The 46,799-nt window shown below is 60.6% G+C and carries 46 protein-coding genes and 1 pseudogene; 30 read left to right on the plus strand and 17 right to left on the minus strand.

Features of this window, described 5'->3' with window-relative positions; translation table 11 throughout:
* Positions 1 to 717: pseudogene (locus tag APH41_RS17975) on the plus strand (hypothetical protein); the annotation flags it as partial.
* On the opposite strand, the gene APH41_RS17980 reads toward APH41_RS17975, so the two are convergent.
* A complete protein-coding gene (locus tag APH41_RS17980) occupies positions 701 to 1,339 on the minus strand; it encodes a LysE family translocator (RefSeq protein ID WP_054896333.1) in 639 nt (212 codons plus the stop codon). The pseudogene APH41_RS17975 and the gene APH41_RS17980 overlap by 17 nt on opposite strands.
* A 66-nt stretch (positions 1,340 to 1,405) precedes the next feature.
* Positions 1,406 to 2,752, minus strand: coding sequence for an NCS2 family permease (locus APH41_RS17985; RefSeq protein ID WP_034126137.1), 1,347 nt, complete (start codon positions 2,750 to 2,752; stop codon positions 1,406 to 1,408).
* 292 nt (positions 2,753 to 3,044) lie between these two features.
* Here APH41_RS17985 and APH41_RS17990 point away from each other — a divergent pair, with 292 nt between their 5' ends.
* On the plus strand, positions 3,045 to 3,647 hold the full coding sequence (locus tag APH41_RS17990; RefSeq protein ID WP_034126138.1) for a glutathione S-transferase family protein: 603 nt from the start codon (positions 3,045 to 3,047) through the stop codon (positions 3,645 to 3,647).
* A gap of 102 nt (positions 3,648 to 3,749) precedes the next feature.
* On the opposite strand, the gene APH41_RS17995 is transcribed toward APH41_RS17990, so the two are convergent.
* Positions 3,750 to 4,646, minus strand: a complete 897-nt coding sequence (locus tag APH41_RS17995; protein ID WP_034126139.1) for a LysR family transcriptional regulator — start codon at positions 4,644 to 4,646, stop codon at positions 3,750 to 3,752.
* 110 nt (positions 4,647 to 4,756) lie between these two features.
* Here APH41_RS17995 and APH41_RS18000 point away from each other — a divergent pair, with 110 nt between their 5' ends.
* Genes APH41_RS18000 through APH41_RS18010 form a run of 3 tightly spaced genes read left to right on the plus strand, consistent with a single transcriptional unit; the run spans position 4,757 to position 7,693 of the window.
* Positions 4,757 to 6,049, plus strand: a complete 1,293-nt coding sequence (locus tag APH41_RS18000; protein ID WP_054896330.1) for a CitMHS family transporter — start codon at positions 4,757 to 4,759, stop codon at positions 6,047 to 6,049.
* A 1-nt stretch (position 6,050) separates the two neighbouring features.
* On the plus strand, positions 6,051 to 7,376 hold the full coding sequence (locus APH41_RS18005) for an acyclic terpene utilization AtuA family protein (protein ID WP_054920450.1): 1,326 nt from the start codon (positions 6,051 to 6,053) through the stop codon (positions 7,374 to 7,376).
* Complete coding sequence (locus APH41_RS18010) at positions 7,373 to 7,693, plus strand: hypothetical protein (RefSeq protein WP_020302240.1); 321 nt, start codon at positions 7,373 to 7,375, stop codon at positions 7,691 to 7,693. The genes APH41_RS18005 and APH41_RS18010 overlap by 4 nt, the downstream gene beginning before the upstream one ends.
* A 120-nt stretch (positions 7,694 to 7,813) precedes the next feature.
* Here APH41_RS18010 and APH41_RS18015 read toward each other — a convergent pair whose 3' ends face one another.
* From APH41_RS18015 to APH41_RS18035, 5 genes are all read right to left on the minus strand, one after another.
* Entirely contained in the window at positions 7,814 to 8,185 is a 372-nt protein-coding gene (locus APH41_RS18015; RefSeq protein ID WP_020302241.1) for a glutathione S-transferase N-terminal domain-containing protein, read from the minus strand.
* Positions 8,186 to 8,286: 101 nt separating this feature from the next.
* Positions 8,287 to 8,832 carry a GTP cyclohydrolase I FolE gene (gene folE, locus APH41_RS18020; RefSeq protein ID WP_014719282.1) on the minus strand — a complete coding sequence of 182 codons (546 nt, stop codon included), beginning with the start codon at positions 8,830 to 8,832 and terminating at the stop codon, positions 8,287 to 8,289.
* Positions 8,833 to 8,910: 78 nt separating this feature from the next.
* On the minus strand, positions 8,911 to 9,468 hold the full coding sequence (locus APH41_RS18025; protein WP_003192796.1) for a Smr/MutS family protein: 558 nt from the start codon (positions 9,466 to 9,468) through the stop codon (positions 8,911 to 8,913).
* A 75-nt stretch (positions 9,469 to 9,543) separates the two neighbouring features.
* Positions 9,544 to 9,864: a hypothetical protein gene (locus tag APH41_RS18030; RefSeq protein WP_014719281.1), complete on the minus strand. Its 321-nt coding sequence runs from the start codon at positions 9,862 to 9,864 to the stop codon at positions 9,544 to 9,546.
* A gap of 136 nt (positions 9,865 to 10,000) precedes the next feature.
* Positions 10,001 to 10,591: a cysteine hydrolase family protein gene (locus tag APH41_RS18035; protein ID WP_014719280.1), complete on the minus strand. Its 591-nt coding sequence runs from the start codon at positions 10,589 to 10,591 to the stop codon at positions 10,001 to 10,003.
* A gap of 240 nt (positions 10,592 to 10,831) precedes the next feature.
* Here APH41_RS18035 and prmB point away from each other — a divergent pair, with 240 nt between their 5' ends.
* The gene (gene prmB, locus APH41_RS18040) at positions 10,832 to 11,740 is read left to right on the plus strand and encodes a 50S ribosomal protein L3 N(5)-glutamine methyltransferase (protein ID WP_034126143.1); all 909 of its coding nucleotides are present in this window, start codon (positions 10,832 to 10,834) and stop codon (positions 11,738 to 11,740) included.
* Positions 11,741 to 11,868: 128 nt separating this feature from the next.
* On the opposite strand, the gene APH41_RS18045 is transcribed toward prmB, so the two are convergent.
* Positions 11,869 to 12,672 carry a hypothetical protein gene (locus tag APH41_RS18045; protein WP_034126144.1) on the minus strand — a complete coding sequence of 268 codons (804 nt, stop codon included), beginning with the start codon at positions 12,670 to 12,672 and terminating at the stop codon, positions 11,869 to 11,871.
* A 99-nt stretch (positions 12,673 to 12,771) separates the two neighbouring features.
* Positions 12,772 to 13,734, minus strand: coding sequence for an alpha/beta hydrolase (locus APH41_RS18050; protein ID WP_054920452.1), 963 nt, complete (start codon positions 13,732 to 13,734; stop codon positions 12,772 to 12,774).
* A gap of 143 nt (positions 13,735 to 13,877) precedes the next feature.
* Between APH41_RS18050 and aroC the strand changes: the two genes are divergently transcribed.
* The 15 genes from aroC (at position 13,878) to APH41_RS18120 (ending at position 28,778) form a co-directional block, all read left to right on the plus strand.
* Positions 13,878 to 14,969, plus strand: coding sequence for a chorismate synthase (gene aroC / locus APH41_RS18055; RefSeq protein WP_003192786.1), 1,092 nt, complete (start codon positions 13,878 to 13,880; stop codon positions 14,967 to 14,969).
* A gap of 75 nt (positions 14,970 to 15,044) precedes the next feature.
* On the plus strand, positions 15,045 to 16,208 hold the full coding sequence (locus APH41_RS18060) for an MFS transporter (protein ID WP_054896363.1): 1,164 nt from the start codon (positions 15,045 to 15,047) through the stop codon (positions 16,206 to 16,208).
* Positions 16,205 to 16,735, plus strand: coding sequence for an acireductone dioxygenase (locus APH41_RS18065; RefSeq protein WP_054920454.1), 531 nt, complete (start codon positions 16,205 to 16,207; stop codon positions 16,733 to 16,735). The genes APH41_RS18060 and APH41_RS18065 overlap by 4 nt, the downstream gene beginning before the upstream one ends.
* Before the next feature lie 209 nt (positions 16,736 to 16,944).
* A complete protein-coding gene (locus tag APH41_RS18070) occupies positions 16,945 to 17,214 on the plus strand; it encodes a response regulator transcription factor (protein ID WP_054896323.1) in 270 nt (89 codons plus the stop codon).
* Positions 17,215 to 17,543: 329 nt separating this feature from the next.
* The gene (locus tag APH41_RS28860) at positions 17,544 to 17,705 is read left to right on the plus strand and encodes a hypothetical protein (RefSeq protein ID WP_156359065.1); all 162 of its coding nucleotides are present in this window, start codon (positions 17,544 to 17,546) and stop codon (positions 17,703 to 17,705) included.
* Positions 17,706 to 17,791: 86 nt separating this feature from the next.
* Positions 17,792 to 19,270: an MBL fold metallo-hydrolase gene (locus APH41_RS18075; RefSeq protein WP_054920457.1), complete on the plus strand. Its 1,479-nt coding sequence runs from the start codon at positions 17,792 to 17,794 to the stop codon at positions 19,268 to 19,270.
* Entirely contained in the window at positions 19,261 to 20,652 is a 1,392-nt protein-coding gene (locus APH41_RS18080) for an MBL fold metallo-hydrolase (protein ID WP_054920459.1), read from the plus strand. The genes APH41_RS18075 and APH41_RS18080 overlap by 10 nt, the downstream gene beginning before the upstream one ends.
* Complete coding sequence (locus APH41_RS18085; RefSeq protein ID WP_054920461.1) at positions 20,649 to 21,434, plus strand: hypothetical protein; 786 nt, start codon at positions 20,649 to 20,651, stop codon at positions 21,432 to 21,434. The genes APH41_RS18080 and APH41_RS18085 overlap by 4 nt, the downstream gene beginning before the upstream one ends.
* A complete protein-coding gene (locus APH41_RS18090) occupies positions 21,431 to 24,277 on the plus strand; it encodes an ABC transporter ATP-binding protein (protein WP_054920464.1) in 2,847 nt (948 codons plus the stop codon). Before APH41_RS18085 ends, APH41_RS18090 begins: the two co-directional genes overlap by 4 nt.
* Positions 24,270 to 25,064 (plus strand): hypothetical protein, encoded by a 795-nt coding sequence (locus APH41_RS18095; RefSeq protein ID WP_054920468.1) that lies wholly within the window; start codon positions 24,270 to 24,272, stop codon positions 25,062 to 25,064. The genes APH41_RS18090 and APH41_RS18095 overlap by 8 nt, the downstream gene beginning before the upstream one ends.
* Positions 25,061 to 25,621: a hypothetical protein gene (locus APH41_RS18100; RefSeq protein ID WP_054920470.1), complete on the plus strand. Its 561-nt coding sequence runs from the start codon at positions 25,061 to 25,063 to the stop codon at positions 25,619 to 25,621. The genes APH41_RS18095 and APH41_RS18100 overlap by 4 nt, the downstream gene beginning before the upstream one ends.
* Positions 25,622 to 25,683: 62 nt before the next feature.
* On the plus strand, positions 25,684 to 26,298 hold the full coding sequence (locus APH41_RS18105; RefSeq protein WP_054920472.1) for a class I SAM-dependent methyltransferase: 615 nt from the start codon (positions 25,684 to 25,686) through the stop codon (positions 26,296 to 26,298).
* A gap of 213 nt (positions 26,299 to 26,511) precedes the next feature.
* Positions 26,512 to 26,847 (plus strand): hypothetical protein, encoded by a 336-nt coding sequence (locus tag APH41_RS18110; RefSeq protein ID WP_054920475.1) that lies wholly within the window; start codon positions 26,512 to 26,514, stop codon positions 26,845 to 26,847.
* Between the two features lie 57 nt (positions 26,848 to 26,904).
* Positions 26,905 to 27,483: a cytochrome c gene (locus tag APH41_RS18115; RefSeq protein WP_054920477.1), complete on the plus strand. Its 579-nt coding sequence runs from the start codon at positions 26,905 to 26,907 to the stop codon at positions 27,481 to 27,483.
* Positions 27,480 to 28,778 (plus strand): FAD-dependent oxidoreductase, encoded by a 1,299-nt coding sequence (locus APH41_RS18120; RefSeq protein WP_054920480.1) that lies wholly within the window; start codon positions 27,480 to 27,482, stop codon positions 28,776 to 28,778. The genes APH41_RS18115 and APH41_RS18120 overlap by 4 nt, the downstream gene beginning before the upstream one ends.
* Positions 28,779 to 28,886: 108 nt before the next feature.
* Here APH41_RS18120 and APH41_RS18125 read toward each other — a convergent pair whose 3' ends face one another.
* Complete coding sequence (locus tag APH41_RS18125) at positions 28,887 to 29,165, minus strand: DUF3509 domain-containing protein (RefSeq protein WP_003172952.1); 279 nt, start codon at positions 29,163 to 29,165, stop codon at positions 28,887 to 28,889.
* 452 nt (positions 29,166 to 29,617) lie between these two features.
* On the opposite strand from APH41_RS18125, the gene APH41_RS18130 reads away from it, so the two are divergent.
* The 5 genes from APH41_RS18130 (at position 29,618) to APH41_RS18150 (ending at position 35,370) form a co-directional block, all read left to right on the plus strand.
* Positions 29,618 to 31,444: a long-chain-acyl-CoA synthetase gene (locus APH41_RS18130; protein WP_054896322.1), complete on the plus strand. Its 1,827-nt coding sequence runs from the start codon at positions 29,618 to 29,620 to the stop codon at positions 31,442 to 31,444.
* Between the two features lie 106 nt (positions 31,445 to 31,550).
* Positions 31,551 to 32,066, plus strand: a complete 516-nt coding sequence (locus tag APH41_RS18135) for an ankyrin repeat domain-containing protein (RefSeq protein WP_014719271.1) — start codon at positions 31,551 to 31,553, stop codon at positions 32,064 to 32,066.
* Between the two features lie 41 nt (positions 32,067 to 32,107).
* Positions 32,108 to 32,638 (plus strand): hypothetical protein, encoded by a 531-nt coding sequence (locus tag APH41_RS18140; RefSeq protein WP_054896321.1) that lies wholly within the window; start codon positions 32,108 to 32,110, stop codon positions 32,636 to 32,638.
* Positions 32,639 to 32,705: 67 nt separating this feature from the next.
* The gene (locus APH41_RS18145; protein ID WP_003192770.1) at positions 32,706 to 32,897 is read left to right on the plus strand and encodes a PLDc N-terminal domain-containing protein; all 192 of its coding nucleotides are present in this window, start codon (positions 32,706 to 32,708) and stop codon (positions 32,895 to 32,897) included.
* Positions 32,898 to 33,282: 385 nt separating this feature from the next.
* Entirely contained in the window at positions 33,283 to 35,370 is a 2,088-nt protein-coding gene (locus APH41_RS18150) for an LTA synthase family protein (protein WP_034126149.1), read from the plus strand.
* A gap of 103 nt (positions 35,371 to 35,473) precedes the next feature.
* Here the strand turns inward: APH41_RS18150 and APH41_RS28305 are convergent, their stop codons facing one another.
* Entirely contained in the window at positions 35,474 to 35,626 is a 153-nt protein-coding gene (locus APH41_RS28305) for a DUF3309 family protein (RefSeq protein ID WP_003192767.1), read from the minus strand.
* Between the two features lie 329 nt (positions 35,627 to 35,955).
* Between APH41_RS28305 and APH41_RS18155 the strand changes: the two genes are divergently transcribed.
* Together APH41_RS18155 and csrA are read left to right on the plus strand one after the other, a co-directional pair.
* Positions 35,956 to 36,771, plus strand: a complete 816-nt coding sequence (locus APH41_RS18155; protein ID WP_054896320.1) for an SDR family oxidoreductase — start codon at positions 35,956 to 35,958, stop codon at positions 36,769 to 36,771.
* A 127-nt stretch (positions 36,772 to 36,898) separates the two neighbouring features.
* Complete coding sequence (csrA, locus tag APH41_RS18160) at positions 36,899 to 37,102, plus strand: carbon storage regulator CsrA (RefSeq protein ID WP_054896319.1); 204 nt, start codon at positions 36,899 to 36,901, stop codon at positions 37,100 to 37,102.
* Between the two features lie 10 nt (positions 37,103 to 37,112).
* Here csrA and APH41_RS18165 read toward each other — a convergent pair whose 3' ends face one another.
* From APH41_RS18165 to mnmC, 5 genes are all read right to left on the minus strand, one after another.
* The gene (locus tag APH41_RS18165) at positions 37,113 to 37,340 is read right to left on the minus strand and encodes a YheU family protein (RefSeq protein ID WP_003192759.1); all 228 of its coding nucleotides are present in this window, start codon (positions 37,338 to 37,340) and stop codon (positions 37,113 to 37,115) included.
* Between the two features lie 72 nt (positions 37,341 to 37,412).
* Positions 37,413 to 38,597, minus strand: coding sequence for an osmoprotectant NAGGN system M42 family peptidase (locus APH41_RS18170; protein ID WP_034126152.1), 1,185 nt, complete (start codon positions 38,595 to 38,597; stop codon positions 37,413 to 37,415).
* Positions 38,598 to 38,754: 157 nt separating this feature from the next.
* Entirely contained in the window at positions 38,755 to 40,500 is a 1,746-nt protein-coding gene (gene ngg, locus APH41_RS18175; RefSeq protein ID WP_054896318.1) for an N-acetylglutaminylglutamine synthetase, read from the minus strand.
* A 3-nt stretch (positions 40,501 to 40,503) separates the two neighbouring features.
* Complete coding sequence (locus APH41_RS18180) at positions 40,504 to 42,276, minus strand: N-acetylglutaminylglutamine amidotransferase (RefSeq protein WP_034126154.1); 1,773 nt, start codon at positions 42,274 to 42,276, stop codon at positions 40,504 to 40,506.
* Between the two features lie 136 nt (positions 42,277 to 42,412).
* Positions 42,413 to 44,413: a bifunctional tRNA (5-methylaminomethyl-2-thiouridine)(34)-methyltransferase MnmD/FAD-dependent 5-carboxymethylaminomethyl-2-thiouridine(34) oxidoreductase MnmC gene (gene mnmC / locus APH41_RS18185; RefSeq protein WP_054920482.1), complete on the minus strand. Its 2,001-nt coding sequence runs from the start codon at positions 44,411 to 44,413 to the stop codon at positions 42,413 to 42,415.
* A 154-nt stretch (positions 44,414 to 44,567) separates the two neighbouring features.
* Between mnmC and pap the strand changes: the two genes are divergently transcribed.
* Complete coding sequence (gene pap / locus APH41_RS18190) at positions 44,568 to 46,082, plus strand: polyphosphate:AMP phosphotransferase (RefSeq protein ID WP_054920485.1); 1,515 nt, start codon at positions 44,568 to 44,570, stop codon at positions 46,080 to 46,082.
* A 199-nt stretch (positions 46,083 to 46,281) separates the two neighbouring features.
* On the plus strand, positions 46,282 to 46,799 hold a 518-nt coding region (locus APH41_RS18195; protein ID WP_305728902.1), incomplete at its 3' end, for a beta-ketoacyl synthase N-terminal-like domain-containing protein.

A 46,799-nucleotide genomic window follows, 5' to 3' on the forward strand; every position in this document is an offset into this window, starting at 1 on the left:
CCGTTGAGGCAGTATGTGACCATGGCCTTTCCCACCCTGACGAATGACGCTCGAACGTTTGCCGTCATAAGGTTGGTTGAGTTGTCAGGTCCTTCCCGGGCTGCCACGGCAAGCCATTTGCTCGACATCCGCGCGACGCTGGACGAATGGCTACCCGCGCCTCCTGCGAGGAGCGGTCAAACGGATGATTTACTGCGGATGTTGCGACCTAATGAACGGCGCAGCGAATATCTATACATCGGTTTTGAAGGCAAGGCGCCCGGCTTCACGCGTGTAGACTTCATACCGCCTCATCCGTTAGACCCGAGCCTGCAATATGCTGTCACACCGGTCAGGACGCAGAGGCTTGAAGCAGAGCGCGCCGCCGTCAGAACCGTGTTGGAGCAGCAGGGTTACCGCATTGTGGACTTGTCTGTGCGACGCCCAGGGTTACCTCTTGGAGAAAACAGTATTGAATCAGTCGTGACTCATCCCCGTTCGAGCACAATTTACTACGTGGCCTACCAATGGTTTGAGACAGGGCGAATTAGCGTGAGAACGAAGCTTTCGGACAAGTGGGTTCGGGTAGCCATCAACTCCCACCCTGACTCTGCTTTATTAAGGGCGGTTGACAACGCGATGCAAGAACAACGCTTGGTGCGGATTGTGGCCGGTATCCAGTGGCCCACAAAGGGACAGCTGGCCCCCACTGTTTATTTCGTCAAATTGAACCCTTAGCGTTGATGAGAGCCATTGCACCGGCGCCGCCAAACAGCGCAGCGCTGGTGCGGTTGAACCAGCTCTGGCCCGAACCGCTGCGCAAATACCGCGCGGCGCCATGGGCGCCCAAGCCGTAAGCCAACTTGCACAACAGGTCGAGCACCGTCCAGGTGGCGATCATGATCAACAATTGCGGTAAAAACGCCTGCTCGGCGCTGAGAAACTGCGGCAGGAAGGCCGCAAAAAACAGGATGTCCTTGGGGTTGCTGGCCCCCAGTACGAAGGCCCGGCCAAACAACGCACCAAAGCGCGGCACAGCCGGGGACGTTGGCACTTCGGCGCCTGCGCTCGGCAGCCGCGATTGCTGCCAGCTTTGCCAGGCGAGGTAGAACAGGTACAGCGCGCCGACGATCTTCAGTGCGCTGAACAATTGCTCGGATGCCAGCAACAGCGCGCCGAGGCCAAGTGCCGAGGCGCTCAGCAGACAGATCGAAGCAAATACGCCGCCCAGAAACGCCGGGTAAGAGCGGCGCAGACCGAAGTTGAGGCTGTTGCTGATCATCAGCAATGACAGCGGGCCGGGGATCAGGATCACCACCAGCGCAGCGCCGCTGAACAACAGCCAGGTATCCAGGTTCATCTACAGTTCTCCCTTACGTGCAAAAGCCCCACCCGAAGGTGAGGCGGTTTTTCAGCCCTTCCTGAACTACAGAAAGATGAACTTGGCGATAAAGATCGCGCACAGCACCCACAGGCTGATGGAAATCTCACGGTACTTGCCGGTGCCGGCCTTCAACGCCACATAGGTGATAAAGCCCAGGGCGATTCCGTCGGCGACCGAAAATGTCAACGGCATCATGATCGCGGTCACGATGGCCGGAATGCTGTCGGTGGCTTCATCCCAATTGATATGGGCCATGCTCGCCATCATCAGCATTGCCACGTAAATCAATGCGCCCGCCGTGGCATAGGCGGGAATCATGCCCGCCAGCGGCGCGAAAAACATCGCCGCCACAAACAGCACGCCTACGGTCACGGCAGTCAAGCCGGTGCGGCCGCCGGCAGCTACACCGGCAGCACTTTCCACATAGCTGGTCACAGGCGGCACGCCAACCATGGCGCCGAACACGCTGGAAGCACTGTCGGCCTTTAATGCACGAGACAGGTTGTCGATCTTGCCGTCTGCCTTGACTAGCCCGGCGCGTTGGGCAACGCCCATCAGTGTACCGGCAGTGTCGAACATGTGTACAAAAAGAAAGGCAAATACCACGCTTATCATGCTCACATTGAACACACCCATCACGTCCATGGCCATCCAGGTCGGTGCCAGGCTCGGTGGGGTAGAGAGAATGCCGTTGTAATGCACCAGGCCCAGGCCCCAGCCCGCCAGGGTCACGGCGATGATGCTGATCAGGATCGCGCCGAATACGCGGTGGTAACTGAGGATGGCGATCAGCAGGAAGCACACCGCCGCCAGCAGTGGGGCGGGTTCATGCAGGGAGCCGAGCTTGATCAGGGTGGCCGGGCTGTCGACAATGATGCCGGCGGTTTTCAGGCCGATCACCCCCAGGAACAGACCCACACCCGCGCCCATGGCATGACGCAGGCTGACCGGAATACTGTTGAGCAACCATTCGCGGATACGCGACAACGTCAGGATCATGAACAGCACACCCGAGACAAATACCGCACCGAGGGCGGTTTCCCAGTTGTAGCCCATGGTGCCGACCACGGTGTAGGTGAAAAACGCGTTCAAGCCCATGCCCGGCGCCAGGCCCACTGGCCAGTTGGCGTACAGGCCCATCAACAGGCAGCCCAGCGCGGCGGCGATGCAGGTGGCGACGAAAGCCGCGCCGTGATCGATCCCGGCGTCGGCCATGATGTTGGGGTTGACGAAGATGATGTAGGCCATGGTGATGAACGTAGTGAGGCCGGCGATCAACTCGGTCTTCACTGTGGTGCCATGCAAGCGCAGTTTGAACAGGCGCTCCAGCCAACCGCCTCGGGGCGCGGCCAGATCCAACGTAGGGGCTTCGGTTTTACGGCTATCCACAGCGAGTACTCCTCAATCGTTTTATTGTTATTTCCAGCGCCGGTCACATGAGTGGGCAACAGCGCCTTGAGGTACTGGCGGGCTTTGTTGACCAAAAGGTCAGGAACTCGCACGAAGCGAATTATGCTTTTGTATACAAATAAAGCAAATAATGTTTTCGATTATCTTGGCGAAAAGGGATGAAAGGCCCAGGCCAAGGGATTTATTCTGCACGACGCCTTGAAACAAGCCTTCGATACCCGCACCTTGTGGGCGCAAGCATTCGGTCAGCGCGGCGAAAAAGGGGAGCCCCATGTACAAGGTTTATGGCGATTACAAGTCGGGCAATTGCTACAAGGTCAAATTGATGCTCAATCTGTTGGGCATCCCGTATGAATGGATTGATATCGATATCCTCAAGGGTGATACCCAGACCCCGGCGTTCCTGGCCAAGAACCCCAATGGCAAGGTCCCGGTATTGGAGCTCGAAGATGGCACCTGCCTGTGGGAGTCCAACGCGATCCTCAACTTCCTCGCCGATGGCAGCGAATTCCTGCCGACCGAACCGCGCCTGCGCACGCAAGTCCTGCAGTGGCAATTCTTCGAGCAATACAGCCACGAGCCCTACATTGCGGTTGCGCGGTTCATTCAGTTTTACCTGAACATGCCCGAGGATCGGCTGGAAGAATACAAGACCACCCACAAAGGCGGTTACAAGGCCTTGAGGGTGATGGAGCGTCAGCTTCAAGCCACGCCTTATTTAGTGGGCGAGCAATTTTCCATTGCCGATATTGCGTTGTATGCCTACACCCATGTGGCCCATGAAGGCGGCTTTGACCTGGCGCCGTATCCGGCGGTGCAGGCGTGGTTGCAGCGCGTGGCCAGTCATCCCAAGTACGTGGCGATGCTCGACTGACTCCCTCGGTCCAATGTGGGAGCTGGCTTGCCTGCGATAGCGTCACCCTGGTGCCCCGGCTAAACCGAGGTGTCTGCATCGCAGGCAAGCCTGCTCCCACATTCAGCGCGGCGGCGTGTCAGGCAGTGCTTTGTTGAGCAGTTCAAAGCAGCGCTGCGCCGCCGGGCTCAAGCCCATCCCGCTACGGCTGATCAACCCGATCTCCCGATTCACCCCGGGATGATCGATGCTGATCCGCTTCAAACCTTCCAGGCTATCGGCCGCTGACTCCGGCAACACACTGATGCCCAGGCCCTGGCGCACCAAGGCCAATACGGTCGACATGTAGTTGGCCTCCATGCCGGCGTTCAGCGTCAACCGTGTCTCATCGAACAGCGTGTCCACTTGCTCGCGCACACTGCTGTCGCGCCCGGTCAGGATGATCGGCTGGTCCGCCAATTGTTCCAGCGTCAGTTGGCGATGGCGGGCGAGCGCATGGCCTGACGGCACAAATGCGCACAAACGATCATTAAGCACGGGCACGAAGTCCAGGCCGTGGCTCAGGCGGGCGCGCACGCCGATGCCGAAATCCACTTCGCCGTTGCGGACCTTTGCGTGAATGCGCTGGGCCACCAGGTCATGCAGGCGCACTTCGATGCCGGCGAAGCGTTCGCGAAACAGGCGCAAGGCCGGGGGCAGGGCGCCAGCGCAGACTGAGGGCAGCGCGGCGATGGTTACCACTCCACGGCGCAAGGCGGCGAGGTCGCGGGAGCCGGTGACGATGTTGTCCAGGTCCAGCACCAGTTTTTCCATGGGCCCGCGCGCCTCCTGGCCCGCAGCGGTAATGCTCACGTGGCGCGGGCTGCGGTCGAGCAGGGCGACGCCGAGCCAGTCTTCCAGTTGTTGCACCTGCACGGTGAGGGCCGACGGCGAAAGGTGTAACTCGTTGGCCGCTTTGGTGAAACTGCCAGTGCGGGCCACCGCGAGGAACGCCTGGATGTGCTGGATGGAGTTCTTCATTTTGTTTTTCCGAACGAGCTAGGCCGAATATTCCAATTTACAAAGACTAACCCGCTTCCAATACTCCAGGGAAAACAATAACTGGCCAACCAGGCCGCCTGGAGTAACCCATGCTCGCAACCCTGGGTGTCATCACCATCCTGTGCCTGCTCGCTGCCGTCATGAGCAAGCGCCTCTCGCCACTGGTGGCTTTGATCGCCTTGCCGATCATCGCTGCGCTGATCGGCGGCTTCGGCCTGCAAACCAGTGCCTTCATCATTACCGGTATCAAGAACGTCGCCCCTGTGGTCGGCATGTTTGTGTTCGCGATCCTGTTTTTCGGGATCATGACCGACGCGGGCATGCTCGATCCCATCATTGATCGCATCCTGCGCACGGTCGGCACGCGTCCTACACGGATTGTGGTGGGGACCGCGACCCTGGCGTTGCTGGTGCACCTGGACGGCTCTGGCGCGGTGACCTTTCTGGTGACGGTGCCGGCGATGCTGCCGCTGTATACGCGGCTGGGCATTGATAAACGCATCCTCGCCTGCGTGTGTGCGATGGCCGCCGGCGTCAACTTCCTGCCCTGGACCGGCCCGGTGCTGCGTTCGTCGGCGGCGCTGCATGTGCCAGTGGCCGACCTGTTCCAGCCACTGATCCCGGTGCAGATCGTCGGGTTGATCTTTGTTTTCGCCTGCGCCTGGTGGCTGGGCCATCGCGAAGAAAAACGCCTGGGCCTGGGCGCCGGTTCCAGCGTGGAGGCGGTGCCGCAACGAGTGCTCAGCGATGACGACATCAAGCTGCGCCGTCCACGGTTGTTCTGGGTCAACCTGGTGCTGACCGTGCTGGTGATGGTGGTGATGATCGCCGGCTGGGTCGACCCGGTGGTGATGTTCATGCTCGGCACCGTGGTTGCGTTGTGCATCAACTATCCCAACGTGGACGCCCAGCGTGCGCGCATTGACGCTCATGCGAAAACCGCCCTGACCATGGCCAGTATCCTGCTCGCCGCCGGGGTATTTACCGGCATCATGCAAGGCACCGGCATGCTCAAGGCCATCGCCGAAGTGGCGGTGGCGCAGATTCCGGCGGGCCACGGCAAGTTGATCCCGGCCGTCGTGGGCTTTTTGTCCATGCCCCTGAGCATGTTGTTTGACCCCGATTCCTACTATTTCGGCGTGATGCCGGTGATCGCCGAAGTCGGCAAAGCCCTGGGCGTCGACCCGCTTCAGGTGGCCCAGGCTTCGCTGCTGGGCGTGCACACCACCGGCTTCCCGGTCAGCCCGCTGACCCCTGCGACCTTCCTGCTGGTGGGCCTGTGCAAGATCGAACTGGCCGATCACCAGCGCTTCACCATTCCTTTCCTGTTTGCCGCCTCGGTGTTGATGACCCTGACGGCGTTGCTCCTGGGAGTGATTTGACATGAACACCTTGCGCATCGGCTCCGGCGCCGGCTACTCCGGCGACCGTATAGAACCCGCCGTGGAACTGGCCAAACACGGCGACCTGGATTACCTGGTCTTCGAATGCCTGGCCGAACGCACCATCGCCCTGGCGCAACAGGCGCGTATCAGCGACCCGCAAGGCGGTTATGACCCGCTGCTGGCTGAGCGCATGCGCCGTGTCTTGCCCTTTGTGGGGCAGGGGACGGGGCGTCGACGCCTGCGCGTGATCACCAACATGGGCGCGGCCAACCCGCTGGCGGCGGTCAGTGAAGTACGGCGCATTGCTGGCGAGCTGGGCCTGGGCCTCAAGGTTGTGGCGGTGGTCGGGGATGACGTGCTGCATACCTTGTCTGCCGAGCAGTTGCTGGATAACGGCCAGACCGTAGGCGCATTGGGTGAGCGGCTGATTTCTGCCAATGCCTACCTGGGCGTGGAGGGCATTGTTCAAGCGTTGCGCGCCGACGCCGATGTGGTGATCACCGGGCGCGTGGCCGACCCTTCGCTGTTCCTGGCGCCGCAGATGTTCGAGTTCGGCTGGGCCTTCGATGATTGGCCGCGACTGGGCCGGGGTACGCTGGTGGGGCATTTGCTTGAGTGCGCGGGGCAGGTCAGTGGCGGCTATTTCGCCGATCCAGGCTTCAAGGATGTGGAGGATCTGGCACGCCTGGGCTTTCCCCTGGCCGAGGTCGACGCCGACGGCAATGCAGTGATCACCAAGGTGGCAGGCTCGGGTGGGCGGGTCAGCCGCGCGACCTGCGCCGAACAACTGATTTATGAAGTTCACGACCCTGCGGCGTATTTGACCCCGGATGTGACGGCCGACTTTTCCCTGGTGGGGTTTGTCGAGGAGGGCGTGGACCGGGTGCGTGCCCAAGGAGCCGGCGGGCGTGCCCGGCCTGAACAGCTGAAGGTCAGCGTCGGTTATCTGGACGGTTGGATCGGTGAAGGGCAGATGTCCTACGGCGGCCCCGGTGCTGTCGCACGGGCCCAGTTGGCGCGGGACGTGGTACTCAAGCGTCTCGCGTTGATCGGCGTAAAGATGCAGGACCTGCGTGCCGAGTTGATCGGCATGGATTCATTGCACGGCCCTCGCAGCAGCGTCGAGCCTTGGGAAGTGCGCCTTCGGGTCGCTGCCCGGTGTGACGAGCGCGGCGACGCCATGCGGATCGGCAATGAAGTGGAGACCCTCTACACCAACGGCCCGGCCGGCGGCGGTGGGGCGAGCAAGAGCGTGCGTCAGGTGGTGGCGGTGGCGTCGTTGCTGTTGCCCCGTGAAGCGGTCAAACCGAGGATTGAAGAATGAAACTGCACAGGCTGGCCCATTCCCGCACCGGGGATAAGGGCGACACGTCGAACATCTCGATCATTGCCTATCGCGCCGAGGATTATCCGTTGCTGTGTGAACAGCTGACGGCTGAGCGCGTGGCCGAGTTCTTTGCCGATTTACGCGATCCCGATGCGGCACCGGTTCAGCGCCATGAGTTGCCGAACGTGCAGGCGCTGAACTTCGTCCTGCCGGGAATCCTGCGCGGCGGCGTAACCCGCTCGCTGGCCCTGGACGCCCACGGCAAGTGCCTGGGTTCGGCATTGCTGGATCTCGACCTGACAATACCCACCTGATTTCTGTAGGAGCGAGCTTGCTCGCGAAGAACTCACAGGCACCGCGTTTATTCAGGCAGCCCCCGTTATCGTTGACGTTTTTCGCGAGCAAGCTCGCTCCTACATTGATCGCCGCGTACTTCAGATCGCAGCGAAGCGCTTGTCCAGGTAGTCAATGATCACCTTGGAGTCATACATCCAGGTGGTCTGGCCGTTCTCTTCGATGCGCAGGCACGGCACTTTGATCTTGCCGCCTTGCTCCAGCAGGGTCTGGCGGTCCTGCTCGTTGTTCTTCGCGTCCTTGAGCGCCACCGGCACATTCAGGCGGTGCAGGGTGCGACGGGTCTTCACGCAGAACGGGCAGGCGTGGAACTGATACAGGGTCAGATCCTTGGCCGCAGCATTGACCTTGGCCTGTTGTTCGGCAGGGCGTTGCTTTTTGCGTGGGCGGGTAAGAAAGTCGCCCGCGATGATGACGTGGCCGAGGCCCACTCGAAGTGCTTTGACGAACATGGCTGAAACCTCTTGCCCATGACTGAGGGGGCGCAGCTTACCTGATTTCTGCAGGCGAAAAAAAACCGGCGATGAACGCCGGTTCCTTCCTGCCCAGCCGGTTACTTGATCAGGCTGAGAAATTCGCTGCGGGTGGCCGCGTTCTCGCGGAACTCACCCAGCATCACCGAGGTGATCATCGACGAATTCTGCTTCTCCACACCGCGCATCATCATGCACATGTGCTTGGCCTCGATCACCACGGCCACGCCCAGGGCGCCTGTCACTTCCAATACGGCGTCGGCGATCTGGCGGCTGAGGTTTTCCTGGATCTGCAGGCGGCGCGCATACATGTCGACAATGCGTGCGACCTTCGACAGGCCCAGCACTTTGCCGCTCGGGATATACGCCACATGGGCCTTGCCGATAAACGGCAGCAGGTGGTGCTCGCACAACGAGTACAGCTCGATGTCCTTGACCAGCACCATTTCGCTATTGTCAGAGCTGAACAAGGCACCGTTGGTGACTTCCTCGAGTGTCTGTTCATAACCGCGGCAGAGGTACTGCATTGCCTTGGCGGCACGCTTTGGCGTGTCGAGCAGGCCCTCGCGGGACACGTCCTCGCCGAGTTGGCCGAGGATCGCGGTGTAATTCTGTTCCAGGGACATGAAACTACCTGTGGGATTTTCGCAAAGCGCAAGGTTACGGTGGCGGACACATCGCTGCAAGCCTGACGATGGCACTTGTTACTCGTCGCGCCCTTCCATCATGGTGCGCTTGAGCATCACATACACCGCGCCGGCACCGCCGTGACGAGCCTGGCAGGAGGTAAAGCCGAGCACCTGGGCATGCTGGCGCAGCCAGGTATTGACGTGACTCTTGATCATCGGGCGCTTGCCGTCCAACCGCACAGCCTTGCCATGGGTGACGCGCACGCAGCGGATTTCGAATTTGGTCGCTTCGGCCAGGAAGGCCCAGAGGGTTTCCCGGGCTTTTTCCACGGTCATGCCGTGCAGGTCGAGGCTGCCTTCGAACGGGATCTGGCCGGCCTTGAGCTTGCGCATCTGGCTTTCCTGCACGCCGTCGCGGGCCCACATCAGTTCATCTTCGGGGCCGACGTCGATCACGAACTGGTCCGACAGGCCGTCCACGGTGGTGGCATCGGTGCGCACGGTCGCGGCCTGGCGCAGCTTGGCGATCTGCGCGCGGTCAGTCTTGGGTTTGCCGGTGTCGGCGCGGTCGTGCTTGATCGGCTTGACGCCGCGCAGCTCGTTTTTGAACAGGGAAAAATCGTCGTCTTGCATGTCAGCCTCCGCGAAGGGCGGGCAGTTTACCTAAATCGCGGCGGCCAGGGCGCAGGAAACGCTATCCAAGCGCCATCAGTCGTGCTTTTTCATCAGGTGAGAGGCGATATTCAACGACAGCGGCTGGCGCATTTTCCGGCGGCTGCGACGCCACAACCACACGCCCAACCACAGCACCAGCAAGCCGATCCCCAGCAGGAGTGCCGAGCCGCCCGGGCTGGCATTCAGTTCGCCCAGGGCGGGCGAATGCCCAAACAGGCCGGCGCCACCAGCGCCTGCCAACAACAAGCCTACTATCGCCAGCAACGCGGCCATGCACGCTACCAGGCGCAGACGCCAATTGCTCGGGCCCTTGGGGCGCAAGCGACGAGCATCAAAACCATCGGATATCTTCATTCCGACCTTTCCTCCAGGGTATCGGCCCTTCGACCGGAAGATACACAGGTTGTTCCGGGGGGAGAGGTAAATGCGCCAAATGAGAGGGCTTTGCGGATGAGCGGAGCAATAAACACGCCGCTCACCGCCAGCAGCATCAGATCAAGTCTTTGGCCAGCGCCAGGGTGGCGAAGTTGTCTGCCATGATGGCCATTTCGGTTTGCTGCACATGCTCGGCGCTCAGGATACCGCCCTTGTAGGGCAGGTCGCGGGTGGCGCAGGCGTCTTCCACCAGGGTGCAGCGAAAGCCCAGGTTCTTGGCCGCGCGCACGGTGGTGCTGACGCTGGAGTGGCTCATGAAACCGCAGACGATCAGGTCCAGGGAGCCGAGGTCTTGCAGGTGTTTTTCCAGGCCGGTGCCATGGAAGGCGCTGGGCAGCAGTTTGCCGATGATGGTTTCGTCACCCTCAGGCTCAAGGCCCGGAATGAATTCGCCGCGCTCGCCCTGGGGGTCAAACAGGCCGCCCACGGTGCCCAGGTGGCGCACATGCACAATCGGGCGCCCGGCACTGCGCGCTGCGGTCACAAGCTGCTTGATGTTCTCTACCGCCGCGTCCATGCCCGAGAGGGCGAGCGGGCCGCTGAGGTATTCTTTCTGGGCGTCGATGATCACCAGGGTCGCATGATTGAGGTTGGCTGCTGCGTAACCGCGACCGCTGAGTTGAAACATCGTCTTTGGAACGGACATTCTGGGGCTCCTGTGAGTGGGGCTTTTGCGACATTGTCCACTGGCTGAGCGCTTCTGTGAATCGCTACTATCGTAAGGTACGCCGTTGCTGGCGTGCAGCCATGTCAAGAGGCAGGCCTGTTTAACACAATGCGGGCAGATTCGATGAAATCCGACGTACGGCGCCAGGTTTTTCGTACATCGTCGGTACAGGTGAAGGCTGTTAGAATCGCCAGTCGTTTTTTCCAGGAGCTTGCCCCCGTGATCACTTCTCGCCTGCGCACCTTGCGCGACCACATCCGTTGGGCTGTCAGCCGTTTCCATGGGGAAGACCTGTTTTTTGGCCATGGCACCGACAATGCCTGGGACGAAGCCCGGCAATTGGTACTGGGCGCCTTGCACCTGCCGTGGGAAATCGCCGACAGCTATTTGGATTGCAACCTGGAAGAAGAGGAAATCTCCCACGTGCAGCGCTTGCTGCATCGCCGTATCCATGAGCGAGTGCCAACGGCCTACCTGTTGAAGGAGGCCTGGTTTTGCGGCATGTCGTTTATCGTCGATGAGCGCGTATTGATCCCGCGTTCACCCATAGGCGAGCTGATTGAAGACCGCTTCGAACCCTGGCTGGCCCAGCCGCCGGCACGCATCCTCGACCTGTGCACCGGCTCCGGTTGCATCGGCATCGCCTGTGCCTATGAATTCCCCGAGGCCGAAGTGGTGCTGGGAGACTTGTCCTTCGAAGCCCTGGAAGTGGCGAACCAGAACATTGAGCGCCATGGCGTCGACGAGCGGGTCTACACCGTGCAGGGCGATGGTTTTGACGGGCTACCCGGCCAGCGTTTCGACCTCATCGTGTCGAACCCGCCCTACGTGGATGCCGAAGATTTCGCCGACATGCCCGATGAATACCAGCACGAACCGGAACTGGGCCTGGCCTGCGGCGACGACGGCCTGAACCTGGTACGCCGGATGCTGGCTGAAGCTGCGGACCACCTCACCGAGAAGGGCCTGCTGATTGTCGAAGTGGGCAACAGCCAGGTGCATGTCGAGGCGCTGTACCCGGAAGTGGATTTCGCCTGGCTGGACTTCAAGCGCGGTGGGCATGGGGTGTTTATGTTGACGGCTGAGCAGTGCCGCCAACACCAGGCCGTTTTCGCTGCCCGGATATAACTGCAGAAACTCGGTCAATGTGGGAGCTGGCTTGCCTGCGATAGCGGTGGGTCAGCTTGCACTTGTGCTACTGATACATCGCTATCGCAGGCAAGCCAGCTCCCACATTTTGATTGCATTTCAATCTATCAGCGGTGTGTGGCAATCCAGATCAACAACCCCGCCTGAAACACCGTAAACGCCACCAGACAGGTGATGGTAAAGCGCAGCCCGCTGTCTTCACGCTTGAACTTGGTGACTTTTTCCTCTTCCTTGCGCAGCTTCACTTCCTGCTCCGCCAGGTTCTGCTCTGCCTGTTGCAGCATCTGCGCGGCTTCCAGGATCTCCACGAACTGCACTTTCTCGGTGTTCCAACTGTCCAGCACGTCGCTGACCTTGCCGGGTTGCACATTGCCCTTGAGGTGCTGCACATCGGCGTAGGCCACATCGAAACCCTGGATACGCAGGAAGTGATCGCGGCGCAGGCGCGTGGCTTCGTTGAGGGCGTCCTTGTTGGCCAGGTCCACGCCGTCGACGCGGTAGTGTGACCACTTCTTCTTCGCCCAGGCGGCGCCTTGGGCCACCAGGAAGCGCCCGATACCGCGGTTGGCCGGCTCGATTTCCAGGCTGTTGCCGGGCCCGAAATGCACGCGGTGTTTATCGTGATCGACCCAGATATCCAGGTGGTTCTGCTCGCGCCGTACTCGCTGGCCCGGTAACTGGATGACCATGCGCAACAGGCTGTGGTGTTTATCATGGCGCTCGGCATAGCCGAACTGCACAAAGCGCAACGGCCGTGCGCCGGTCGCGCGGTCGGTGGCCAGCGGGGCCAGGCGCAGCATCTTGAAATGTTCGGCGTGAACGTCGGCCCACGGCAGGGCCGCTGCGGCGCCAGCTTCGGTTGCGGCCGTAGTTTCGGCGGTAGATTCGGGTGTTGTTTCGGTGGTTGTCATGCGGCGCGATCCTGTCCAAGCCCTGCGAGCCGACAATCTTTTTACTGTCGACTCTGGACTTATCGGCCGTTTTTCCCAGGACTGGAGGCCAATTGCCGCTTAACGGGGTTGAAGTCCTTCGATAAAGCTGACGATACGTTGGCCCAGCTCCGCAGCCAGCGGCAGTTTCGGGTCATTGTAGGAGGCCAGTTGCTGCTTCACGTTATTGGGCACGATGCGCATCACGTGGTTCATGCCTTCGATCACCGTCAACTGCGCGTCGGGCTTGGCCTGCTTCAGTTGCCGGGCGTCGCCTACGCCAACCTGGATATCGTTGGTGCCCTGAATGATCAGCGCCGACATGTCCAGGCGCGCAAAGGCGGCCGACGGATCGGCGCGGAACAGGCTGATCAGATACGGCTGCACGCTGGGTCGGAAAATACCCTCCAATGGGCGCGGCACGTCGGCGTCCACCTGGCCGGCCTTGAGGTGATCGAGTATTTCATTGCTGCGCAGCAGCAGGGCAGGGGGCAAGTGATCGGCCAGTTGCTGACGGATCACCTGGTCCACCGGGCGGGCGCTGCCAGACAAGGAAATGACCCCGGCCGGTTCAAGTCGCGGCGCGGCGAGGGCGGCGACCAGCGCGCCCTCGCTGTGGCCCAGCACAATCAGCGGGCCCATGCGCTTGTCGGCCTTGAGTAACTTGCCCCAGGCCACGGCGTCGTCCACATACGCCTCCAGGGTCAGGTTGCGTTCATCCGGCGTGGCCGCCAGGCTTGCGGCCACGCCGCGCTTGTCGTAGCGCACGCTGGCGATGTTATGCCGGGCCAGTACCCAGGCCAGGCGCTTGAGGCTGTCATTGCGCGCGCCGTCGGCGCTGTTGCCGTTACGGTCGGTGGGGCCGGAGCCGGCGATGATCAGCACCACCGGCACCGGTTTATCCGATTGCGGCAACAGCAGGGAGCCAAAGAGTTGGCCGCTGCCGGTGTCCAGGCTGATCGGGCGTTGCAAGACAACAGGGGAGGCGGCCTGGGCCACGGCGGTGAACAGGGTGAGGGTGAACAGCAGAACTCGCAGCATCATAGCGCCATCATTGGAGAGGTGCCGGTTGGACCAACGTCTACCGGTAAGGTTTCGAGGATGAACTAGTCGGTTAGCCTGCGTATACTGGCCGCCTTAAGTTATTACGGTTGACTTGATTCAACTGATTTCACGGAGCGCCCTGCATGTCCGGCAATACCTTCGGCAAGCTGTTCACTGTCACCACCGCGGGCGAAAGCCATGGCCCGGCGTTGGTCGCCATTGTCGACGGCTGCCCGCCAGGCCTGGAGCTGAGCCTGGACGACCTGCAGCGCGACCTCGACCGCCGCAAGCCCGGCACCAGCCGCCACACCACCCAGCGCCAGGAACCGGACGAAGTCGAAATCCTCTCCGGAGTGTTCGAAGGTCGCACCACGGGCTGCGCCATTGGCCTGTTGATTCGTAACACCGACCAGAAGTCCAAGGACTACTCGGCGATCAAGGACCTGTTCCGCCCGGCCCATGCCGACTACACCTACCACCACAAATACGGCGAACGCGACTACCGTGGCGGTGGCCGCAGCTCGGCGCGTGAAACCGCCATGCGCGTGGCCGCTGGCGCCATCGCCAAGAAATACCTGGCCACCCAGGGCATCGTCATCCGTGGCTACATGAGCCAGTTGGGCCCGATTGAAATCCCGTTCAAGACTTGGGACAGCGTCGAAGACAACGCCTTCTTCTGCCCCGACCCGGACAAGGTGCCGGAACTGGAGGCCTACATGGACCAGTTGCGCCGCGACCAGGACTCGGTCGGCGCGAAGATCACCGTGGTGGCCGAAGGCGTGAAACCGGGCCTGGGTGAGCCGATCTTTGATCGCCTCGACGCCGAACTGGCCCATGCGTTGATGAGCATCAACGCGGTGAAAGGCGTGGAAATCGGCGCCGGCTTCGCCTGCGTATCCCAGCGCGGTACCGAGCATCGCGATGAGATGACCCCTGAAGGTTTCCTCAGCAACAACGCGGGCGGCATCCTCGGCGGTATTTCTTCCGGCCAGCCGATCGTGGCGCACCTGGCGCTCAAGGCCACGTCGAGCATTACCACGCCTGGCCGTTCGATCGATGTGCACGGCAACCCGGTGGACGTGATCACCAAGGGCCGCCACGACCCGTGCGTCGGCATCCGTGCCACACCGATTGCCGAAGCCATGATGGCCATCGTGTTGATGGACCATCTGCTGCGCAACCGCGGGCAAAATGCCGATGTGCGCGTGAGTACCCCGATACTGGGCCAACTGTGATCGCCTGGGGCAATGAGCGAGCTTGTTGTGGCCGGCGAGCTTGCTCGCGCTGGGCTGCGCAGCAGCCCCAATAACATGCTCCCACCGCTCCCATACTGGCGCCTCTCCAGCTTCTACCTCTTCTATTTCGCCCTGCTGGGGGCGACCGCGCCGTTCCTGGCGCTGTACTTCGACCACCTCGGTTTCTCCAGCGCGCGCATCGGCGAGCTGGTGGCCATTCCCATGCTGATGCGCTGCGTGGCCCCCAACCTGTGGGGCTGGATCGGCGACTACACCGGCCGGCGCCTGGCCATTGTGCGCTTCGGCGCGGTGTGCACCCTGGCCAGCTTCTGCCTGATTTTTGTCAGCAAAACCTACGCCTGGCTGGCGCTGGTGATGGCCCTGCACGCGTTCTTCTGGCACGCGGTGCTGCCGCAGTTTGAAGTCATCACCCTGGCCCACCTGCACAAGCAAACCTCGCGCTACAGCCAGATCCGTCTGTGGGGCTCCATTGGTTTTATCCTCACCGTGGTGGTTATGGGGCGCCTGTTCGATTGGCTGAGCCTGGATATTTACCCGGTGGTGGTCGTGGTAATCATGGCCGGCATCATCGGCGCCAGCCTGTGGGTACCGAACGCGCAGCCGGCCAGCCACGGCAACCGCCTGGCCGGCGATGGCTTTCTCAAGCAATTGGGCAGCCCAGGCGTGCTGGCGTTTTATGCCTGCGTGGCGCTGATGCAAATGAGCCATGGCCCGTATTACACCTTCCTCACCCTGCACCTGGAGCATTTGGGCTACAGCCGTGGCGTGATCGGCCTGCTGTGGGCGCTTGGGGTGGTGGCGGAAGTGCTGATGTTCCTGGCCATGAGCCGTATTCTTGCGCGCTTTTCGGTGCGCCGGGTGCTGCTCGCCAGCTTCTTGCTGGCGGCGCTGCGCTGGTGGCTGCTGGGTTCATTTGCCGAGGTTTTCTGGCTGCTGCTGGTGGCGCAGTTGATGCACGCCGCCACGTTCGGCAGCTTCCACGCGGCGGCGATTGCCTTTGTGCAACGCAGCTTCGGTGACCGCCAGCAAGGCCAGGGCCAGGCCCTATATGCCGCGCTGGCCGGCACCGGCGGCGCGCTCGGCGCCCTGTATTCCGGTTACAGCTGGAATCTGCTGGGGCCAACCTTCACGTTCAGTATCGCCAGCCTCGCGGCGCTGGCCGCCGCCATTATCATTGGCCTTCGATTGCAAGAGCCGAACCAAGGAACCGTGCAATGAGCTATGTAGCCGTCTACTCCATCGCCACCCCGGACACCCCGAACAAAGTGTTGACCCATGCCGACGACATCCAGTCGACCCTGGCCGAGCACGGTGTGCGGTTCGAGCGCTGGCAGCCCAGCCCAATCGAGAAGGGCGCCAGTGCGGCGCAGACGATCGCCGCGTACCAGGCGCAGATCGATGCTCTGGGCTACGCCGCTGTTGAAGTGGTCAGCGTGACCCACGACCATCCACAGAAAGACGAGTTACGCGCACAGTTCCTGGATGAACGTACCTACAGTGAAGATGAAGTGCGTTTCTTCATCGCAGGCCAGGGGCTTTTTACGCTGCACATAGGCGACTATGTGTACAGCTTGCGCTGTGAGAAGAATGACTTGCTGATCATCCCGGCCGGTGTACCGCACTGGTTCGACATCGGCGAAAACCCGCACTGTGTGACACTGCGTTTGTTCAACACGGCCCAAGGCGTTGCGCCCTCTTTGACCGGTGATGCGATTGCCACCCGCTTTCCAGGGCTGGATGACTAAGCATAGATAACTGAATGTTCAACCCTGGCAAGTTGGAAGTTGCTGTGGGAAGAAACTTAATTATTTGTAGGGCAACGCTGTTTGTTCGGTGCTGTGCGCTTTGATTCCGCTCTTTATGTAACTCTCTGTTCGGCGTCAATGTTTATGCCATCTGTCAATGGGAGGAATCCGAAAGATGGCAGCGCATCAGCAGATATAAGGAGAGAGCAATGAGTGGCCCCGAGGAGACGTATCGCCCGTTGGTTATCGTGCCGACGGCTATCAGAAAACGCATGAGCTTGTCCGGCAAGCCCCTGACTTCCACCGAGCTGGAAATCCTGCGATGGGCCTCCGAGGGCAAGACCGTCTGGGAAATCAGCCAGATTCGCGCCACCTCTGAAGCCACGGTTAAATTTCATCTGCGCAACATCTACGGCAAGTTGGATGTCACCAACCGTGTACAGGCAAAGAATGAGGCCGCACGCCAGGGCTTGTGCTGAAGGCACAAAAAAGGGGCGCGACGCCAATGGCGCCGCGGCCCTTTTTTGCGTTTGAATTCGCTCAACTCGAAGACGCCCATTGATGCAAGAGCCCTTCTGCTTCTGTTCACGCACTCAGACAAGCTTTGCGATGTGTATTTGCGCCGAAAAACTAGAGTTCTCGCCTTCTTGTCGGACGTTTCCCAAAGATGCTGTTGCCGGCCATTTTCCATTGCGTGCACCCTACCGGGATTCTAGTGTTGGCATGTCGCTGCCTATCCGCGACTCGGCTTTTGCAAGTGCCATTACCCTTTTGGCATACCTGCAAACACTTAGACAAGGAGCAAGCCATGAACCAGAAGATCCAGGAAGGTGCGACCGCACCCAATCATCAAGACGTCGAGAAAGTATTCTTCAGCAAGGAAGAGTTGCAGGTCTTGAGCGATGCCATCAAGAAGTCCAAGACCCGTGTTTCCGAAACCAAGGCTGCGAGCTGCGCGTACCACCGTTGAACTGACCCCGAAAAAGCAAGAAAGTCCTTTCTTGCTTTTTCATTTTTTGGGTACTGAGTATTCAGTTGTCGATCAGGGAGGTGGACATGAGGGCGATCTTTATCGGCCATCAAACGTGGCTAGTGGAACATGGAAGTACAAGGATCCTGATTGACCCGCTGTTATGTGAAGACTTCGGGCTGGTCGACGAGCACCGGATCGAGATCTATCCGCCGCGTACCGTCGATGCCGCCGCACTTTCCGATATAGACCTGATTTTCCTCAGTCACGAACATTCCGATCATTTCGATATCAAGTCGCTGAATCTGTTACCACGTTCCGCCCAGTTTGTGGTGGGGGCGACCATTGTTGAACCGGTCAAACAATGCATCCGTGACCTCGGATTTACCCTTACGCAAGTCAACGACACCGATCAAATGCGGGTCGGCGACTTGAGCCTACGCTTCTACCCGGCGGATCCGAAGACCGCCTTCTGGGAAAGCCGGGTCACCCAGGTGCATATCGAGGAGGCCGAGCAGTCGAGCGGTGGCATCTTCATTGCTGTGGATGCCCTGGTGTCCGAAGTGTTCAAGACCGATATCGTCGCAGGACGACTGGTACCGCCCAAGCTGGTGATCGTCTCGAACAACTCTAGGGTATCGCCTCCAGGAGCCTTTCAGTCCCTGGAAAACTGGGGCAAGAACGCAAGTGACAGCAACCGTAAAGTCGGTCCGTTGGGGATTGGTGTGCTCAGCGCCGTGCTGACCGGCTACATGGACGATTTTCCGGTGCAACCCGAGAACATCGCCCTTTGCGGTGGTGGGTTCATCAAGCGCCTGGGCGGTTTCGCCGCTTTCCCGTTTTCCGATCAGCCGACATTGAGCCGCTTGGCCAATCAGCTCAGCCTGGACACCAATATTGTCGGCCTGCTGCCAGGCGAAGCCTTTGCCCTGGACACTGATCCCAGGCCGCAGGCGGTTATCGACTGGGTTCAGGTGGATAAGGTGCAGCACAACTTGCTAATGGAGGAGCTGGACCAGTTCATCGATGCCCGCAAGACCGTCGAGGTGGTCGCATCGGTACGCCCGGACGTGCAGGACGCCGAGGCGTATGAAGAGTTGCTGCGACGTGCGCAAGCCGAGCTGCAACGCCTGGCGAAAAGCCTGATGTTGTTTATCACCGGACGCAAGGTGTTGGCGATGTCTCACTACAACGGGTGCAAGCTCGGGCCGAAAAGAATCGTTTTTAGTTTTGTCGCCCATGCCTTGGGGCGTCAGGACAGCTATGCACTGAATCTGATCAGCGGCCAGTTCGAGGCTGAGGCGCATAACCAGCTCGAATCGCTGGTGGGGCTGTATCCCTTTGGAGTATGCCTGCCCTTGGTGGACTTCATCGGCATGGTCGAAGGGGACCTGCAGGTCTGGGACATCGTCGGCGTTTCGGTCCAGTCCTGGTTTGAGACCGGCATCTTCGATGGCCTGATCCCGTTCTTCTACAGCTATTACGGCGAGAACGGCAGTCCTGAGCTCTTGGCGAAAATCATCTGGCGCAGCATGCGCAATCTTGAGGTGTGCCCATGCAACTGACGATGATCGGCCACGAAAGCTGGTCACTGCAGGCTGGTGATTGCCATGTGTTGATTGACCCGGTGCTGGGTGGTGGCTTCGGTTCCGATGCTGACCGGCAGTTTGCGATAATCCCGGCGCGCAACGTCGATCTGCAGCGTATGCCGGCGGTGGATGGCATTGTATTGACCACCGAGCACCTGCAGCACTTTCACCCGCCCTCCTTGCGCCGTCTGTCGTCGGACTGTGGGCATTTGCTCAAGCGCAAAGTGGTCTATGTCCCGGAACTGTTTCCCGGCGCGGCCGAGGCGATTGTCCGTGCATGCGGTTACGAGGTGCGGCGGGTCGATACTCAGGCAGAGTTCGTTATCGGCTCGCTGAGGCTGCGCTTCTACATGCCCTTCACCGAGGTACTGTTCTGGGACAGCCGGGTAGCGTCGCTGCATGTCGAGCATCAGGGCCGCGAGGCGGTGTTCATCCAGTCCGACACCCGAATCGCCGACGTCTACTTTGCCGATGTCAATAATGGAGCCGTTGCCTGGCCCCAGGTCATGGTTATGACCAATAATTTCCAGTGCAGCGGGACGCAAGGGCCGATTGGCCTGGACAACCTGTTGCCGGTGCCGGACCAACGCTACACCCGGCTGTCCGGCTTGCGTCTGCTGGACGAAATCGTACACAGACCGATGCGCCGACTGAACCAGGTGCCGACCCTGCTCCTCGCGGGCAATGGATATCGCGATCCCTTTGGCAAGACGCATCACCCCTGGTCGAACCTCGAACTTGCGCAGATCTGTAGCGAACTGTCTTTGTTGCGAGCGGTGCACTCACTGACACCCGGCGAAAGCTTTGACGTGGCGCCGGCTCGGCCTGGCGAACCGGCTGGCTGGATCTGCGCATCCGAGGAACAGATAGGGCCCTGCCCACCGAAAGGGCGACGCCAGACGGTCTCTCTTGATACACAGCGGATCAAGGCCCATCTCGACGAAATGGCCAGGACCTGGCTGATTACTCGCTACGGCCAGGTCCTGATGGCTCAGAGCAACTACCTGGGGCGCCCCGTTAGTCCGTGCCGTGCGGTGCTGCAATTGATCCGGGACGACGGCGCCGGTCACCAGTGGGTGCTGGATGTGTCCAGGGTCGAGTTCATCGAGGTGCCGGACGAAGGCGAGGGGGCGATCAAGCGTTATCCCTACGGCATCCGTGTCGACCATGGCGATTTCTGCAAGCTGGTTCTCGGCGAGTTGCAGATATGGGAGCTGCTCAACCTGTCGGCATCGCAGTGGTATGTCTGCGATCGCTATGACAGCCCACTGGCGTTCTGGCTCGAGTATTACAACGAGCAAGTGGACTATGGACGTGCCTTGCGCAGTTATGAGCTGTCCCTGGTGACTGCGCCATGAGCCGGCAAAGAGCCTTTGAGCATGTGCATCTCGAACTCCTCGGCGCAGCTCAGGTACAGCAGCAGCGACAGGCGCTTGCCGAGCTGTTGGCCGAGCGTTATCAGGTTTTGCGGGTACTTGGCCAGTCGGTGAAGTCCCTGGTCTGCTCGGGCGTGTGCGTGGCCTCGGGCGAGCAGGTGGTGATCAAACGTTATTTCGATGAGGCGGCCTATACCGCCGAAGCCAGCGGATACTTGCTGTTCCGCTCGGGGCCGATCGCAGGCATGCGCTGTCAGGATGCGCGGCACCAGGTACTCGTGCTGGAGTCTCTTCAAGGGCGTTTGCCCGGTCCGGCCGACCTGCCTGAAGTGATCGCGGCCTACGCGGCGATGCATGCCACGGCCCTTGCGAATATCCAGCGGGTCATGGGGCACCGCAGTACCCCTGAGTTTCTCGATCCCTGCCTGTCGTCGCGCTGCCGTTTGCCGCCGTTCGACCTGCAATGCATCAGCGTCGGTGACTGCAAGTCGGAGCATCTGCTCGTTACCGTGGATGGCGTGCGCATCCTCGACTTGGAGACTCATTCCCTGCAGCGCAGTGTGTGGTTCGACATCTTGTCCTTGAGCCGCTTCCTGGGGGTGGGGCCGGTAAGTTCGTGGAGTCTGGAGGAATGGGTGGCCCGTTACTGTGAGTGCCGGAAGATTCCCGCCCACTATTATGATCTGCAGAAAATCCAAGACTGCCTGCTGCGTGTACAGGCCCTGGAGCCTGGTCGGGTGTACTGCGAGGAGGCGCTGTCGTGAAGTGGATGTACTGTTTTACGCCGACATTACGCTATCAGCCGTTCGCTCGCTCCGAAGAGCGAGCTTTCGCCGACGGCTTTTTCGGCTTGGCCTTCAGCCTTGCGCCCTGGGCGGTCGGCGCTTATGTATGGGTGTCGTTGTTGCAATACGCCGTGCCGCTGTTGTTCATCTACAAGCTGAGCACACTGGTGGCGGCCCAAGGCATCGTCGATATTGTACTGACGGACACCGTGCTCCTGGCGTTCTTGGCCATCAGCGGTTTTTTGCTGATGGTGAGCGAGCTCAATCTGGAACGCTACATCTCCCTGACGTTATGCCGCGAGTTCGAGCGCCTTCTGGCGCGCAAGATGCAGCCCCGTGTAGATGTGTCGGTGCTGGAGCGGGTGGTTTCGCGGGATTTCAGCGTCATTCTCGATGGCATCGGTGCTAGCGTTAACCTGTTGGCTATTCCGGTTTTCCTGCTGCTTTCAATCCTGCAGGCGTTGTTGGTCTTTGGCACGGCAGGTTTCTGGGCGGTTGCGGTGATCGGTGTGTTCCTGCCGCTTTCCTATCTGCTGTCCTGGCTCTCAGACCGCAACTACCAGCGGATCATGGATATGGCGGCGCAGCGTATCGAACGGTGTTCGGCATGGTTGCGTAAAGGCCCGTGGCTCAAGCAGTTCGCCGACCGGACGGTCTTGCAGAGCATCGAGCGGACACTGGGGGGCGAACGCTGCCTGCGCAACCTGGATACTCTGTTGCGTGGTGCCGACAGCTACATCATCGGTTTCGGTCGCTTGATTCCCTTTGTGTTGCTGGGGCTGCTGGGCACCTCGGAATCGGCCACGGTCTGGGAAGGGGCGATTTTCTGGCTGAGCATCCCGTTGCTGGCGGCGGTGCTAGCGCTGCCCCGATCCTATGTGAGTTACAAGGCCATCGGCCGCTCTCTGGAAGCACTCAATGGTCTGTATCAGAATTCCTCCAGGCATTCGGTGCTGCGACCCGCCGCCGCCGATCTGGCCCGGGGCGTGATCGAGTTCGATGCCGACTGGCCGGTCTGGCCTGCGAAGCTGGTCGAACTGATTCCTGGCCCGCTGGAGAGCCAGCGCGAGGACCTGCACGCGTTGCTGGGCGCTTTCCGGCTGGTACCCGAGCTGGGGCCGAACCCACAGCAGGTCCTGCAGCTGCCCATCGAGCTGGACGGGAGCAATCTCTCTGCCGGACAACGCCTGCGCCTGCAACTGCTGCGCGGGGTGTTTCTGGCCCGTGCCCAGGACGGAACCCTGAATATCGACCACGACCTCTCGGCGTTGGACGCTGCGGCCGCGCTGGCAGTGAAAGACGCCTTGGAGTGCCTGTCCTGGGTAAGCTTCAGCCCATCGGCAGCAAGAGCGATAGCGCAGCGCAAAGGCTCACCCGTGCAGGTTAGTGAGCGGACGGCTTCGACGGTGCCGGCCAACTGCCGGGCACTGGATCGCTTCAGTCTCGGCGATCTGTTCAAGTATTGTGGCTGGGGTGTGCTGATGTTGATGGTGCCGGCGCTGATGATGAGTTATGCCGCCAACCTGACGCTACCAGAGGCAGGCTTCTCGCCTTGGCAGGTTGTGTTGTATGCCGTGGTCGGGGTAGGGGCAGGAATCGCTGCCGGGCTGTTTATCGAGAATCTGTTGCGCAGCCGCTTTTCCCGCTTGTTCACCGATGGCTTGCGAGACATTCGGGTCACTGGCCTGGCCGATGCGCTGCAGGTGGTTTCTCGCGACGTCACCACGACATTCGAACGTATTGCCTGGTATGCCCACGACATTGCCTGGATTATCGCGCTATTGCTGTGCAATGGCGTGGCCTTGTGGATGGGGTTCGGCCTGTTCGGCATCGCGGTGGCGCTGCTGTTCAGCGGCTTGCTGGTGGGGTTGTACCGGCTTTCGATCAACGAGCTATATCGGACCCGGGTGGAAAGCGTTAAGGGATTTGACTCCCTATTGCGCTCGGCCCATGTGACGTTTTCTATTTCCCGGGCCGGTGGCGTGGGTTTTGAACGCATGGGAGATTGGCTAGCGCTCACTCAGCGGGGGACGATAGTCGAGGGGGTGAGGCATTTCTACACCACTCGCATGCGCAGTGTTATCACCCGTACCGTCACGGCAGCCAGTTGCACTTTGCTCAGCGACCTAGTGATTGTTCTGGTGGTCCTGATGGGCTGGCTCTACCGGCCCAGCGATTCGGCTTTTGTGCTCGCGGTCACGGCTTTGTTACTGGTGCGTTCCGATCTGGCCAATGTGTTTTTGGCCGTCACAGGTTTCAAGTCGCAGTCGGTGTCGGTGGAGCGTCTGCAGCATTTTGCCCGGCCCAAAAGCTCGGTGGTCGTGGCGATTGCTGGGCAAAGCCTGAGCATTGCTCCCTTTATTGCTCAACATGCCTATCGTGCCCTGAGCCTGGAACGGAGCCGGTTGTATTCGCTATCGGGGCACTCCGGTTCTGGCAAGAGCGATTACCTCAAGGGCGTGGCCGGTATCACCGACGTGATCATCGAAGAGGCGGGCATGGTGAAGGCCATGACATCAACCTGCTATTACCTGGACAGTAATTCCCTGGCGCTGCTCGGCGGTGAACCCGGGGCAAGCGGCTGGCTGGATACTTGGCTGAGCGCGTTGCCGGAGGACCGCCATCATCTGTTGTTGCTGGACGAGCCGTTCAGTGCTTTGCGCGCGGAGCAGTTGGCCGAGCGTGTGCAAGCGTTGCACCTTTACGCCGAGCGTAGCGGTAACACCCTGGTGCTGGTGGATCATCGTTGCCGACTGGAAAATGACATAGAGCTCGGCGAGCTGGTAGTTGATTGCCCGGAGCGAGGAAAGACTCATGGATGAGCCGATTCTGTACTTGGGCGACCGGGGGTTTCTTAAACGTTACGGCAGTCCTTACTCGGCGCAACAGGTCGAGGAGATCGCGCGCAGGGTTCTGGCCAAATCCGGACTGGGCCTGGCCAGCGGCGACTGGTCCACAGCCAAGGCTGTCAGCAATGCCTTGGCTGGGGGCGCACGAACGCGGCATATCTATCATTCGCGGTTTTTGCTGCGAGTCACCGAGCAGGCAACGGGGCAGGGCGTCAGTGTCCGTCAGATCCAGGCCAACCCGGAGTACTACTACACGGCTCCTGGATATACTTTCGCCGCCGATGCGCAACAGATAGCCGAAGACCTCGATATCATCCACTACTGCCAGCCGGGCCTAGTGACCCTAGGGGGCGACTGGCTGGACATTCTGCTTGCGCAACAGCAATACGCGCTGCTCGAAGCGATCCTGCAACAGATGGAGGCGGCCATTGCGATTGCCTCGCGAATTCTCCTGGGGTTCCACCCCAGCGCCGGCTTCCTGCAGGTGCTGAGAGAGCGATCGTTCGCCGGCGCCGCGGTGCCGGTCAACCTGCTGAACATGCAATGCCCAAGCTACGCCGGCTACTTGCGCCAAATCAAGGCCCGATCCCGCCTCTACGCCGTGCATTGCCTGGCGGGCGGCGATATTCCGCTGGCGCCTGCGCTGCACTACGCCTTTCATCATCGGCAGGTAGACGCTTGTATCGTCGGCGCTACCCGTACGCGGCATATCGAGGCATTGACGGCCTGCGAGGCTGGCTTCAGGAGTTCGATGAGATGAACGTGATTCTCATGCGCCGTGCGAGGAAGTTCGATGAGGAGTTATTGCAAAACCACCTGCATACGCTGCAGTGCGCACATGGTGACCTGCTAGTTCTGTCCGGGTGCTCGACCTGCTATGCCCCGGTCCTGTCGCTGGCTGGCAGCTTGGGGATCCAGACCCTGGTCTTCGAGCAGGAGTTCTACGATCCGCAGCAGGTCTATGGGGCTCGCAAGATGGATTGGTTGTTCGATTCCTATGCTGGTCGCTACGGTAGCCAGAGCCTCAACACTCTCTACCATGTATTTGCCATCGAACTGGAAGCGATTCTGCACCGGTACAGCGAAAGAACCCTAGTGATCTATCTCGACCAGTTACTGCTCGAAATCGCATATGCCGTACTTGCCGGTCTGCCATTGAAGATGCTCCAAGGCTTTTCGCTGTACCTCGAAGAGCTGAGTATCGCGATCCTCGCCAGGGTTCCGTTCAAGGACGGGTTCCAGACACTGCTGCTGAAATCGAATGTAACGCCGGCGCAAGCCTTCGTCGGCAGGCCCGAATTGAAACTGGTGCGGTAACGCCGTCTGCCTGTTGGAGTGATCGCCGTACCTACCCGTGATTGACGAGAAAAGGAGTGTTCATGGACCCGCAACGCAAGGACTATCTGGCGACAGAGGCGGTCTACACCGGCGATTCACTGCGCATCGGCAACGAGTACGTCATGCATGAGTGGGAGAGGCCACTGATCCGCAGGATGGTCGAGGACCTCAAGCTCACGCCTGATGACCGGCTACTGGAAATCGGCTTCGGTATGGGTATCTCGGCCAGCATCCTGCAGGAGTTCGGCCCGGCGTCCCATACCATTGTCGAGCCCCACCCACAGGTGCTGCTCCAGGCCGAGCGCTGGAAGGGCGTACGTAAGAACATTCAGTTGCACCCCGGCTACTGGCAGCAGCTTGACACCAGCAGCCAGCGTTATTCCGCGATTTTCTTCGATCCGTTCGCCGATGAAATGGCGGCGGTTGACAACGAAAACCTCAGGTTCCTTAAGTTTGCCGCGCAGTCGCTGCTCGATGATGGCGGGCGCCTCGCCCTTTTCTGCATCCGGACCTTGCTGCCGCAGGAGTACCAGCGTGTGATGTTCGAACACTATCGCCGCGTGGAAATCAGTTCCGTGCAGGTTGCGCCCAGGGATACGGCCAACCCCACGGCGGACTTGGACGGGAAAATGATTTCAGTCGTGCTGCACAAATAGCAAAAGCCTCGAGTCAGCCATCCCAGGTCCGCTCGCCGGACATGCTTGGCTCGACATAAAAAACCATTGGTAACAATAACGGTGATAACGGTGAGCAATCTTACAGCGCGTCTTGGCCTAGTCGGCTTTATCTGGTTTTTTGGCAGCCATGCATGGGCTCAGACTCAGGCCCCGACAGCCCCAGCCTCGGCCGCCACCTCCTCCAGCAAAGCAATGACCATCATTTTCGAGCCGCCCAAGGGTCAGGAAGAGGCGTTCCTGCATACCTTCGTCACCTCTCAGGCTGCGCACATGCAGACTTATGCGGGTAAGTCGAAGGAAGGGGTCAAGGTGATCAACCTGATCCCCACCGAACTGGGCGAGCCGCTGATCCACCTGATGATCTACCGCGACCCTGCGACCTTCGAGCGAGCCAAGCGGATATTCGCTTCGCGCGAGGCCATGAGCGGCTATATCGACGGCCATGTGAAAGCCTACGGCGGTTACCACATTCCCAAGGAGTACCTGCGTCACACCAAGGTGTACATGAGCAACGTACTCACTGAGTAGTCGAAGGAATTACTCGGCCGCCGATGCAGCGGCCGATACGCAGAGAGAGTCCAGGCTATGCGCGTGGTTATCGGGGCGTTGTTGATTGGCCTAGTGTTTTTCGCGGTTCCCAGTCTGCAAGCAGGCAGTCGTGGCGAGCTCTTCATGTTGAGCAACGGTTGTATCAATTGCCACGGTTTCGAGGGACAGCGCACGCCGGGGGCGATTCCTTCGCTGGCCGGCCAGCCCGAGGCCTACCTGTACAAGACCCTGGCGGCTTATCGCGACGGCACTCTCAAAGGCACCATCATGAACCGGGCGATGGAAGGGTACGACGACCAGACGCTCAGGCAGTTAGCCGAGTATTACAGCAGCCTGCCGAAAGAATCGCTGGGGGGGGCCTCGTCCCAGGCACACAAACAGGGTGAGCGGCTGTACGCGCAATACTGTTCCAGTTGCCATGAGGAGCAGGCAGATACGCCGTATGTGAGAGGACAGAATGCGCAGTATATGCAAGGAGTGCTGAAGGATATGGTCACAGGCCAACGAACGATGCCAGAGGAAATGACCAGTGCGATGTCTGCCCTCAAAGGCGAGGAGTTGCAGCAGCTTCTGGGGTATCTACAAGGTTGCGCGCAGGGGGCTCTATTTCGATGAACCCACAACGCAGGCTGCTGCTCAGGTGGCTGGCCACGGGCATCGGCGTTTCCTCGATCCAGGCCCTGGCCAGACCTGCGGTGGCCGTGACGGCCCACTCTTATGCGGTAGTGGTGATCGGCGGTGGTTTTGCCGGCGCAACTTTCGCTCGTACTCTCAGGCGCCTGGACGCCAACGTCGGCATCACTCTGGTCGAGCCCAGCCGGCAGTATCACTGCTGCCTGCTGGGGGTTGAATACCTGGTGGGCAAGCGGGACGAAGAAACCCTGGTCTTTGGTTACGAGCAGTTACGAGCCGAGGGCATCGAGGTGGTCCATCAGAAGGCGCGCTTGATCGATGCCAAACGAAAGCAGATCAGGCTCGCGGACGGTTCGGTGCTCGGCTTTGACCGCTGCGTAGTGGCAACGGGTATTGGCTACAAGTACGACAGCATCGCCGGTTACAGCGAGGCGGTGTCCAGTCGTGTACCTCATGCCTGGGGCGGCGGCGAGCAACTGCGCTTGCTCCGGCAGCAACTGGAGGCCATGCCCAACGGCGGCAATGTGCTGATCTCGGTACCCGTGGACGATTACCGCTGCCCACCCGGGCCGTATGAAAGGGCCAGCCTGATTGCCGATTATCTCAAGACCCACAAGCCCGATTCTCGGGTGATCGTCCTGGATGCCAAGCCGCGGTTTGCCAAGCAGGCGCAATTCGAGCAGGCCTGGAAACGTTTCTATGGCTATGGGAGTAAGCAGGCCACCATCCAGTGGGTCGGCGCCTTGCAGGGGGGGACCGTGCTAGGTTTCGACGAAGCCAAGGGGCAGTTGCTGACCGAGGGTGGTCCGGTCAGCGGCCATGTGATCAATATCATTGCGCCCCAACAGGCAGATGATTTTTCACGGCACAACGGCCTGGCCGCAGAGCATGGCTGGTGTCCGGTCAACACCCAAACCCTGGAATCCCTGCTAGTACCGGATGTGCATGTGATCGGCGACGCGGCCTACGCCGAGAAACTGCCCAAGTCGGCCTTCGCTGCGACATGCCAGGCCAGGGTCTGTGCCTTGGCCATCCATAGCCAGATGCACGGCCTGGAGCTGCTCAAGCCGCAGTATATGAATGTCTGCTACAGCCTGTGTGGCGACAACTATGGTATCTCGGTGCTCCTGCACTACCAGCATGACGCAGCCAGCAATGTCATCGAGATCCAGACCTTGCGGGTCACACCCCTGGACGCCAGCGATGAAGATCACCGTCGTGAAGCGCTGTCGACCTACAGCATGTTCGACAGCTTGGTCAAAGAGGCATTTGGCTAGACTTGGGACCACTAAGAGGGCTGCGGGACCGAATAAAAACGCCCGATACAATGCATCGGGCGTCGGGAAGAACCAGGTGTAAACCTATTCAGGACTGGATACTGTCGCTTAGGCCGAATGATAAGTCGGCAGCGCAAAGCGGTTCTGGCTTTGCAACATCGAAATCTGCGGCAGTTCGCTGGCTTGTTCAGCCAAGTCACGGCGAATGGCGCTGATGACCCAGGTCAGTTGATCGGCGGTGTGCAACTGCTGATAAGAGATCGAGCGCTTGACCTGTTTACCTTCGCTGTTGCGCAGGGTCAACAGGATACCGCCGTCCGGACGTGGCTGGGTGGTGACGTCGTAGTTGGAGAATACCGAAGCGAATTTATCTTGGATCAGGCTCATGTCTATCAGCTCCATTGGCTCAAGTTGGCAAGCATGGAGTGATAGGTGCAGTGATTGTGCCAGTATTGGATTTTCTAGAAAATCCTTATAAATCAGTCATTTATAAATTTATAGGATTTTCATTTTCGTGCAATTTGCATGAAGGGCCATCGTGCATCCTGCATTTTGCGCTATCTGCCCGGTGATTTTCCGGGCCGGAGGGGAAGGGCTGTAATGATACTGACCGCCTTTTGCCAGGAAAAATCCCGGTCGGCTGGCAGGCCGTCATCGCAGGCAAGGCGGCTCCCACATTTAAATGGTGGAGTGTCAGGGGGATAGGCATCGGGCGGCCGCCACGGGATACAAAACTTTTCAAATCCCGCGTGTACAGCCAAAGAACCGCTGACGTATTTTCCGCTACACCAGTCGATGTACCTGGACCAGACCAAGAATAAGAAAAGGGACGTCCCTCCATGACTCATCAGCAAGTCGACATGATCACCTGGCGCATGATGCTGCGTAAGGTGCCTGCCATCGTTCGGGCGCTCCCACGGGTGGTGCGCGGCATGCGTGCGGCCAACGTCACCGACCCCAACCAACCCTGCGGCCTGGGCTGGCATTTCGAACAAGCCACCTTGCGTAACCCTGACGGTGCTGCCCTGCTGTATGGGGACAGCGTGATCAGCTACCGCGACGCCAATCAGTGCGCCAATCGCATTGCCCATCACTTGCAGGCCCAGGGCATCCGCAAGGGCGATGTGGTAGCGCTGTTTATCGAGAATCGCCCCGAGTTGCTGCTCAACGTGCTGGCCGTGGCCAAGCTGGGCGGCATCTGCGCCATGCTCAACACGGCGCAAACTCAAGGGGCGCTGGTACACAGCCTGACCCTGGTCAAGCCGGTTGCCATTGTGGTCGGTGCCGAATTGCTGAGCCCTTACGCAGCAGTGCGCGATCAAGTCCAGATCCCGGCCGAGCGCACTTGGTTCGTGGCCGATCAGCCGGGCAGTAGGGTGCCCGACGGCTACATCGACCTGATGGCCGCCAGTGCCGAAAGCCCGGTGGACAACCCGGCGAGTTCCGCGCAGGTGTTCTTCCACGATCCCTGCTTCTATATCTACACCTCCGGCACCACCGGCTTGCCCAAGGCCGGCATCATGAAGCACGGGCGCTGGACCAAAACCGCCGTGAGCTTCGGCAGTATCGCTCTGGACATGGGGCCGCAGGACGTCCTCTATTGCACCTTGCCGCTATACCACGCCACCGGCCTGTGCGTGTGCTGGGGGGCGTCGATTATCGGCGCGTCCGGCTTTGCCATTCGGCGCAAATTCAGCGCCAGCCAGTTCTGGGACGATGCACGCCAGTTCAAGGCGACCACTCTGGGCTATGTCGGTGAGCTGTGCCGCTATCTGCTCGACCAGCCCGCGAGTGCGCAGGACCGCGATAACCAGGTGACCAAGATGGTCGGCAACGGCCTGCGCCCCGGTGTGTGGGCGCAGTTCAAGCAGCGTTATGGCGTGGAGCATATCTGCGAACTGTATGCCGCCAGCGACGGCAATATCGGCTTTACCAACGTGCTGAATTTTGACAACACCATCGGCTTTTGCCTGCAGCATTGGGCGCTGGTGGATTACGCCCATGACACCGGCGAACCGCTGCGCGGCAACAATGGGTTCATGGTCAAGGTGCCCACTGGCGGGCAGGGCCTGTTATTGGCGCGCATTGATGATAAGTCGCCCTTCGACGGTTACACCGACCCGGAAAAGAACCGCAAGGTGGTACTGACCGACGTATTCGAAAAAGGCGACCGCTATTTCAACACCGGCGACCTGGTTCGCAGCATCGGTTTCGGCCATGCGCAATTTGTCGATCGCCTGGGGGATACCTATCGCTGGAAGGGCGAAAACGTCTCGACCACCGAGGTGGAAAACGTCCTGCTGAAACACCCGCAGATCGCTGAAGTGGTGGCCTATGGCGTCGAGATCGACAACACCAACGGCCGCGCAGGCATGGTCGCCATCACCCCCAGCGAATCCCTGGCCAGCCTGGACATGCGCGAACTGCTGCAATTCGCCCACGGTCAGCTGCCCCCTTATGCGGTGCCGTTGTTTTTGCGGATCAAGGTGAAGATGGAAACCACCGGCACGTTCAAGTACCAGAAAGTGAAGCTCAAGGAGCAAGGGTTCGACCCGGACAAGGCTGGCAATGACCCGGTCTACGCCTGGTTGCCGGGTTCGGACAGCTATGTGCCGGTGACCGGGCAATTGCTGGCGCAGATCCAGGGCGGGCAATTCCGTTATTGATTCTGGCTATGGCGGCTTTTGACAAAAAAGCCATGACACCGGGGAACTCCATCGCGACACTGGGCGCCTTAAACAGTTATGTCAGTCGCCTCAGCAAGGAGCCCCCATGTCAGATCAGCCTAAACAAATGACCGAAGACGAAGCCGCCGAGTTTGCCGAGCAAGTCTTCGACGTCGCGCGGCGCGGCGACGCCGCCATGCTTGCCGCACTGTTGGCGAAAGGCCTGCCGGCCAACTTTCGTAATCACAATGGCGACACCCTGTTGATGCTCGCGGCGTACCACGGCCATGCCGAGGCGGTCAAAGTGCTGCTGGAGTTCAAGGCCGACCCCCTGATCGCCAACGACAAGAACCAGTTGCCGATTGCCGGCGCGGCGTTCAAAGGCAATCTGCCGGTGGTCCAGGCGTTGATCGAGGGCGGCACGCCGATTGACGCGGCCTCCTCGGACGGGCGTACGGCCTTGATGATGGCGGCGATGTTCAACCGCGTTGACATGGTTGACTATCTGCTTGGTAAAGGCGCAAACCCCAAGGCCACCGATGCACAAGGCGCGACGGCACTGGCCGCGGCGCAGACCATGGGCGCGGTGGATACGGCGGCGCAGTTACAGAAACTGGTGTAGGCTACGCGCCCTTCAAAACTTGCCCGTTACAGGATCGCCCCATGAAAACCGCCCTCGTCGAACTCATCAGCAAAATCAGCGCCGGCGTCATGGGGGACGATGAAGTAGCGCGTATCGCCGAAGAAGCGGCCCAGGCCTACGCGGACCCGGCGGCGTTCCTGGCGGCCAATCCGGATATCAACTACGACGACAGTTTCCCGATCCCGCTGGGGGAGTGGGTGGTGGTCGGTAGCCTGCCGGACACGGTGTTGTTCCAGGCCGATACCTATGGCGACCTGTTTGCCCAGATCGTTGCGTCGTTCGGTCCGGGCGTGGCGTTCAACCTCAAGCCCAAGCAACTGGCCAAGACCGAAGACCTGACCGCGCTCAACCGCATCCAGATCCAGATGAGCGCCCTGAGCCCGGAAGATGGCGGTTATGTGCTGATGAACTTCAGCCAGTTGTTGGATGACGAGATCCAGGCAGTGCTGGTGTTCGGCAACGACCTGGCGCGAGTGCTGGAACTGTGTGCCGAAGTCGGCATCAAGGCCGAGCCCTCGCTTGAAGCCTTGAAGATTGCCGTACACGTCTGAAATAAAACGGAACCCGCGCCAAGGCTGACTATCCTACAAGTGCATGCCCTCACTTAGGAGCGACACCATGGGTTCCACGTTTAATAGTCTGATTGGCCTGATCATCCTCGCGCTGGATATCTGGGCGATCATCAACGTGTTCAAAAGCGGCGCCAGCACCGGCGCCAAAGTGTTGTGGATCCTGTTGATCCTGCTGTTGCCAGTGCTGGGCCTGATCATCTGGGCTATCGCCGGGCCGCGCGGTAACGTGCGGATCTGAGCCCTAATGCCAGTGTAGGAGCGAGCTTGCTCGCGAAAAACGTCAACGATAACGCGTGCTTCCTGGATGAACGCGGTGACTTTGAGTTTTTCGCGAGCAAGCTCGCTCCTACGACAGCAGATTTGTGTGTCGAAAGTATTCGCCGCACGAAATTTTCACATCCCATCCAAGACAATTCTCCGGCTTTATCCGGCTGCCAGGGCTCTATCTCCAGCGCCCTTAAAGGCAGGGCCGTGGCATGCGTTCAGTAATTAATAGCCTTGCCGGCCTTGATCGGGCACCATTTGTGCCACCGCGTTAACCGCCTACCCCAGCCAGCCTGGGCGAGGGACGGACGCCACTGCATTATTTCGCAACTTAAACTTCCAATGGGTCCTAAAACGACATGGCAAACCCGGACGCCCTGAATCAGCAGCGAGCTTCAAATCGCCTGCTGCAACCGACCGTCAAATCCCATCTGGCGTACACGCTGCTCTGCGCACTGGTCATGATGGTGATGTTTTCCCTGCTGCGCCTGGCGTTGCTGGTCTACAACCGCGAGATGATCCTCGATACGCCGGCTTCGACGTTCCTCGAAGCCTTCGCCAACGGGCTGCGCCTGGACATTCGCCTGGTGATGTACCTGCTGATCCCGCTGCTGTTGGCGCTGTTCAGCGTGCGGGCCATGGCAGCGCGCGGGTTCTTCCGTTTGTGGCTGACCGTCGCGTCCAGCATCGCCTTGTTCCTTGGCCTGATGGAGATGGACTTCTACCGCGAATTCCACCAGCGCCTCAACGGCCTGGTCTTCCAGTATGTGAAGGAAGACCCGAAAACCGTGATGAGCATGCTCTGGTACGGTTTCCCGGTGGTGCGTTACCTGCTGGCCTGGGCCGTGGGCACGCTGATCCTGAGCATGGCCTTCAAGGGCGCTGACCGCGCAACGCGCCCACGGGGCCCGTTCAGCGGCGGCACTATCAGCACGCGCCAGGTGGCGCCATGGTACAGCCGCATCGCAGTGTTCATGGTTTGCCTGCTGGTCGCCGTGGTCGCCATCCGTGGCACCCTGCGCCAGGGGCCACCGCTGCGTTGGGGTGACGTCTACACCACCGATTCGAACTTCGCCAACCAGTTGGGCCTCAATGGCACCTTGTCGCTGATCGCGGCGGCCAAGGCGCGCTTTGGTGAAGACCGCGCCAACATCTGGAAGGCGACCCTGGAACAACCGCTGGCCACCCAGACCGTGCGTGACATGCTGGTGCTGCCGCAAGAGAAGCTGGTAGACACCGACACCGCTGCCGTGCGCCGTGACTTCACGCCACCGGCCGAGAAAACCCTGCCGATCAAGAACGTCGTGGTGATCCTGATGGAAAGCTTCGCTGGTCATTCGGTGGGCGCATTGGGACGTCCGGGCAATATCACCCCGTACTTCGACAAGTTGACCCACGAGGGCTTGCTGTTCGACCGCTTCTTCTCCAACGGCACCCACACCCACCAGGGTATGTTCGCCACCATGGCCTGCTTCCCGAACCTGCCGGGTTTCGAATACCTGATGCAGACTCCGGAAGGCAGCCACAAGCTGTCGGGCCTGCCGCAGTTGCTCAGTGCGCGTGATTTCGACGATGTGTATGTCTACAACGGCGATTTTGCCTGGGACAATCAGTCGGGCTTCTTCAGCAACCAGGGCATGACCAACTTCATCGGCCGCAATGACTTCGTCGACCCGGTGTTCTCCGACCCTACATGGGGCGTGTCCGACCAGGACATGTTCAACCGTGGCCTGGAAGAACTGAAGGCCCGCGAAGGCGGCAAGCCGTTCTACGCACTGCTGCAAACCCTGTCCAACCACACGCCGTACGCATTGCCGACCCCGTTGCCGGTAGAGAAAGTCACCGACCGTGGCAGCCTCAACGAGCATTTGACGGCCATGCGCTACTCCGACTGGGCCTTGGGCCAGTTCTTTGAAAAGGCCCGCAAGGAGCCGTACTTCAAGGAAACCCTGTTCGTGATCGTCGGTGACCACGGCTTTGGCAATGAGCAGCAGATCACCGAGATGGACCTGGGTCGCTTCAACGTGCCGATGCTGATGATTGCACCGGGCATGCGCGAGAAGTTCGGTGAGCGTGACCACACCGTGGGCACCCAGATCGACATCGTGCCGACCATCATGGGCCGCCTGGGCGGCGATACCTTGCACCAGTGCTGGGGCCGCGACCTGCTGAACCTGCCGGAAGGTGACAAGGGTTTCGGCGTGATCAAGCCATCGGGCAGCGACCAGACCGTGGCCTTGCTCACCGGCGACCGCGTACTGGTATTGCCCAAGGAAATGCCACCCAAGTTGTGGGAATACACACTGGGCGCCGAGCCGACTGGCAAGGTGATTCCTGAGTCGCCGGACGAAGCTGTGCTCAAGCAGAAGCTCGAGTCGTTCCTGCAGACCGCGACCAAGAGCCTGCTGGATAACACCGCAGGTGTGGTAGATGGCAAACCGGACTAACTGACCGGCAATAAAAAAGAGGCCCTCTAGAGGGCCTCTTTTTTTTGCTTTCTTACTTGTAGGAGAGAGCTTGCTCGCTCCTACAAAAAGCGTAGCGCGGCGTTTATATCTTGCCGAGCAACAACAGCACCAGCAGAACAACCAGCACCACACCCAGGATACCCGACGGTCCATAACCCCAGTTACGCGAGTGCGGGAACACGGGCAGGCCACCGACCAGCAGCAGGATCAGGATAATAATCAGAATGAGGCTCATGGTTTTATTCCTTATAGGTTCTTTGCAAAAACCGGCTGTTTAACCGTTGGTTCGTCCATGTACAGTGGGACGCCTTACCCATTCCGACTCTGCTACTTCGTAGAAAATTCATTGTTTTTATAAAACATTTTGATGTGACGCTTATTTCTTTTAACGCGTGCGCAACTTGAACTAATCAGTTGAAAAAAATTGAACTTAGTCGATAGGCACGCTTGCGACCGGGCCCGCGGTTTGCCCGGGGCATTCATCACCCTGATGGTGCGTGGGTAGAGCAAAAACCTTCGCTACACTGCCGGTCACTTCTTTCGTGAACCACAAGGCTACCTCCTATGCAAAACCGCATGATGATCACTGGCGCCGGGTCTGGCCTGGGTCGCGAAATCGCTCTGCGCTGGGCCCGTGAAGGCTGGCAGTTGGCGTTGTCTGATGTCAGCGAGCCCGGTTTGCAGGAAACCCTCAAGCAGGTTCGCGAAGCAGGGGGGGATGGCTTTATCCAGCGCTGTGACGTGCGTGACTACAGCCAGCTCACGGCCTTCGCCCAGGCCTGTGAGGTGAAGCTCGGGGGCATCGATGTGATCGTCAATAACGCCGGCGTGGCCTCGGGCGGGTTCTTCGCTGAACTGTCCCTGGAGGATTGGGACTGGCAGATCGCAATCAACCTGATGGGCGTCGTCAAAGGCTGCAAGGCGTTCCTGCCGCTGCTGGAAAAGAGCAAGGGCCGCATCATCAACATCGCGTCAATGGCAGCGCTGATGCAGGGCCCCGCCATGAGTAACTACAACGTGGCCAAGGCGGGCGTGGTGGCGTTGTCCGAGAGCCTGTTGGTGGAGCTCAAGCAACAGGAAGTGGGCGTGCATGTGGTGTGCCCGTCGTTTTTCCAGACCAACCTGCTCGACTCGTTCCGTGGGCCAACCCCAGCCATGAAGGCTCAAGTGGGCAAGTTGCTTGAGAGTTCGCCCATCTCGGCGGCGGATATTGCCGACTACATTTACCAGCGCGTGGCCGAAGGCGAATTCATGATCCTGCCCCACGAGCAAGGCCGCATGGCTTGGGCGTTGAAACAGAAAAATCCGCAGTTGCTGTATGACGAAATGACCCTGATGGCCGACAAGATGCGCGCCAAGGCGCAGGCTGTTAAGGCCTGATTTGGCTGGGGTCTGTCAGGCAAGTTACCTACCTGTGTAGGAGATGCCTGATTTGCCCGCAAGCCATTGTCGGTCCAGCGCCAAGGGGGCATGGTCGAGGTCCTGTTACTGGAAAAGGACTACCGCCATGCTGGTCTTAAGCCGTGCCATAGGCGAAGCCATCGCCATTGGCGATGACATCACCGTGCATATCCTTGACGTGAACGGCACTCATGTGAAGTTTGGCATCGAGGCGCCGATGGGCGTCAACGTGTACCGCTCCGAGGTGTACCGCAAGATTCTCAAAGGCGAGGGCCAGGCTACCCATCCCGTGCCGGTACCCAACCTTTAGGCGCAGCTTTTCAGTCGAACAGGTGCTTGGGCACATCGTGCTTGAGCATCAACTGGCATTGCTCGCTCTCGGGGTCGAAGACGATCAGCGCCTGGCCTTTGGTCAGCGCCTGGCGCACGCGCAGCACGCGGGTTTCCAGGGGCGTGTCGTCGCCATTATCGGTGCCGTCGCGGGTGACAAAGTCTTCGATGAGGCGGGTCAGGGTATCGACTTCAAGTGCATCGTAGGGAATCAGCATACAAGCCTCAGGTGTCAGGTCCCGGCGATGCTACTGCGCCGGGACCTTTGTTGCCAGTATCAACTCACCGCGTCAGGACTTCTGGCCGACCAGGCTGTCTACCGACGGCACGCGGGTGTCGCTCTCCATTTGCGTTTCATGCTCGATCTGATGACTGAACCGATCCAGTGAGCCCTGGGCCGGTTGCGCATCGCTGGCAAATACCGGCGGGCTGAGGATGTAAGCGCCCAGCAAGCGGCTCAGGGCGGCCAGGCTGTCTATATGGGTACGCTCGTAACCGTGGGTGGCGTCACAACCGAAGGCCAGCAGGGCGGTGCGTATATCATGGCCGGCGGTGACCGCCGAGTGCGCATCGCTGAAGTAATAGCGGAACAGATCGCGGCGTACCGGCAGGTCGTTCTCCGACGCCAGGCGCAGCAAGTGGCGGGACAGATGATAATCATAGGGCCCGCCGGAGTCCTGCATGGCCACGCTCACCGCGTGTTCGCTGGAGTGCTGGCCGGGGGCGACCGGGGCGATATCGATGCCGACAAACTCACTTACATCCCAGGGCAGGGCGGCCGCTGCGCCACTGCCGGTTTCCTCGGTAATGGTGAACAGCGGGTGGCAGTCGATCAGCAAGGGTTCGCCACTGTCGACGATGGCCTTGAGCGCGGCGAGCAGGGCGGCGACGCCGGCCTTGTCGTCCAGGTGGCGAGCGCTGATATGCCCGCTCTCGGTGAACTCGGGCAGTGGGTCGAACGCCACGTAGTCACCCACACTGATGCCCAGGGAGTCGCAGTCGGCACGCGTGGCGCAGTAGGCGTCCAGGCGCAGCTCGACATGGTCCCAGCTCACCGGCATTTCATCCACGGCGGTGTTGAATGCGTGCCCGGAGGCCATCAGCGGTAATACGCTGCCGCGAATCACGCCGTTGTCGGTGAACAGGCTGACCCGGCTACCTTCGGCAAAGCGGCTCGACCAGCAGCCCACCGGCGCCAGGGTCAGGCGCCCGTTGTCCTTGATCGCACGCACGGCGGCGCCGATGGTGTCCAGGTGGGCGGAGACGGCGCGGTCAGGGCTGTTTTTCTGGCCCTTGAGGGTGGCGCGAATGGTGCCGCGCCGGGTCATTTCAAACGGAATGCCGAGCTCTTCCAGGCGTTCGGCGACGTAACGCACGATGGTGTCGGTAAAACCGGTGGGGCTGGGAATGGCGAGCATTTCCAGCAGCACTTTTTGCAGGTACGCGAGATCGGGTTCGGGAATGGTTCGGGTCATGGAAACTCCTGATGAGTTGAGGGCGATCGACGCGCTGCGATCGTGCGATCGTTCCCACGCTCTGCGTGGGAATGCCTCAGGGACGCTCTGCGTCCACTGTGGTGACGCAGAGCGTCACAGGCTGCATTCCCACGCGGAGCGTGGGAACGATCGGTAGTCAGGTAGCTGGCTGACTGTGTGGAAACAACAAATCCACAAACTTCTCAGCCGTGGGTTGCGGTTCATGGTTGGCCAGGCCGGCCCGTTCGTTGGCTTCGATAAACACATACTCTGGCTGGTCGGCCGCAGGTACCATCAGGTCCAGGCCGACCATGGGGATATCCAGGGCACGGGCCGCACGCACGGCCGCGTCCACCAGCGTGGGGTGCAGGATCGCCGTGACATCTTCCAGGCAACCCCCGGTGTGCAGGTTGGCGGTGCGTCGCACGGCCAGTTGCACGCCACGGGGCAGGATGCTGTTGTAGTCGTAACCTGCGGCTTTGAGGGTACGCTCGGTTTCTGCATCCAGCGGGATTTTGCTCTCGCCATCGGTGGCCGCCTGGCGACGACGGCTTTGCGCCTGGATCAACGCGCGAATTGAATGTTGGCCGTCGCCGATCACTTCGGCAGGGCGACGAATCGCAGCCGCGACCACTTCAAAACCGATCACCAGAATCCGCAGGTCCAGGCCTTCGTGGAAGCTTTCCAGCAACACGCGGCTGTCGAACTGGCGCGCCGCTTCGATCGCCTGCTGCACGTCTTCGATGCTGCGCAGATCCACTGCGACGCCATGGCCTTGCTCGCCATCCAGCGGCTTGACCACGATGCGCTGGTGTTCGTCGAGAAACTCCAGGTTGTCGTCGGCGCTGCCCGCCAACTGTTGCACCGGCACCTGCAGGCCCGCCGCCTTGAGCACCTTGTGGGTGAGGCTCTTGTCCTGGCACAGGGTCATGCTGATGGCGCTGGTCAGGTCGCTCAGGGACTCACGACAACGCACGCGACGCCCGCCGTGGCTAAGGGTGAACAGGCCCGCATCGGCATCGTCCACTTGCACATCAATACCGCGTCGGTGGGCTTCTTCGACAATGATGCGCGCGTAAGGGTTGAACTCCGCCTGCGGCCCCGGGCCCAGAAACAGCGGTTGATTGATACCGTTCTTGCGCTTGATTGCAAAGGTGGTCAACGCCCGAAAGCCGAGCTTGGCGTAAAGGCTCTTGGCCTGGCGGTTATCGTGCAGCACCGACAAGTCCAGGTAGCTCAAGCCTCGGCTCATGAAGTGCTCCACCAAGTGGCGCACCAACACTTCACCGACGCCAGGGCGGGTGCATTGAGGGTCGACGGCCAGACACCAGAGGCTGCATCCGTTCTCCGGGTCCTGGAAGGCCTTGTGATGATTGAGGCCCATCACGCTGCCAATCACCGCGCCGCTGTCTTCGTCTTCGGCCAGCCAGTACACCGGGCCGCCTTGATGACGTGGGGTGAGGCGTTCCGGGTCGACAGGCAGCATCCCGCGGCCCTGGTACAGGTGGTTGACCGCTTGCCAGTCGGCCTCGCTCTGTACCCGGCGAATACGAAAGCCGCGAAATACACGGGTGGCCGGGCGGTAGTCGGTGAACCACAGGCGCAGGGTGTCGGACGGGTCGAGGAACAGTTGCTGCGGGTCAATGCCCAGGATTTGCTGAGGCGCGGCCACGTACAGCGCGATATCACGCTCGCCGGGCTGCTCGTTGAGCAGTTCCTGAGCCAGGCTTGCCGGGTCGGGAAAGGTGTGGCCGATCAACAAACGGCCCCAGCCGCAATGCACGGCAATCGGGTCGGCGGCCAGTGCGCTGCCATCTTCGGCCAGGCGCGCTTGCAGGCGCTCGTAGGTCGGCGCCTGGCCCTTGAGTAAGCGTTGGCTGTAAGCCGCGGCATTCGGTTTCATGGATCAGATTCCTTGTTCGCTCAGCCACAGGTTCAGCGCCGCCAGCTGCCACAGCTTGGAGCCGCGCAGCGGGGTCAATTGGCCTTGCGGGTCGGTGAGCAAGCGGTCGAGCATGGCCGGGTTGAACAGCCCGCGGTCCTGGCTCGGGTCCAGCAGCAACTCGCGCACCCAATTCAAGGTATCGCCCTGCAGGTGCTTGAGGCCGGGCACCGGGAAGTAGCCTTTCTTGCGGTCGATGACTTCGCTGGGGATCACCCGACGCGCCGCTTCCTTGAGCACCTGTTTGCCGCCGTCGGGCAGCTTGAACTGGGCCGGCACACGGGCCGACAGTTCTACCAGGCGGTAGTCGAGGAACGGTGTGCGCGCTTCCAGGCCCCAGGCCATGGTCATGTTGTCGACGCGTTTGACCGGGTCGTCCACCAGCATCACCGTGCTGTCCAGGCGCAGGGCCTTGTCCACCGCTGCGTCGGCGCCCGGCATTGCAAAGTGCTCGCGCACGAAATCGCCAGCAGCGTCGTTGGCGGTCAGCCATTTGGGCGCGACGGTGGCAGCGTAGTCGTCGTAGCTGCGGTCGAAAAACGCCTCGCGATAGGCCGCGTACGGGTCGCTGGCACCGTCCACTTGCGGGTACCAGTGGTAACCGGCGAACAGTTCATCGGCGCCCTGGCCGCTCTGCACCACTTTGCAATGCTTGGCCACTTCCCGCGACAGCAGGTAGAAGGCGATGCAGTCATGGCTGACCATCGGCTCGCTCATGGCGCGGAAGGCTGCTGGCAGTTGCTCGATGATCTCGCTTTCGGCGATGCGCAGTTGGTGGTGATGGGTGCCGTAGTGTTTGGCGATCAGGTCTGAGTACTGGAACTCATCGCCACGTTCGCCGCCGGCGTCTTCAAAGCCGATGGAGAAGGTCGACAAATCCTCCACGCCCACTTCACGCAGCAGGCCGACGAGCATGCTCGAGTCGACGCCGCCTGACAGCAGCACACCCACATCCACCGCCGCACGTTGGCGGATGGCCACGGCTTCGCGGGTGCTGTCGAGCACGCGGTCGGTCCAGTCTTCCAGGGTCAGGTGTTTTTCGTCCTCATGGGGGCCGTAGGGCAGGGTCCACCAGGTTTTCTGTTCAGTCTTGCCGCTGGCGTCGATGCGCATCCAGCTGGCGGGCGGCAGCTTTTCGATGCCGGCCAACAGCGTGCGCGGCGCGGGGACCACGGCGTGGAAATTCAGGTAGTGGTTGAGGGCGACCGGATCGAGGATCGGGTTGATATCCCCACCCTTGAGCAACGCTGGCAACGCCGAGGCGAAACGCAGGCGCTGGCCGGTGCGCGACAGGTACAAGGGCTTCACACCGAGACGGTCACGAGCGATGAACAGACGCTGGGCATCACGCTCCCAGATGGCGAAAGCGAACATGCCGTTGAGCTTGGGCAGCAGCGCTTCGCCCCAGGCGTGATAACCCTTGAGCAACACTTCGGTGTCGCCACCGGAATAGAAGGCGTAACCCAGGGCTTCCAGCTCTTGGCGCAGCTCCGGGAAATTATAGATAGCGCCATTGAACGCCAGGGACAGCCCCAGATGGGCGTCGACCATCGGTTGGGCAGAGCCGTCCGACAGGTCCATGATCTTCAGGCGGCGGTGGCCCAGGGCAATCGGCCCTTGGGCATGAAAGCCCCAGGCGTCGGGGCCTCGGGGGGCGAGGTGGTGCGTGATGCGTTCTACGGCTGCCAGGTCGGCAGGTTGATGATCAAAGCGTAACTCGCCAGCTAGTCCACACATAATTTCCTTACCGGTTTTTCCGTTGGGGAGGGGTCAATACTCAATACGCCCAAAAGGGCGCGTACCCAGAAACTGACCCAGTGCTATGCGTGGAGTTTTAGACCGATAAGTTATAAGGCAGATAGCCGCATTGCCTTTAATCCGGCTTTTTTTGTGCAGCGCCCTGGCCTCGCACCAACGCGCGCAGGGCAAATCGATTGGGGTGGCAAGCCTCGGCTACGCTGGTGGGCACTGGCAGGGGCTCATCACTCAGCCATGCAGCCAGCAGTTCGCCGCACAACGGCGCAGTGATCAGGCCACGCGAGCCATGGCCGCTATTGAGAAACAGCCCCGGCAGCCACGGGCAGGGCGTTTGCGGCACTTGCCGGGCGTCTTTGCCCAGTACCGCATAAGCCTGCTGAAACGCCGCATGGTCGGCCAATGGCCCAACGATGGGCAGGTAGTCGGGGCTGGTACAACGAAACGCGGCACGGCCTTCCAGTTGTTCGGCCGCCAGGCGGTCGGCACCCAGGCGCTGCAGCAGGTCGGTAGACATCTCGCGCAGCATCTGCAGGTTGCCGCTGTGTTCGGCGGGCGTGGGCGTGAGGTCTTGATTGTTGAAGTCAAAACTCGCGCCCAGGGTGTGTTCGCCAAGCCGGGCCGGCGCGACGTAGCCCTCGGCACAGACCACCGTGGCCAGCGCTTTACTCGCGCAGGTTTGCGCCAGCCGAGTGATCTGCCCACGGATGCGCTTGAGCGGTATGTCAGCACTGAAGGGGAAACGCTTGATCTCCGCAGCCCCTGCGAGCACCACGACACCGGCGCTGGCCAGCACGCGGTCACCGGCGCGGGCTTGCCATTGGTCGTCGAGCCGGTGCAGTTCCAGTGCCTCGTGGTGGGTGAGCACTTCAATCAGTGGATGTTTGGCCTGCCACTGGCACAGCGCGGGCGGATGCACCCAACCGCCCTCTGGAAAAAACAACCCGCCGTGGGCCAGTTCGATTCCCGCCTTTTGCTGCGCCTGCTCGCGGTCTAGTAGATGCAGCAGGTCCGGAGCAAAGGCGTTTGCCAATTGAGCCTGACGCTGGATCTCTTTGGCGTCAAACGCCAGTTGCAACACGCCACAGCCGTCCCAATCGACACCTCGGTGCAAATGTTCCAGCAGGCGTCGGGTGTGGCCAAAACCGCTGACTATCAGCTGGGACAAGGCCGTGCCATGGGCCGAAAGCTTGAGGTACAACACACCCTGTGGGTTGCCCGACGCTTCCTGTGCCAAGCCGGCGTGGCGCTCGAGAAGGCTGACACGCCAACCCCTGGCGGCCAGGCTGGCGGCGGTCGCGCACCCGGCCAGGCCACCGCCGATGACCAGAGCATGACGTTCTCCCTCGATGGCGGGTGGCCGGGCGAACCAGGGTTTACGTGGGGCCGGCGCGGGTAAGTCGGCGGGCCAACCGACAAACTCCCCACGCAGGATCTCCCACTTATGGCCGATGCCTGGCGTGCGTTTCATCTTGAACCCGGCGGCATTGATCAACCGCCTTACCCAGCCGGTGCTGGTGAAAGTGCTGATGGTCGAGCCCGGTGCCGCCAGGCGCGCCAGTTGGGCGAACAGCTCGGCGGTCCACATGTCGGGGTTTTTCGCCGGGGCGAACCCGTCGAGAAACCATGCATCGACCTGGGCGTCCAGTTGCGGCAATTGTTCCAGCGCATCGCCGATCAACAGGGTCAGGGTCACGCGGCCATTGTCCAGTACCAGGCGCTGGAAACCCTGGTGGATGGCAATGTATTGCGCCAGCAGTTGCTCGGCCAAGGGTTGCAGTTCGGGCCAGAGGGCGAGGGCGCGTTGCAGGTCGGCATGGCTGAGGGGGTACTTTTCCACGCTGACAAAGTGCAGCCGCGCACCGGCGACTGCGTGCTGTTCGAACAACTGCCAGGCGCAGAGGAAGTTCAAGCCGGTGCCGAAGCCAGTTTCACCAATCACCAGGCGCCCACCTGCGGGCAAGGCGGCGAAGCGTTCCTGCAAGCGGTTCTGCTCCAGGAACACGTAGCGGGTTTCTTCCAGGCCCGACTGGTCGGAGAAATACACGTCGTCGAATACCCGCGAATGCGGGCGGCCTTGGTCATCCCAGTCGAGCTGGGCGTGGGTGATGGGGTTCATGGCGGCTCATAAAATGAAAGCGGGCAAAGGCAAGGCGGCCATTCTAGCCGATCAACAGGCGTTGAATTGATCCATGGCAAGGCTGGGTTGTATTTCCTTGCGCGTGTCGGGGCCCAATCCGCTAGTCTTGAGCCATCTTGAAACGGAGCTGCCCATGTTCGAATCCGCCGAAATCGGTCACGCCATCGACAAAGACACCTACGACGCCGAAGTGCCGGCCTTGCGTGAAGCCTTGCTGGAAGTTCAGTACGAGCTGCAACAGCAGAAACGCTTCCCGGTGATCATCCTCATCAACGGCATCGAGGGGGCGGGCAAGGGTGAAACCGTCAAGCTGCTCAATGAATGGATGGACCCGCGCCTGATCGAAGTGCGCACCTTCGACCAGCAGACCGACGAAGAACTGGCGCGTCCACCGGCCTGGCGCTACTGGCGGCAACTGCCGGCCAAGGGCCGCATGGGCATTTTCTTCGGCAACTGGTACAGCCAGATGCTGCAAGGCCGCGTGCATGGGCAGATCAAGGATGCGCGCCTGGACCAGGCCATCGCCGGCGCCGAACGTCTGGAAAAGATGCTCTGCGATGAAGGTGCGCTGATCTTCAAGTTCTGGTTCCACCTGTCCAAAAAACAGATGAAGGCGCGCCTCAAGGCCCTGGCCGACGACCCGCTGCACAGCTGGCGCATCAGCCCATTGGACTGGCAGCAGTCCAAGACCTACGACAAGTTCGTGCATTTCGGTGAGCGTGTGCTGCGCCGCACCAGCCGCGATTACGCGCCGTGGCATGTGATCGAAGGCGTCGACCCCCATTACCGTGGGCTGACCGTGGGCAAGATCCTGCTCGATGGGCTGCAAAGTGCCCTGAACCAGGCCAAGGTCAAGGCCAGCGGCATGAACCCGGCGCCGTTGCTTGCCTCGGTGGACCAAAAGAGCCTGCTCGACAGCCTCGACATGACCCTGCGCCTGGACAAGGACGACTATGAAGAGCAACTGATTACCGAACAGGCGCGCTTCTCTGGCCTGATGCGCGACAAACGTATGCGCAAGCACGCGCTGGTAAGCGTGTTCGAGGGCAACGACGCGGCGGGCAAGGGCGGGGCGATCCGCCGTGTGGCGGCAGCACTGGACCCGCGCCAGTACCACATCGTGCCGATTGCCGCGCCCAGCGAAGACGAACGGGCCCAGCCTTATCTATGGCGGTTCTGGCAGAAAATCCCGGCGCGCGGCATGTTCACCGTGTTTGACCGCTCCTGGTACGGCCGCGTGCTGGTGGAGCGCATCGAAGGCTTCTGTACCCCTGCGGACTGGATGCGCGCCTATGGCGAGATCAATGACTTCGAAGAGCAACTGCGCGATGCGGGGGTGATCGTGGTCAAGTTCTGGCTGGCCATCGACAAGGAGACGCAACTGGAGCGCTTCCAGGCTCGTGAAGAAATCCCCTTCAAACGCTTCAAGATCACCGAAGACGACTGGCGCAATCGCGACAAGTGGGACGACTACCGCGCGGCAGTGGGCGATATGGTTGACCGCACCAGCACCGAGGTGGCGCCCTGGACTCTGGTCGAGGCCAACGACAAGCGCTGGGCGCGGGTCAAGGTGCTGCGCACCATCAACCGTGCGCTGGAAGAAGCGTTTGATAAAAGCGACAAGCACGACAAGAAGAAAAAGAAATAGCCTGTAGGAGCGAGCTTGCTCGCGAAAAACGTCAACGATAACGCGTGCTTCCTGAGTGAACGCGGCGCCTATTAGTTTTTCGCGAGCAAGCTCGCTCCTACAGAGGCTCCATGCTTTTGCATCCACGCAGTGAATGATCATCGCGGTCGGCCAGGCCTGGATCTATCCTCGATCCACAACCACAAGATCGAGGTAGCCCATGCGTGAAGTAGTGATCGTCGACAGCGTGCGAACCGGCCTGGCCAAATCCTTTCGCGGCAAGTTCAACCAGACCCGTCCCGATGACATGGCGGCCCATTGTGTCAATGCGCTGCTGGCCCGCAACGGTATCGACCCTGCGACGGTAGAAGACTGCATCGTCGGTGCCGGCTCCAACGAAGGCGCCCAGGGCTATAACATCGGGCGTAACGTGGCGGTGCTCTCGCAACTGGGCACCGGTACGGCGGGCATGACTCTCAACCGTTTCTGTTCGTCGGGCTTGCAGGCGATTGCCATTGCCGCCAACCAGATCGCTTCGGGCTGCAGCGACATCATTGTTGCCGGTGGCGTGGAGTCCATCAGCCTGACCATGAAGAGCGTCAACACCGATAACCTGATCAACCCGCTGCTTAAGGAACAGGTGCCGGGCATTTACTTCCCCATGGGCCAGACCGCCGAAATCGTTGCGCGCCGCTATCACGTCAGCCGCGAAGACCAGGATCTTTACGCGCTGCAAAG

The sequence above is a fragment of the Pseudomonas sp. NBRC 111138 genome (assembly GCF_001320835.1).
GTDB classification, from domain to species: Bacteria; Pseudomonadota; Gammaproteobacteria; order Pseudomonadales; family Pseudomonadaceae; genus Aquipseudomonas; species Aquipseudomonas paracarnis.

What these genes read in the sequence shown, in the direction of transcription:
- APH41_RS18025 (WP_003192796.1), bottom strand. Translation starts at nt 9,468, where the DNA reads ATGCAAGACGACGATTTTTCCCTGTTCAAAAACGAGCTGCGCGGCGTC.
- aroC (WP_003192786.1), top strand. Translation starts at nt 13,878, where the DNA reads ATGTCCGGCAATACCTTCGGCAAGCTGTTCACTGTCACCACCGCGGGC.
- APH41_RS18145 (WP_003192770.1), top strand. Translation starts at nt 32,706, where the DNA reads ATGGGTTCCACGTTTAATAGTCTGATTGGCCTGATCATCCTCGCGCTG.
- APH41_RS18130 (WP_054896322.1), top strand. Translation starts at nt 29,618, where the DNA reads ATGACTCATCAGCAAGTCGACATGATCACCTGGCGCATGATGCTGCGT.
- APH41_RS18095 (WP_054920468.1), top strand. Translation starts at nt 24,270, where the DNA reads ATGGATGAGCCGATTCTGTACTTGGGCGACCGGGGGTTTCTTAAACGT.
- APH41_RS18120 (WP_054920480.1), top strand. Translation starts at nt 27,480, where the DNA reads ATGAACCCACAACGCAGGCTGCTGCTCAGGTGGCTGGCCACGGGCATC.
- APH41_RS18155 (WP_054896320.1), top strand. Translation starts at nt 35,956, where the DNA reads ATGCAAAACCGCATGATGATCACTGGCGCCGGGTCTGGCCTGGGTCGC.
- APH41_RS18005 (WP_054920450.1), top strand. Translation starts at nt 6,051, where the DNA reads ATGAACACCTTGCGCATCGGCTCCGGCGCCGGCTACTCCGGCGACCGT.
- APH41_RS18065 (WP_054920454.1), top strand. Translation starts at nt 16,205, where the DNA reads ATGAGCTATGTAGCCGTCTACTCCATCGCCACCCCGGACACCCCGAAC.
- APH41_RS17980 (WP_054896333.1), bottom strand. Translation starts at nt 1,339, where the DNA reads ATGAACCTGGATACCTGGCTGTTGTTCAGCGGCGCTGCGCTGGTGGTG.
- csrA (WP_054896319.1), top strand. Translation starts at nt 36,899, where the DNA reads ATGCTGGTCTTAAGCCGTGCCATAGGCGAAGCCATCGCCATTGGCGAT.
- APH41_RS18045 (WP_034126144.1), bottom strand. Translation starts at nt 12,672, where the DNA reads ATGACAACCACCGAAACAACACCCGAATCTACCGCCGAAACTACGGCC.
- APH41_RS18000 (WP_054896330.1), top strand. Translation starts at nt 4,757, where the DNA reads ATGCTCGCAACCCTGGGTGTCATCACCATCCTGTGCCTGCTCGCTGCC.
- APH41_RS18115 (WP_054920477.1), top strand. Translation starts at nt 26,905, where the DNA reads ATGCGCGTGGTTATCGGGGCGTTGTTGATTGGCCTAGTGTTTTTCGCG.
- APH41_RS18135 (WP_014719271.1), top strand. Translation starts at nt 31,551, where the DNA reads ATGTCAGATCAGCCTAAACAAATGACCGAAGACGAAGCCGCCGAGTTT.
- ngg (WP_054896318.1), bottom strand. Translation starts at nt 40,500, where the DNA reads ATGAAACCGAATGCCGCGGCTTACAGCCAACGCTTACTCAAGGGCCAG.
- APH41_RS18070 (WP_054896323.1), top strand. Translation starts at nt 16,945, where the DNA reads ATGAGTGGCCCCGAGGAGACGTATCGCCCGTTGGTTATCGTGCCGACG.
- APH41_RS18170 (WP_034126152.1), bottom strand. Translation starts at nt 38,597, where the DNA reads ATGACCCGAACCATTCCCGAACCCGATCTCGCGTACCTGCAAAAAGTG.
- APH41_RS18010 (WP_020302240.1), top strand. Translation starts at nt 7,373, where the DNA reads ATGAAACTGCACAGGCTGGCCCATTCCCGCACCGGGGATAAGGGCGAC.
- APH41_RS18140 (WP_054896321.1), top strand. Translation starts at nt 32,108, where the DNA reads ATGAAAACCGCCCTCGTCGAACTCATCAGCAAAATCAGCGCCGGCGTC.
- APH41_RS17995 (WP_034126139.1), bottom strand. Translation starts at nt 4,646, where the DNA reads ATGAAGAACTCCATCCAGCACATCCAGGCGTTCCTCGCGGTGGCCCGC.
- APH41_RS18075 (WP_054920457.1), top strand. Translation starts at nt 17,792, where the DNA reads ATGAGGGCGATCTTTATCGGCCATCAAACGTGGCTAGTGGAACATGGA.
- APH41_RS18165 (WP_003192759.1), bottom strand. Translation starts at nt 37,340, where the DNA reads ATGCTGATTCCCTACGATGCACTTGAAGTCGATACCCTGACCCGCCTC.
- APH41_RS18105 (WP_054920472.1), top strand. Translation starts at nt 25,684, where the DNA reads ATGGACCCGCAACGCAAGGACTATCTGGCGACAGAGGCGGTCTACACC.
- mnmC (WP_054920482.1), bottom strand. Translation starts at nt 44,413, where the DNA reads ATGAACCCCATCACCCACGCCCAGCTCGACTGGGATGACCAAGGCCGC.
- APH41_RS18125 (WP_003172952.1), bottom strand. Translation starts at nt 29,165, where the DNA reads ATGAGCCTGATCCAAGATAAATTCGCTTCGGTATTCTCCAACTACGAC.
- APH41_RS17990 (WP_034126138.1), top strand. Translation starts at nt 3,045, where the DNA reads ATGTACAAGGTTTATGGCGATTACAAGTCGGGCAATTGCTACAAGGTC.
- APH41_RS18030 (WP_014719281.1), bottom strand. Translation starts at nt 9,864, where the DNA reads ATGAAGATATCCGATGGTTTTGATGCTCGTCGCTTGCGCCCCAAGGGC.
- APH41_RS28305 (WP_003192767.1), bottom strand. Translation starts at nt 35,626, where the DNA reads ATGAGCCTCATTCTGATTATTATCCTGATCCTGCTGCTGGTCGGTGGC.
- APH41_RS18150 (WP_034126149.1), top strand. Translation starts at nt 33,283, where the DNA reads ATGGCAAACCCGGACGCCCTGAATCAGCAGCGAGCTTCAAATCGCCTG.
- APH41_RS18110 (WP_054920475.1), top strand. Translation starts at nt 26,512, where the DNA reads ATGACCATCATTTTCGAGCCGCCCAAGGGTCAGGAAGAGGCGTTCCTG.
- pap (WP_054920485.1), top strand. Translation starts at nt 44,568, where the DNA reads ATGTTCGAATCCGCCGAAATCGGTCACGCCATCGACAAAGACACCTAC.
- APH41_RS18180 (WP_034126154.1), bottom strand. Translation starts at nt 42,276, where the DNA reads ATGTGTGGACTAGCTGGCGAGTTACGCTTTGATCATCAACCTGCCGAC.
- APH41_RS18015 (WP_020302241.1), bottom strand. Translation starts at nt 8,185, where the DNA reads ATGTTCGTCAAAGCACTTCGAGTGGGCCTCGGCCACGTCATCATCGCG.
- folE (WP_014719282.1), bottom strand. Translation starts at nt 8,832, where the DNA reads ATGTCCCTGGAACAGAATTACACCGCGATCCTCGGCCAACTCGGCGAG.
- APH41_RS18050 (WP_054920452.1), bottom strand. Translation starts at nt 13,734, where the DNA reads ATGATGCTGCGAGTTCTGCTGTTCACCCTCACCCTGTTCACCGCCGTG.
- APH41_RS18085 (WP_054920461.1), top strand. Translation starts at nt 20,649, where the DNA reads ATGAGCCGGCAAAGAGCCTTTGAGCATGTGCATCTCGAACTCCTCGGC.
- APH41_RS18035 (WP_014719280.1), bottom strand. Translation starts at nt 10,591, where the DNA reads ATGTCCGTTCCAAAGACGATGTTTCAACTCAGCGGTCGCGGTTACGCA.
- APH41_RS18100 (WP_054920470.1), top strand. Translation starts at nt 25,061, where the DNA reads ATGAACGTGATTCTCATGCGCCGTGCGAGGAAGTTCGATGAGGAGTTA.
- APH41_RS18060 (WP_054896363.1), top strand. Translation starts at nt 15,045, where the DNA reads ATGCTCCCACCGCTCCCATACTGGCGCCTCTCCAGCTTCTACCTCTTC.
- APH41_RS18080 (WP_054920459.1), top strand. Translation starts at nt 19,261, where the DNA reads ATGCAACTGACGATGATCGGCCACGAAAGCTGGTCACTGCAGGCTGGT.
- APH41_RS28860 (WP_156359065.1), top strand. Translation starts at nt 17,544, where the DNA reads ATGAACCAGAAGATCCAGGAAGGTGCGACCGCACCCAATCATCAAGAC.